45 protein-coding genes, 2 tRNA genes and 1 pseudogene are annotated in these 55,995 nt (G+C 68.5%); 36 read left to right on the top strand and 12 right to left on the bottom strand.

Annotated features, from left to right (window positions below; genetic code table 11):
- From ASF45_RS34680 to ASF45_RS35455, 20 genes and pseudogenes are all read left to right on the top strand, one after another.
- Nucleotides 1-99: pseudogene (locus tag ASF45_RS34680) on the top strand (elongation factor Tu); the annotation flags it as partial.
- 10 nt (nt 100-109) lie between these two features.
- A tRNA-Trp gene (locus ASF45_RS18600) sits at nt 110-185 on the top strand.
- Nucleotides 186-282: 97 nt separating this feature from the next.
- Nucleotides 283-666: a preprotein translocase subunit SecE gene (secE, locus tag ASF45_RS18595; RefSeq protein ID WP_056665927.1), complete on the top strand. Its 384-nt coding sequence runs from the start codon at nt 283-285 to the stop codon at nt 664-666.
- Nucleotides 667-1,254 (top strand): transcription termination/antitermination protein NusG, encoded by a 588-nt coding sequence (gene nusG / locus ASF45_RS18590; protein ID WP_056665924.1) that lies wholly within the window; start codon nt 667-669, stop codon nt 1,252-1,254.
- A gap of 152 nt (nt 1,255-1,406) precedes the next feature.
- Nucleotides 1,407-1,838, top strand: coding sequence for a 50S ribosomal protein L11 (rplK, locus tag ASF45_RS18585; protein WP_056665921.1), 432 nt, complete (start codon nt 1,407-1,409; stop codon nt 1,836-1,838).
- Nucleotides 1,839-2,534 (top strand): 50S ribosomal protein L1, encoded by a 696-nt coding sequence (gene rplA, locus ASF45_RS18580; protein ID WP_056665917.1) that lies wholly within the window; start codon nt 1,839-1,841, stop codon nt 2,532-2,534. It abuts the gene before it with no gap.
- Between the two features lie 132 nt (nt 2,535-2,666).
- Nucleotides 2,667-2,789, top strand: coding sequence for a hypothetical protein (locus ASF45_RS36850; RefSeq protein WP_255357802.1), 123 nt, complete (start codon nt 2,667-2,669; stop codon nt 2,787-2,789).
- Entirely contained in the window at nt 2,770-3,306 is a 537-nt protein-coding gene (rplJ, locus tag ASF45_RS18575) for a 50S ribosomal protein L10 (protein ID WP_056665914.1), read from the top strand. Before ASF45_RS36850 ends, rplJ begins: the two co-directional genes overlap by 20 nt.
- A gap of 43 nt (nt 3,307-3,349) precedes the next feature.
- The gene (gene rplL, locus ASF45_RS18570) at nt 3,350-3,724 is read left to right on the top strand and encodes a 50S ribosomal protein L7/L12 (RefSeq protein ID WP_056665911.1); all 375 of its coding nucleotides are present in this window, start codon (nt 3,350-3,352) and stop codon (nt 3,722-3,724) included.
- 277 nt (nt 3,725-4,001) lie between these two features.
- Nucleotides 4,002-8,114, top strand: a complete 4,113-nt coding sequence (gene rpoB, locus ASF45_RS18565; protein ID WP_056665908.1) for a DNA-directed RNA polymerase subunit beta — start codon at nt 4,002-4,004, stop codon at nt 8,112-8,114.
- A 27-nt stretch (nt 8,115-8,141) separates the two neighbouring features.
- Complete coding sequence (gene rpoC, locus ASF45_RS18560; protein ID WP_056665905.1) at nt 8,142-12,359, top strand: DNA-directed RNA polymerase subunit beta'; 4,218 nt, start codon at nt 8,142-8,144, stop codon at nt 12,357-12,359.
- A gap of 105 nt (nt 12,360-12,464) precedes the next feature.
- Nucleotides 12,465-13,019, top strand: a complete 555-nt coding sequence (locus ASF45_RS18555) for a LemA family protein (protein WP_056665901.1) — start codon at nt 12,465-12,467, stop codon at nt 13,017-13,019.
- A gap of 89 nt (nt 13,020-13,108) precedes the next feature.
- A complete protein-coding gene (locus ASF45_RS18550; protein ID WP_200932177.1) occupies nt 13,109-13,426 on the top strand; it encodes a c-type cytochrome in 318 nt (105 codons plus the stop codon).
- Between the two features lie 13 nt (nt 13,427-13,439).
- Nucleotides 13,440-14,717, top strand: coding sequence for an NAD(P)/FAD-dependent oxidoreductase (locus tag ASF45_RS18545; protein WP_056665895.1), 1,278 nt, complete (start codon nt 13,440-13,442; stop codon nt 14,715-14,717).
- 4 nt (nt 14,718-14,721) lie between these two features.
- The gene (gene rsmB / locus ASF45_RS18540; protein ID WP_056665892.1) at nt 14,722-16,047 is read left to right on the top strand and encodes a 16S rRNA (cytosine(967)-C(5))-methyltransferase RsmB; all 1,326 of its coding nucleotides are present in this window, start codon (nt 14,722-14,724) and stop codon (nt 16,045-16,047) included.
- Nucleotides 15,998-16,630: a DUF4390 domain-containing protein gene (locus ASF45_RS18535; RefSeq protein WP_082551119.1), complete on the top strand. Its 633-nt coding sequence runs from the start codon at nt 15,998-16,000 to the stop codon at nt 16,628-16,630. The genes rsmB and ASF45_RS18535 overlap by 50 nt, the downstream gene beginning before the upstream one ends.
- Complete coding sequence (locus ASF45_RS18530; protein ID WP_082551118.1) at nt 16,576-18,906, top strand: ATP-binding protein; 2,331 nt, start codon at nt 16,576-16,578, stop codon at nt 18,904-18,906. Before ASF45_RS18535 ends, ASF45_RS18530 begins: the two co-directional genes overlap by 55 nt.
- A gap of 43 nt (nt 18,907-18,949) precedes the next feature.
- Entirely contained in the window at nt 18,950-19,654 is a 705-nt protein-coding gene (locus ASF45_RS18525) for a response regulator (protein WP_056665884.1), read from the top strand.
- Nucleotides 19,655-19,674: 20 nt separating this feature from the next.
- Nucleotides 19,675-19,750 (top strand) — tRNA-Phe (locus ASF45_RS18520).
- A gap of 372 nt (nt 19,751-20,122) precedes the next feature.
- The gene (locus tag ASF45_RS35455; protein ID WP_156473086.1) at nt 20,123-20,323 is read left to right on the top strand and encodes a hypothetical protein; all 201 of its coding nucleotides are present in this window, start codon (nt 20,123-20,125) and stop codon (nt 20,321-20,323) included.
- 184 nt (nt 20,324-20,507) lie between these two features.
- Here the strand turns inward: ASF45_RS35455 and ASF45_RS18515 are convergent, their stop codons facing one another.
- The 4 genes from ASF45_RS18515 to ASF45_RS18500 form a co-directional block, all read right to left on the bottom strand.
- On the bottom strand, nt 20,508-21,866 hold the full coding sequence (locus ASF45_RS18515; protein WP_056665881.1) for a hypothetical protein: 1,359 nt from the start codon (nt 21,864-21,866) through the stop codon (nt 20,508-20,510).
- Nucleotides 21,859-22,878 carry a nucleoid-associated protein gene (locus ASF45_RS18510; protein ID WP_056665936.1) on the bottom strand — a complete coding sequence of 340 codons (1,020 nt, stop codon included), beginning with the start codon at nt 22,876-22,878 and terminating at the stop codon, nt 21,859-21,861. The genes ASF45_RS18515 and ASF45_RS18510 overlap by 8 nt, the downstream gene beginning before the upstream one ends.
- A gap of 586 nt (nt 22,879-23,464) precedes the next feature.
- Nucleotides 23,465-27,796 carry a DEAD/DEAH box helicase gene (locus ASF45_RS18505; protein WP_056665878.1) on the bottom strand — a complete coding sequence of 1,444 codons (4,332 nt, stop codon included), beginning with the start codon at nt 27,794-27,796 and terminating at the stop codon, nt 23,465-23,467.
- Between the two features lie 34 nt (nt 27,797-27,830).
- Nucleotides 27,831-28,049 (bottom strand): hypothetical protein, encoded by a 219-nt coding sequence (locus ASF45_RS18500; protein WP_056665875.1) that lies wholly within the window; start codon nt 28,047-28,049, stop codon nt 27,831-27,833.
- Nucleotides 28,050-28,204: 155 nt separating this feature from the next.
- Between ASF45_RS18500 and ASF45_RS18495 the strand changes: the two genes are divergently transcribed.
- Nucleotides 28,205-30,271, top strand: coding sequence for a spermidine synthase (locus tag ASF45_RS18495; protein WP_056665872.1), 2,067 nt, complete (start codon nt 28,205-28,207; stop codon nt 30,269-30,271).
- Between the two features lie 59 nt (nt 30,272-30,330).
- Here ASF45_RS18495 and ASF45_RS18490 read toward each other — a convergent pair whose 3' ends face one another.
- Together ASF45_RS18490 and ASF45_RS18485 are read right to left on the bottom strand one after the other, a co-directional pair.
- Nucleotides 30,331-31,845: a tripartite tricarboxylate transporter permease gene (locus ASF45_RS18490; RefSeq protein ID WP_056665869.1), complete on the bottom strand. Its 1,515-nt coding sequence runs from the start codon at nt 31,843-31,845 to the stop codon at nt 30,331-30,333.
- A gap of 8 nt (nt 31,846-31,853) precedes the next feature.
- Complete coding sequence (locus ASF45_RS18485; protein WP_056665866.1) at nt 31,854-32,342, bottom strand: tripartite tricarboxylate transporter TctB family protein; 489 nt, start codon at nt 32,340-32,342, stop codon at nt 31,854-31,856.
- A gap of 240 nt (nt 32,343-32,582) precedes the next feature.
- Here ASF45_RS18485 and ASF45_RS18480 point away from each other — a divergent pair, with 240 nt between their 5' ends.
- The 3 genes from ASF45_RS18480 to ASF45_RS18470 are packed head-to-tail and all read left to right on the top strand — an operon-like array spanning nt 32,583 to nt 35,338.
- Nucleotides 32,583-32,999 (top strand): MarR family winged helix-turn-helix transcriptional regulator, encoded by a 417-nt coding sequence (locus ASF45_RS18480; RefSeq protein WP_056665863.1) that lies wholly within the window; start codon nt 32,583-32,585, stop codon nt 32,997-32,999.
- A 45-nt stretch (nt 33,000-33,044) separates the two neighbouring features.
- On the top strand, nt 33,045-33,734 hold the full coding sequence (locus tag ASF45_RS18475; protein WP_082551117.1) for a substrate-binding domain-containing protein: 690 nt from the start codon (nt 33,045-33,047) through the stop codon (nt 33,732-33,734).
- Nucleotides 33,731-35,338, top strand: coding sequence for a serine hydrolase (locus ASF45_RS18470; RefSeq protein ID WP_056665860.1), 1,608 nt, complete (start codon nt 33,731-33,733; stop codon nt 35,336-35,338). The genes ASF45_RS18475 and ASF45_RS18470 overlap by 4 nt, the downstream gene beginning before the upstream one ends.
- A 1-nt stretch (nt 35,339) precedes the next feature.
- On the opposite strand, the gene ASF45_RS18465 is transcribed toward ASF45_RS18470, so the two are convergent.
- Together ASF45_RS18465 and ASF45_RS18460 are read right to left on the bottom strand one after the other, a co-directional pair.
- Complete coding sequence (locus tag ASF45_RS18465) at nt 35,340-36,287, bottom strand: tripartite tricarboxylate transporter substrate binding protein (protein ID WP_056665857.1); 948 nt, start codon at nt 36,285-36,287, stop codon at nt 35,340-35,342.
- On the bottom strand, nt 36,284-37,222 hold the full coding sequence (locus tag ASF45_RS18460; protein WP_056665853.1) for a LysR family transcriptional regulator: 939 nt from the start codon (nt 37,220-37,222) through the stop codon (nt 36,284-36,286). Before ASF45_RS18460 ends, ASF45_RS18465 begins: the two co-directional genes overlap by 4 nt.
- 103 nt (nt 37,223-37,325) lie before the next feature.
- Between ASF45_RS18460 and ASF45_RS18455 the strand changes: the two genes are divergently transcribed.
- On the top strand, nt 37,326-38,684 hold the full coding sequence (locus ASF45_RS18455; RefSeq protein ID WP_369802144.1) for a hypothetical protein: 1,359 nt from the start codon (nt 37,326-37,328) through the stop codon (nt 38,682-38,684).
- Nucleotides 38,685-38,709: 25 nt separating this feature from the next.
- On the opposite strand, the gene ASF45_RS18450 is transcribed toward ASF45_RS18455, so the two are convergent.
- On the bottom strand, nt 38,710-39,444 hold the full coding sequence (locus ASF45_RS18450; RefSeq protein WP_056665849.1) for a response regulator: 735 nt from the start codon (nt 39,442-39,444) through the stop codon (nt 38,710-38,712).
- 91 nt (nt 39,445-39,535) lie between these two features.
- On the opposite strand from ASF45_RS18450, the gene ASF45_RS18445 reads away from it, so the two are divergent.
- The 3 genes from ASF45_RS18445 to ASF45_RS18435 are packed head-to-tail and all read left to right on the top strand — an operon-like array spanning nt 39,536 to nt 45,413.
- Complete coding sequence (locus ASF45_RS18445; protein ID WP_162244030.1) at nt 39,536-42,901, top strand: PAS domain S-box protein; 3,366 nt, start codon at nt 39,536-39,538, stop codon at nt 42,899-42,901.
- The gene (locus ASF45_RS18440) at nt 42,898-43,293 is read left to right on the top strand and encodes a response regulator (protein ID WP_056665844.1); all 396 of its coding nucleotides are present in this window, start codon (nt 42,898-42,900) and stop codon (nt 43,291-43,293) included. Before ASF45_RS18445 ends, ASF45_RS18440 begins: the two co-directional genes overlap by 4 nt.
- Nucleotides 43,290-45,413, top strand: coding sequence for a CHASE2 domain-containing protein (locus ASF45_RS18435; protein ID WP_056665841.1), 2,124 nt, complete (start codon nt 43,290-43,292; stop codon nt 45,411-45,413). The genes ASF45_RS18440 and ASF45_RS18435 overlap by 4 nt, the downstream gene beginning before the upstream one ends.
- Here the strand turns inward: ASF45_RS18435 and ASF45_RS18430 are convergent, their stop codons facing one another.
- From ASF45_RS18430 to ASF45_RS18420, 3 genes are read right to left on the bottom strand one after another with little or no spacing between them, the layout of a single operon-like run.
- Nucleotides 45,414-46,007, bottom strand: coding sequence for an OmpA family protein (locus tag ASF45_RS18430; protein WP_200932176.1), 594 nt, complete (start codon nt 46,005-46,007; stop codon nt 45,414-45,416).
- Nucleotides 46,007-46,444, bottom strand: coding sequence for a FecR domain-containing protein (locus ASF45_RS18425; RefSeq protein ID WP_056665835.1), 438 nt, complete (start codon nt 46,442-46,444; stop codon nt 46,007-46,009). The genes ASF45_RS18430 and ASF45_RS18425 overlap by 1 nt, the downstream gene beginning before the upstream one ends.
- A 59-nt stretch (nt 46,445-46,503) precedes the next feature.
- Nucleotides 46,504-47,247, bottom strand: coding sequence for a Crp/Fnr family transcriptional regulator (locus tag ASF45_RS18420; protein WP_056665832.1), 744 nt, complete (start codon nt 47,245-47,247; stop codon nt 46,504-46,506).
- A gap of 101 nt (nt 47,248-47,348) precedes the next feature.
- Here ASF45_RS18420 and ASF45_RS18415 point away from each other — a divergent pair, with 101 nt between their 5' ends.
- From ASF45_RS18415 to ASF45_RS18380, 8 genes are all read left to right on the top strand, one after another.
- Nucleotides 47,349-49,295: a long-chain fatty acid--CoA ligase gene (locus ASF45_RS18415; protein ID WP_056665829.1), complete on the top strand. Its 1,947-nt coding sequence runs from the start codon at nt 47,349-47,351 to the stop codon at nt 49,293-49,295.
- Between the two features lie 14 nt (nt 49,296-49,309).
- Nucleotides 49,310-50,134 carry an ABC transporter ATP-binding protein gene (locus ASF45_RS18410; protein WP_056665825.1) on the top strand — a complete coding sequence of 275 codons (825 nt, stop codon included), beginning with the start codon at nt 49,310-49,312 and terminating at the stop codon, nt 50,132-50,134.
- Between the two features lie 9 nt (nt 50,135-50,143).
- On the top strand, nt 50,144-51,073 hold the full coding sequence (locus ASF45_RS18405; protein WP_056665822.1) for a branched-chain amino acid ABC transporter permease: 930 nt from the start codon (nt 50,144-50,146) through the stop codon (nt 51,071-51,073).
- Nucleotides 51,074-51,076: 3 nt separating this feature from the next.
- Nucleotides 51,077-52,138, top strand: coding sequence for a branched-chain amino acid ABC transporter permease (locus ASF45_RS18400; protein WP_056665819.1), 1,062 nt, complete (start codon nt 51,077-51,079; stop codon nt 52,136-52,138).
- Nucleotides 52,139-52,167: 29 nt separating this feature from the next.
- Nucleotides 52,168-53,475, top strand: coding sequence for an ABC transporter substrate-binding protein (locus ASF45_RS18395; RefSeq protein WP_056665816.1), 1,308 nt, complete (start codon nt 52,168-52,170; stop codon nt 53,473-53,475).
- A gap of 4 nt (nt 53,476-53,479) precedes the next feature.
- Nucleotides 53,480-54,307: an ABC transporter ATP-binding protein gene (locus tag ASF45_RS18390; protein ID WP_056665813.1), complete on the top strand. Its 828-nt coding sequence runs from the start codon at nt 53,480-53,482 to the stop codon at nt 54,305-54,307.
- Between the two features lie 23 nt (nt 54,308-54,330).
- On the top strand, nt 54,331-55,590 hold the full coding sequence (locus tag ASF45_RS18385; protein WP_056665811.1) for a phenylacetate--CoA ligase family protein: 1,260 nt from the start codon (nt 54,331-54,333) through the stop codon (nt 55,588-55,590).
- A gap of 84 nt (nt 55,591-55,674) precedes the next feature.
- Nucleotides 55,675-55,995 (top strand): tripartite tricarboxylate transporter substrate binding protein (locus ASF45_RS18380; RefSeq protein WP_255357801.1); only part of this gene is annotated, 321 nt, incomplete at its 3' end.

Below are 55,995 nucleotides of genomic sequence, written 5' to 3'. Positions count from 1 at the left end.
CTGATCAACCCGATCGCCATGGAAGAAGGCCTGCGCTTCGCCATCCGCGAAGGCGGCAAGACCGTCGGCGCCGGCGTGGTCGCCAAGATCATCGAGTGATGTGATTCGGAGGGGTATAGCTCAATTGGCAGAGCGTCGGTCTCCAAAACCGAAGGTTGTAGGTTCGATTCCTACTGCCCCTGCCACCTGAATCCAGGTGGTTCCCGAAAAAAGCCCGTCACTTGCCTGACGGGCTTTAGCGTCTGAACGGCGCACGTGTTTGATTGCAGCATTAAGGCCGAAATGGCGACTTCGCAAGTTGAAACTGTCAGTACCGGCGCGGACAAGGCCAAGTTGGCCGTGTCTGCGGCGCTCGTCATTGCGGCGCTGGCTGGCTTTTACCTGCTGGGCAAGCAGGGGCAGGTGGCTCAGTGGGGCGCGCTGATCGTCGGCCTGGCCGCAGCGGTGGCGTTGTTCTTCAGCAGTGAGCCCGGTCGCCAGTTGATCGCCTTCGGCCGCGATGCCTGGCGCGAGGTCAAGAAGGTCGTCTGGCCGACGCGCAAGGAATCCATGCAGATGACAGCGTACGTGTTCGCCTTCGTCGTCGTCATGGCCTTGTTCCTGTGGTTCACGGACAAGACCTTGGAATGGGTGCTGTACGACCTCATCTTGGGCTGGAAGCGATAAATGACTGACGCAGTGGAATCTCCCGCGACGGACGCGATGCCGGGCCCGACCAATCCGGATTTCCGGTGGTACATCGTCCATGCCTATTCGGGCATGGAGAAGGCTGTCGAGCGCAACATCACCGAGCGCATCACGCGCGCTGGCATGCAGTCCAAGTTCGGCCGCATCCTGGTGCCAACCGAAGAGGTCGTCGAGGTCAAGAATGGCCAGCGCCGCACGACCGAGCGTCGCCTGTTCCCGGGCTATGTGTTCGTCGAGATGCTGATGGACGACGAGTCCTGGCACCTGGTCAAGCACACCAACAAGGTGACCGGCTTCGTCGGTGGCGCCAAGAACCGTCCGGCCCCGATCTCCGAAGACGAAGTCGTCAAGATCGTCAGCCAGATGCAGGAAGGCGTGGAGAAGCCGCGCCACAAGGTCGAGTTCCTGGTCGGCGAGTACGTGCGCGTCAAGGAAGGCCCCTTCACCGACTTCAACGGTTCGGTCGAGGAAGTCAACTACGACAAGAACAAGGTCCGCGTGTCCGTCACCATCTTCGGCCGCGCCACCCCTGTCGAGCTGGAATTCAGCCAGATCGAGAAAACCTGATCCAGAGCGCCGGGCGTGAGCCCGGCCTCGATGGCACCGCGCTTTTTCGACTCGGCGCGGCCGCTGTGTGTTAGCGAGAGTCTTCACCCCCGGGGAGCCGAGGCGGCCTGCACAGGCGGACCGAAGCGCTGGTACCCGCAAGGAGTTCATTCATGGCGAAGAAAATCGTCGGCTTCATCAAGCTGCAAGTGCCAGCTGGTAAGGCCAACCCGTCCCCCCCGATCGGCCCGGCCCTGGGTCAGCGCGGCCTGAACATCATGGAGTTCTGCAAGGCGTTCAACGCCCAGACCCAAGGCGTCGAGCCGGGCCTGCCGCTGCCCGTGGTGATCACCGCCTTCGCGGACAAGAGCTTCACCTTCATCATCAAGACGCCGCCCGCGACCGTCCTGATCAAGAAGGCCATCAAGCTGGACAAGGGTTCGGCCACGCCGCACACCGTCAAGGTCGGCAAGATCACCCGCGCGCAGCTGGAAGAGATCGCCAAGACCAAGCTGAAGGACATGAACGCCGCGAACGTGGATGCTGCCATCCGCACGCTGGCCGGTTCCGCCCGTTCCATGGGCATCACGGTGGAGGGCGTCTAAATGACCAAGCTGACCAAGAAGCAAAAGTCGCAACAGGGCAAGATCGACAGCACCAAGCTGTACGCCCTGACCGATGCGCTGACCATCGTCAAGGAAGCTGCCACCGCCAAGTTCGATGAATCCATCGACGTGGCCGTGCAGCTGGGCATCGACGCCAAGAAGTCCGACCAGGTCGTGCGTGGCGCCGTCGTGCTGCCCAACGGCACCGGCAAGACCAAGCGCGTCGCCGTGTTCGCCCAGGGCGCCAAGGCCGAAGAAGCCAAGGCCGCCGGCGCCGACATCGTCGGCATGGACGACCTGGCCGCCATGGTCAAGGCTGGCGACATGCCCTTCGACGTGGTCATCGCTGCACCGGACGCCATGCGCGTCGTCGGTACGCTGGGCCAGATCCTGGGCCCGCGCGGCCTGATGCCGAACCCCAAGGTTGGCACCGTGACGCCCGACGTCGCCACGGCCGTGAAGAACGCCAAGGCGGGCCAGGTCCAGTTCCGCGTCGACAAGGCCGGCATCATCCACGGCACCATCGGTCGCCGCTCGTTCGATTCGGACAAGCTGCAAGGCAACCTGGTGGCCCTGATCGATGCACTGACCAAGGCCAAGCCGGCTTCGAGCAAGGGCTTGTACCTGCGCAAGGTGGCGGTCTCGTCGACCATGGGTGTGGGTGTCCGTGTGGACACCCAGTCCATCTCGGCGTAATCGCAAGAAATTTGGGCTGCTCCGCAAGGGGTGGCCCAAGGTGGTGGGCCGGGCGGCTGCAAAGCCGCCCGGGCCATCCAAGACCGTTGGCGTCTCTTCACAGGGACTTAATCGCGCAAGCAACCAACGCAGATGGCGATCCCGCTGCAGATGGATTTTTTCCTGAACAGTTGGTCGCTGCAAGAAGGCGTGTCGGAAGGCTCCGGCCCGAAGACACAAATCAAAGGAGTAGACCTTGAGTCTGAATCGCAGTGAGAAAGAAGCGGTCATCACCGAAGTGACCAGCCTCGCCGCAAATGCTCAGACGCTCGTGATGGCGGAATACCGCGGCATCACGGTCGCCGACATGACCCGCCTGCGCTCCAACGCGCGCAGCGCTGGCGTGAGCCTGTCCGTGTTGAAGAACACGCTGGCCCGCCGCGCTGTCGCTGGCAGCGCATTCGAAGTCGCGTCCGACCAGATGACCGGCCCGCTGATCTATGGCTTCTCTACCGATGCCGTGGCCGCCGCGAAAGTGGTGTCCGAGTTCGCGAAGACCAACGACAAGTTGGTCATCCGCGGCGGTGCATTTGGTGGCAAGGCCCTGGACGTCGACGGCGTCAAGCAACTGGCGAACATCCCTTCGAAGGAAGTCCTGCTGGCCCAGATCTGTGGCCTGCTGATGTCCCCGATCTCGCGCACGGCCGTGGTGCTGGGCGCGCTGGCGGCCAAGAAGGGCGAAGGCGCAGAACCCGCAGCCGAGGCTCCCGCAGCCGAAGCCGCCGCAGCCTGATCGAACGATCGCGCGGCACAACCAACTTATTTAGGAAATCAAAATGGCATTCGATAAAGACGCATTCCTGACCGCCCTCGACAGCATGACGGTCCTCGAACTCAACGACCTGGTCAAGGCCATCGAAGAGAAGTTCGGCGTGAGCGCAGCCGCCATGGCGGCTCCCGCTGCTGGCGGCGGCGCTGCCGCTCCGGCCGCTGAAGAAAAGACCGAATTCAACGTCGTGCTGGTCGAAGCCGGCGCGAACAAGGTCTCCGTCATCAAGGCCGTGCGCGAAATCACGGGCCTGGGCCTGAAGGAAGCCAAGGACCTGGTCGACGGCGCTCCGAAGAACGTCAAGGAAGGCATTGCCAAGGCCGACGCCGACGCAGCCAAGAAGAAGCTGGAAGACGCTGGCGCCAAGGTCGAACTCAAGTAATCACTTGGTTCTCCAAGGCTGGAGTGTCCGATACGGGCCTCCAGCCTTTGGTGCTTGTGGGGTGTTGCAAAACGCCCCGCTGCAAAGGGCAGCCGAAAGCGGTTCAATCCCGTTTTCGAGTGTCTTTTGACTCGACTGCAAAAGACGACTTGGTACGGGCGATGTGCAACGCATCGCCGTCCGCCATAGGTTGGTAGTGGCCAGCCGCCAAGTTCACCGCACAGGAGCATGTGCCGGTGCCTCAGTCGCAGGATTTGTATCCTCGCCCGGAGAATTCATGGCCTATACCTACACCGAACGAAAGCGCATTCGCAAGAACTTTGGCAGCCGCGACAGCGTGTTGGACGTTCCCTACCTGCTGCAGATGCAAAAGGACGCGTACACCGCGTTCCTGCAGGCGGACATTGTCCCCGCGAAACGTGCGACCGAGGGCTTGCAGGCGGCGTTCGAAGCGGCCTTCCCGATCGTCTCGCACAACGGCTACGTCGAGATGAAGTACGTCGAGTACAACCTCGCCAAGCCGGCCTTCGACGTGCGCGAGTGCCAGACCCGCGGCCTGACCTTCGCCTCGGCCGTGCGCGCCAAGGTGCAGTTGATCATCTACGACCGTGAGTCGTCGACGCCCCAGTCCAAGGTGGTCAAGGAAGTCAAGGAGCAGGAGGTCTACATGGGCGAAGTGCCCTTGATGACCGAGAAGGGCTCCTTCATCGTCAATGGCACCGAGCGCGTGATCGTCTCGCAGCTGCACCGTTCGCCGGGCGTGTTCTTCGAGCACGACAAGGGCAAGACGCACAGCTCGGGCAAGCTGCTGTTCTCCGCACGCATCATTCCCTACCGCGGCTCCTGGCTGGACTTCGAGTTCGACCCGAAGGACATCCTGTACTTCCGCGTCGACCGCCGCCGCAAGATGCCGGTCACGATCCTGCTCAAGGCCATCGGCCTGAACCCGGAATCGATCCTGGCGAACTTCTTCGTCAACGACAACTTCCGCCTGATGGACAGCGGCGCGCAGATGGAGTTCGTCGCCGAACGCCTGCGCGGCGAGGTGGCGCGCTTCGACATCACCGACAAGTCCGGCAAGGTCATCGTCGCCAAGGACAAGCGCGTCACGGCGCGCCACACGCGTGATCTGGAGCAGTCCGGCACCACGCACATCAGCGTGCCCGAAGACTTCCTGATCGGCCGCGTGGTCGCGCGCAACATCGTCGACGCCGACACCGGCGAGATCATCGCCAAGGCCAACGACGAGCTGACCGAAGCGCTGCTCAAGAAGCTGCGCCAGTCCGGCGTGCAGGATCTGCCCGCGATCTACACCAACGAACTCGACCAGGGCGCCTACATCAGCCAGACCCTGCGCTCGGACGAAACCGCCGACGAGTTCGCCGCGCGCGTGGCCATCTACCGCATGATGCGCCCCGGCGAGCCGCCGACGGAAGACGCCGTGCAGGCCCTGTTCCAGCGCCTGTTCTACAACCCGGACACGTACGACCTGTCGCGCGTGGGCCGCATGAAGTTCAATGCCAAGGTCGGCCGCGACGAGTCGACCGGCCCCATGGTGCTGACCAACGAGGACATCCTCGCCGTGGTCAAGATCCTGGTGGACCTGCGCAACGGCCGCGGCGAAGTCGACGACATCGACCACCTGGGCAACCGCCGCGTGCGCTGCGTCGGCGAACTGGCCGAAAACCAGTACCGCGCCGGCCTCGCCCGCATCGAGAAGGCGGTCAAGGAACGTCTGGGCCAGGCCGAGCAAGAACCGCTGATGCCGCACGACCTGATCAACTCCAAGCCGATTTCCGCGGCCCTGAAGGAGTTCTTCGGTGCCTCGCAGCTGTCGCAGTTCATGGACCAGACCAACCCGCTGTCCGAGATCACGCACAAGCGCCGCGTCTCGGCTCTGGGCCCGGGCGGTCTGACCCGCGAACGCGCCGGCTTCGAGGTGCGCGACGTGCACGTGACCCATTACGGCCGCGTCTGCCCGATCGAAACGCCGGAAGGCCCGAACATCGGCCTGATCAATTCGCTGGCCCTGTACGCCCGCCTGAACGAGTACGGCTTCATCGAGACGCCGTACCGCCGCGTGGTCGACGCCAAGGTCACCGACCAGATCGACTACCTGTCGGCCATCGAGGAAGGCAAGTACGTCATCGCCCAGGCCAACGCCGAGCTGAACGCCGAAGGCCAGCTGACCGGCGAACTGGTGTCGGCCCGAGAGAAGGGTGAATCCATCCTGGTCAGCGCCGAGCGCATCCAGTACATGGACGTGTCGCCTGCGCAGATCGTCTCCGTGGCGGCCTCGCTGGTGCCGTTCCTCGAGCACGACGATGCGAACCGCGCGCTGATGGGCGCCAACATGCAGCGCCAGGCCGTGCCCGTGCTGCGTCCCGAGAAGCCGTTCGTCGGCACCGGCATCGAGCGCGTCTCCGCGGTCGACTCCGGCACCGTGGTCACGGCACGCCGTGGCGGCATCGTCGACTACGTGGACGCCACCCGCATCGTGGTGCGCGTGAACGACGCCGAAGCCGTCGCCGGCGAAGTCGGCGTGGACATCTACAACCTGATCAAGTACCAGCGTTCCAACCAGAACACCAACATCCACCAGCGTCCCATCGTCAAGCGTGGCGACCTGCTGGCCAAGGGCGACGTGGTGGCCGACGGCGCCTCCACCGACCTGGGTGAACTGGCTCTGGGCCAGAACATGCTGATCGGCTTCATGCCCTGGAACGGCTACAACTTCGAAGACTCGATCCTGATCTCCGAACGCGTGGTGGCCGACGACCGCTACACCTCGATCCACATCGAGGAACTGGTGGTCATGGCCCGCGACACCAAGCTGGGCGCTGAAGAAATCACGCGCGACATCCCGAACCTGGCCGAGCAGCAGCTCAACCGCCTGGACGAGTCCGGCATCATCTACGTCGGTGCCGAAGTCATGCCCGGCGACACGCTGGTCGGCAAGGTCACGCCCAAGGGCGAGACCACGCTGACGCCCGAAGAGAAGCTGCTGCGCGCCATCTTCGGCGAGAAGGCTTCCGACGTGAAGGACACCTCGCTGCGCGTGGACCAGGGCTCGCAAGGCACGGTCATCGACGTGCAGGTGTTCACGCGCGAAGGCATCCAGCGCGACAAGCGCGCCCAGCAGATCATCGACGACGAACTCAAGCGCTTCCGCCTGGACCTGAACGACCAGCTGCGCATCGTCGAGGCCGACGCGTTCGACCGGATCGAGAAGCTCTTGAACGGCCGCGTCGCCAACGGTGGCCCGCAGCGCCTGGCCAAGGGCACCAAGATCGACAAGGCCTACCTGGCCTCGGTCGAGAAGTTCCACTGGTTCGACATCCGCCCGGCGGAAGACGAAGTCGCGAGCCAGCTCGAGTCGATCAAGAACTCGATCGAGCAGCAGCGCCACAGCTTCGACCTGGCCTTCGAAGAAAAGCGCAAGAAGCTCACGCAAGGCGACGAGCTGCCCGCGGGCGTGCTCAAGATGGTCAAGGTCTACCTGGCCGTCAAGCGCCGCCTGCAGCCTGGCGACAAGATGGCCGGCCGCCACGGCAACAAGGGTGTGGTGTCCAAGATCGTTCCGGTCGAAGACATGCCCCACATGGCCGACGGCACGCCGTGCGACATCTGTCTGAACCCGCTGGGCGTGCCCTCGCGCATGAACGTGGGCCAGGTGCTGGAAGTGCACCTGGGCTGGGCCGCCAAGGGCATCGGCCAGCGCATCGGCGACATGCTGCAGCGTGAAGCGCGTGCCAACGAGCTGCGCGGCTACCTGGAGTCGGTCTACAACAGCGCCGGCCGCAAGGAAGACCTGTCCGAGCTGGACGACACCCAGGTGCTGGAGATGGCGCAGAACCTGTCGCAGGGCGTGCCCTTCGCGACGCCGGTGTTCGACGGCGCTGCCGAAGAAGACATCCGCGCCATGCTCAAGCTGGGCTACCCGGACGAAGTCGCCGCGGCCAAGGGCCTGACGGAGACGCGCACGCAGGCCTACCTGTTCGACGGCCGCACCGGCGAGCGCTTCGAGCGCCCGACCACGGTGGGCTACATGCACTTCTTGAAGCTGCACCACTTGGTGGACGACAAGATGCACGCCCGCTCGACCGGCCCGTACTCGCTGGTCACGCAGCAACCGCTGGGCGGCAAGGCCCAGTTCGGCGGCCAGCGCTTCGGGGAAATGGAAGTGTGGGCGCTGGAAGCCTACGGCGCTTCCTACACCCTGCAGGAAATGCTGACCGTGAAGTCCGACGACGTGGTCGGCCGTACCAAGGTGTACGAGTCCATCGTCAAGGGCGAACACGCCATCGAAGCCGGCATGCCGGAATCGTTCAATGTGCTGGTCAAGGAAATCCGTTCCCTGGGCCTGGACATCGAGCTGGAACGCAGCTAATCAGGGCAAGGCAAAGGAAACAACGCTATGAAGTCACTACTCGACCTGTTCAAGCAGTTCACGCCGGATCAGCATTTCGATGCGATCAAGATCGGCATGGCCTCGCCCGAGAAGATCCGTTCCTGGTCCTTCGGTGAGGTGAAGAAGCCCGAGACCATCAACTACCGCACGTTCAAGCCCGAGCGCGACGGCCTGTTCTGCGCCAAGATCTTCGGCCCCATCAAGGACTACGAGTGCCTGTGCGGCAAGTACAAGCGCCTCAAGCACCGCGGTGTGATCTGCGAGAAGTGCGGCGTCGAAGTCACGCAGACCAAGGTGCGCCGCGAGCGCATGGGCCACATCGACCTGGCCGCGCCCTGCGCGCACATCTGGTTCCTGAAGTCGCTGCCCTCGCGGCTGGGCCTGGTGCTGGACATGACGCTGCGCGACATCGAACGCGTGCTGTATTTCGAAGCGTACGTCGTGACCGACCCCGGCATGACCCCGCTGAAGAAGTACGCGATCATGACCGAGGACGACCATGACGCGAAGCGCAAGGAATACGGTGACGAATTCCAGGCCAAGATGGGTGCCGAGGGCATCAAGGACCTGCTCGAGAGCATCGACATCGACGACGCTATCGAGAAGCTGCGCAACGACCTGACCGGCTCGGAAGTCAAGATCAAGAAGAACGCCAAGCGCCTGAAGCTCTTGGAAGCGTTCAAGAAGTCCGGGATCAAGCCCGAGTGGATGGTGCTGGACGTGCTGCCCGTGCTGCCGCCGGACCTGCGTCCGCTGGTGCCGCTGGACGGTGGCCGCTTCGCGACCTCGGACCTGAACGACCTGTACCGCCGGGTCATCAACCGGAACAGCCGTCTGCGCCGTCTGCTGGAGTTGAAGGCTCCGGAAATCATCGCGCGCAACGAGAAGCGCATGCTGCAGGAGGCTGTGGACAGCCTGCTGGACAACGGCCGCCGTGGCAAGGCCATGACGGGCGCGAACAAGCGCGCCCTGAAGTCCCTGGCCGACATGATCAAGGGCAAGAGCGGCCGCTTCCGCCAGAACCTGCTGGGCAAGCGCGTCGACTACTCCGGCCGCTCGGTCATCGTGGTGGGCCCGACGCTCAAGCTGCACCAGTGCGGCCTGCCCAAGCTGATGGCGCTCGAGCTGTTCAAGCCCTTCATCTTCTCGCGCCTGGAAGCCATGGGCATCGCGACCACGATCAAGGCCGCGAAGAAGGAAGTCGAGTCCGGCACGCCGGTGGTCTGGGACATCCTGGAAGAGGTCATCAAGGAGCATCCGGTCATGCTGAACCGTGCTCCGACGCTGCACCGCCTGGGCATCCAGGCTTTCGAGCCGATCCTGATCGAAGGCAAGGCCATCCAGCTGCACCCGCTCGTTTGCGCGGCCTTCAACGCCGACTTCGACGGTGACCAGATGGCCGTGCACGTGCCGCTGTCCGTGGAAGCGCAGATGGAAGCCCGCACGCTGATGCTGGCCTCCAACAACATCCTGTTCCCCGCCTCCGGCGAGCCGTCCATCGTGCCGTCGCAGGACGTGGTGCTGGGGCTGTACTACACGACGCGCGAGCGCATCAACGGCAAGGGCGAGGGCCTGATCTTCGCCGACACCGGTGAAGTGCGCCGTGCCTTCGACGCGGGCGAGCTCGACCTGAACGCCAAGATCAATGTGCGCCTGACCGAGTACACCAAGGACAAGGCCACGGGTGAGTTCGTGCCCTCGACCAGCCTGGTGGAAACCACGGGCGGCCGCGCGCTGCTGTCGGAGATCCTGCCCAAGGGGCTGCCGTTCTCCAACATGAACAAGGCGCTCAAGAAGAAGGAAATCTCCAAGCTGATCAACGTCAGCTTCCGCAAGTGCGGCTTGAAGGAGACCGTGGTCTTCGCCGACAAGCTGCTGCAGTCCGGCTTCCGCCTGGCGACCAAGGCCGGCATCTCCATCTGCATCGACGACATGCTGGTGCCCAAGGAGAAGGCCGGCATCATTGCGCGCGCCCAGAAGGAAGTGAAGGAGATCGAGCAGCAGTACGTCTCCGGTCTGGTGACTGCCGGCGAGCGCTACAACAAGGTGGTGGACATCTGGGGCAAGTCGGGCGACGAAGTGTCCAAGGTGATGATGGCGCAGCTGTCCAAGCAGAAGGTCACCGACCGCCACGGCAAGGAAGTGGACCAGGAGTCCTTCAACTCCATCTACATGATGGCCGACTCGGGCGCCCGCGGTTCCGCCGCGCAGATCCGCCAGGTGGCCGGCATGCGGGGCCTGATGGCCAAGCCGGACGGCTCCATCATCGAGACGCCCATCACGGCGAACTTCCGTGAGGGCCTGAACGTGCTGGAGTACTTCATCTCCACCCACGGTGCCCGCAAGGGTCTGGCCGACACGGCGCTGAAGACGGCGAACTCGGGTTACCTGACGCGCCGCCTGGTCGACGTGACGCAGGATCTGGTCGTGACCGAAGACGACTGCGGCACGCACGACGGCACCGTCATGCGCGCCATCGTCGAGGGCGGTGAAGTCATCGAGTCGCTGCGCGACCGCGTGCTGGGCCGCACCACGGCCGAGGACGTGTTGCACCCCGAAAACCGCTCGGTGCTGCTGGCCGCTGGCGAGATGCTGGAGGAAGACACCATCGACGGGCTGGAAGCGGCCGGCGTCGACGAGGTCAAGGTCCGCACCGCGCTGACCTGCGCCACGCGCTTCGGCATCTGCGCGAAGTGCTATGGCCGCGACCTGGGCCGCGGGGGCCTGATCAACATGGGCGAAGCGGTCGGTGTGATCGCCGCCCAGTCGATCGGCGAACCCGGCACGCAGCTGACCATGCGGACCTTCCACATCGGTGGTGCGGCCTCGCGTGCGGCGATCGCCTCCAGCGTGGAAGCCAAGTCCAGCGGCTCGGTGGGCTTCAACGCCACGATGCGCTACGTGACCAACAGCAAGGGCGAGTTGGTGGTGATCGCGCGTTCGGGCGAGATCATCATCTCCGAGCACGGCCGTGAGCGCGAGCGCCACAAGGTGCCCTACGGTGCGACGCTGGCCGTCAAGGCCGACCAGAGCATCAAGGCCGGTACCGTGCTGGCCAACTGGGACCCGCTGACGCGCCCCATCATCACCGAGTTCGCAGGCCGTTCGAAGTTCGAGAACGTGGAAGAGGGCCTGACGGTCGCTCGCCAGGTCGACGACGTGACGGGCCTGTCCACGCTGGTGGTCATCGACCCCAAGCGCCGCGGCGCGGTGAAGGTCGTGCGTCCGCAGATCAAGCTGGTCGATGCCAATGGCAACGAGGTGAAGATCCCCGGCACCGACCACTCGGTGACGATCGGCTTCCCGATCGGCGCGCTGATCCAGGTGCGTGATGGCGAGGAAGTGGGCCCTGGCGAAGTGCTGGCCCGCATCCCGGTCGAAGGCCAGAAGACGCGCGACATCACCGGCGGTCTGCCGCGGGTGGCCGAGCTGTTCGAAGCCCGCACGCCCAAGGACAAGGGCCTGCTCGCCGAGCAGACCGGTACCGTGTCGTTCGGCAAGGAGACCAAGGGCAAGATCCGCCTGCAGATCACCGATCCGGAAGGCAAGGTCTGGGAAGAGCTCGTGCCCAAGGAAAAGAACATCGTGGTGCACGAAGGCCAGGTGGTCAACAAGGGCGAGTCCATCGTCGACGGTCCGGCCGATCCGCAGGACATCCTGCGCCTGCTGGGCGTCGAGGAACTGGCGCGCTACATCGTCGACGAGGTGCAGGACGTCTACCGCCTGCAGGGCGTGAAGATCAACGACAAGCACATCGAGGTGATCGTGCGCCAGATGCTGCGCCGTGTCGTGGTCGACAACGTCGGCGAGTCCGGCTACATCGCGGGTGAACAGGTCGAGCGTTCCGAGATCCTGAACACCTCCGAGGCACTGCAGCGCGACGGCAAGATCCCGCCGACCTACACCAACGTGCTGCTGGGTATCACCAAGGCCTCGCTGTCGACCGACTCGTTCATCTCCGCGGCGTCCTTCCAGGAAACCACGCGCGTGCTGACCGAAGCGGCCATCATGGGCAAGCGCGACGAGCTGCGTGGCCTGAAGGAAAACGTCATCGTCGGCCGCCTGATCCCCGCAGGTACCGGCATGGCCTACCACCAGGCACGCAAGGCCAAGGACCTGATGGACGACGCCGAGCGCCGCGCCATCGCCGAAGCCGAAGCCGCCGAACTGGCAGGCCAGGAAGCCACGGCCGACACCGCTGGCGACGCTCCGGCCGGCGAGTAAGCCGTACCGCGTTCCGTGCCGGCGTCATGCCGGCCCAACCCCGGGTTGCCTATCATGGCCCCGGGGTTTTTTCATGGGTGACCGATCGATGGAGATGTGGACGTGATGCATGCAAGCTGGAGCACCTGGTTGGCCTGGGGAGGCGGGGCCGCGGTGCTGCTGTTCTGGGGCGTGGGCGCCTACAACCGCCTCGTGCGCCTGCGCACCAAGGTGTGGTCCATCTTCGCCAGCCTGGTGGCGCAGCTGGAGCGCTATGCCGCCTGGATGGCCGAGCATGCGCCCGAGCCGCCGCCAGGCGATGCACCGCCGCGGGCCGGAGATGCGTGGAGCAACCTGCGGGCGGCCAGTGCGCAGTTCTCGGCCTCCCTGGCCGCGGTGCGCGGCAAGCCTTCCGATACGGCCGCCATGGCCGGGCTGGTGGCCGCGCGCGCCGTGCTCGCCATGGCCTGGCAGTACCTGGACGATGAGACGCTGGCACGCGCGCGCAGCGGCCAGCCGGTGGCGGCACTGCGCTCGGACTGGGAGGCCGTGGGCACGCAGGTCCAAGGAGCCGAGCGTGCGTATGCGGCCGCGGTCGAGGTCTACAACCGGGCGGTGCGGCAGTTTCCGGCGCTGTTGCTGGCCTGGTTGTTCGGCTTCAAGCGGGCGCGCACGCTGTAGCTGAGCATATGCAGAGAATGTCTGTCGGGGCTGCATGCCGTCGTGGATACTGGCGCCCCCCAAGACAAGCAACCCGAGGAGAGCTGCCCATGCGATGGAACATGATGCTGGCTGCCGCGGCCAGCCTGGCCGCGACGGCGATGCCAACTGCGGCGCAGGACAGGGACGCGCTGTACATGCGCAGCCTGGCGGCCACCTGCGCCAACTGCCACGGCACCCAGGGCAAGGCGCAGCCAGGCTCCAGCGTGGTGTCCCTGGCCGGCATGCCGGCCGAGCAGCTGATCGCGCAGATGGCCGCGTTCAAGGCCGGCACGCGCAGCGCGACCATCATGCACCAGCTGGCCAAGGGCTACAGCGAGGCGCAGATCGCGCAGATTGCCGCCTACTTCGCGGCCCAGAGCAGATAAGGAGCGCCCCACCATGCAACGCCGTTCCTTCCTGCATTCTTCCGCCGGCCTGGCCATGCTGGGCCTGGCCGGTTGCGCCAGCACGGGCGCCATTCCCTCCAAGGCCAAGGTCGTGGTCATCGGCGGCGGCTACGGTGGCGCCACCGCGGCCAAGTACGTGCGCATGCTGTCGGACTACAAGATCGACGTGGTGCTGATCGAGCCCAACGAGGCCTTCGTCTCCTGTCCGATCTCCAACCTCGTCATCGGCGGCAGCCGCCAGATCGCCGAGGTCACCTCGCCCTACACCGAGCTCACGCGCCGCCATGGCGTGACGCGCGTGCGCGACAGCGCCACCGCCATCGACACCGCGGCGCGCACCGTCAAGCTGGCCGGCGGCGCCACCATCGGCTACGACAAGCTGGTGGTCTCGCCCGGCGTGGAACTGCAGTTCGGCAGCATCGAGGGCCTGCAGGCCGCGCATGCGTCGGGCCAGATTTTGCAGGCCTGGAAGGCCGGCCCGGAGACGGTGGCGTTGCGGCGCCAGCTCGAGGCCATGCCCGACGGCGGCGTCTACGCCATCACCATCCCCGAAGCGCCGTACCGCTGCCCGCCCGGGCCCTACGAGCGTGCCAGCCAGGTGGCCTGGTACTTCAAGAACTTCAAGCCGCGCAGCAAGGTGCTGATCCTGGACGCGAACCCCGATGTCACCTCCAAGGGCCCGCTGTTCAAGAAGGTCTGGGCCGAGCAGTACAAAGGCATCGTCGAGTACCGCGGCCAGCACAAGACCGTGGCGGTCGACGCCAAGGCCGGCCTGGTCAAGTTCGAGGTGCACGACGACGTCAAGGCCCAGGTCATCAACGCGCTGCCGTCCATGCGTGCGGGTGCCATTGCCGTGCAGGCCGGCCTGAACAACATGGCCAACAACCGCTGGTGCGGCGTGAACTACCAGAGCTTCGAATCGACGGCCGCGCGCGACGTGTTCGTCATCGGCGATTCCATCCAGATCGCGCCGGCCATGCCGAAGAGCGGCCACATGGCCAACAGCCACGCCAAGGTGGCAGCCGCGGCCATCGTGGCGCAGCTGGCAGGCTGGGAGCTGAACCCCGCGCCCATGCTCAACAACACCTGCTACAGCTTTGTCGACGACCGAAACGTGGTCCACGTGGCCAGCGTGCACGCCTACGATGCGGCCGAGAAGACCTTCAAGACCGTGGCCGGCTCCGGTGGCGTGAGCACGGGCCCGACCGAACTGGAAGGTGTCTACGCGATGAACTGGGCGCAGAACATCTGGGCGGACACGCTGGGATGAGCGTTTGAACACCACCCAGGCCCCACCGCTGTGGCGGCAATTGCAGGCCACGGCCACAGCGTTGCAGGCCGTGCGCGCCGGCCAGAGCGCGACCACCGCGCTGGCCGCCGTCGCGCCGGCATTCCGGCCGGCGGCCCAGGCCCTGCTGTTCCATGCCTTGCGCCAGCTCGGCCGGGCCGAGGCCCTGCGCAGCCTGCTGGCCAAGCGCCCGCCGGCACCGGCCGTGGATGCGCTGCTGTGCCTGGCACTCGCGCTCGTGTGGGACGAAGCGCAAGCGCCCTATACGCCGTTCACGCTGGTCGACCAGGCCGTGGAGGCGGCCCGCCGTGGTGGCGCGCGCGCGCAGTCCGGCTTCGTGAACGCCTGCTTGCGCCGTTTCCTGCGCGAGCGCGATGCGCTGGTCGCGGCCAGCGCGCGCGATCCGGTCGCGCAATGGAACCACCCGCGCTGGTGGATCGCGCGCATGCAGCGCGACTGGCCGCAGGACTGGCAGGCCGTGCTGCAGGCCTCCGACCATGCCGCGCCGCTCACGCTGCGCGTGAACCGGCGCCGCAGCACCGTGGCTGCCATGCAGGCGCGCCTGCAGGCCGAAGGCATCGCGGCCCAGCCCATCGGCGACGAGGGCCTGCTGCTGCCGCGCCCACGCCCGGTGCCCGAACTGCCCGGCTATGCCGAGGGCGCCTGGTCGGTACAGGATGCCGCGGCCCAGCTGGCTGCGCCGCTGCTGCTGCAGGGGCTGGCACGGCCGGCAGACCGCCCGCTGCGCCTGCTGGACGCCTGCGCCGCGCCGGGCGGCAAGACTGCCCACCTGCTCGAATGCGCCGACGCCGCGCTGACCGCGCTGGACGTGGACCCGGCCCGTTGCGCCCGCATCCACGAGAACCTGGCGCGCCTGGGCCTGGCGGCCGAGGTACGCGCTGCGGACGCGGCCGAAGTCGCCACCTGGTGGGACGGCCGGCCCTTCGACGCCATCTTGCTGGACGCGCCCTGCAGCGCCTCGGGCATCGTGCGGCGCCACCCCGACGTGCGCTGGCTGCGCCGCGAGAGCGACATCGCCCAGCTCGTGGTGCAACAGGACCGGCTGCTGCAGGCGCTGTGGCCGCTGGTGGCACCGGGCGGCCGGCTGCTGTTCGCCACCTGTTCCGTGTTTCCGGCCGAAGGCCGCGAGCGCATCGAAACGTTTCTTGCGCACCACAGTGAGGCGCGATTGCTGCCATCGCCCGGCCATTTAATCCCTTGCAGCGCCGCGGGTGCGCCGGCCGTCCCGGACAATCGTCCGCGTGACAACGACGGTTTTTTTTACAGCTTGCTGGAGAAAGGCCCGCGCTAGCGTCTGGCTGGCGCTGCTGCTGGCCTGCGCCTGGGCGCAGGCCGACCCGCCGACGCCGGGGCCGGCGGCGATCACCCAGCTCATGGTGCAGCGCGTGGACGGTGAGCTGGAGCTCAGCGCCGAGGTGCAGTTCGAGCTCAGTGCCCAGGTCGAGGACGCGCTGCACAAGGGCATCCCCATGTTCTTCGTGGCCGAGGCCGAGATCGTGCGCGAGCGCTGGTACTGGACCGACAAGACCGTGGCCAGCGCCACGCGCCACATGCGCCTGGCCTACCAGCCGCTCACGCGGCGCTGGCGGCTCAACGTCGGCGCACGGCCCATCGAGACCTCCGGCCTGGGCGTGACGCTGGCGCAGACCTTCGATTCGCTGCCCGAGGCGCTGGCCAGCGTGCAACGCTTCGGCCGCTGGCCCATCGCGCGCGCCGCCGACATCCCCAGCGACAGCGCGCACCTGCTGCGCTTTCGCTTCGGGCTGGATGTGTCGCAGCTGCCGCGGCCGTTCCAGATCGGTGCGGTCGGGCAGTCCGAATGGAGCATCGCGGCCAGCGCCAGCGTGAAGCTGCCGGCGGAAGGCAGCAAGTGAGCACCGGCCTGCCGCAGGCCGCCGGCGGCGTGGACCCGCGCCGCGCGCGTGCGATCCGCTGGGCCATGGGCATCGGGGCCGCCGTGATCCTGGGCCTGGGCCTGGTGCTGTTGTTCCTGCTGGCCCAGGCCACCAACAACCGCGAGCTCTACGAGCGCAACTACGCGCGGCTGTTCGTGCTGAACGTGGTGGTCGCCAGCGTGTTGGCCGCCGTGATCCTGTGGGCCATGGTGCGGCTGGCCATCCGCGTGCGGCGCGGGCGCTTCGGCAGCCGGCTGCTGGTCAAGCTGGCGGCGATCTTCGCCCTGGTCGGGCTGGTGCCGGGCCTGGTCATCTATGTCGTGTCCTACCAGTTCGTCTCGCGCTCCATCGAAAGCTGGTTCGACGTCAAGGTCGAGGGCGCGCTCGATGCGGGCGTGAACCTGGGCCGCACCACGCTGGAGGTGTTGGCCAACGACCTGGGCAACAAGACCCGCATCGCCAGCGGCCAACTCGCCGAGGTGCCGGATGCGGCTACCGGGCTGGCACTGGAGCGCATCCGCGACCAACTGGCGGCCAGCGAGGTGGTGCTGTGGAGCGCCACCGGCCAGCTGATCGCCAGCGCCGGCCCGTCCAGCATGCTGCTCACACCCGAGCGTGTCACGGCCCAGCAACTGCGCAATGCGCGCAACCAGCGCGTGGTCGCCATGGTCGAGGGCCTGGACGATCCGGTGCCCGGCGTGGCTGCGCAAGGCCGCGTCAAGGCCCTGGCGCTGGTGCCCAGCGCCAGCGTGGGCCTGCTGGCCGAGCCGCGCTTCCTGCAGGCCAGCCAGCGCCTGCCCCAGGTGTTGGTGGACAACGCGCTGGCCGTGCAGGAGGCCAACCGCGAGTACCAGGAGCGCGCGCTGGCACGCACCGGCCTGCAGCGCATGTACATCGGCACGCTGACGCTGAGCCTGTTCCTCGCAGTGTTCGGTGCCGTGCTGCTCGCTGTGCTGCTGGGCAACCAGCTGGCGCGCCCGTTGCTGCTGCTGGCCCATGGCGTGCGCCAGGTGGCCGCGGGCGACCTCACGCCCAAGGCCGTGCTGCAAAGCCGCGACGAGCTGGCCGGCCTCACGCGCTCGTTCGCCGAGATGACGCAGCAGCTGCTGGACGCGCGCCAGGCCGCCGACCACAGCATGGAGCAGCTCGACCATGCGCGGGCCAACCTGCAGACCATCCTGGACAATCTGACTTCCGGCGTCATCGTGCTCGACGCGCGCGGCCACGTGCTCTCGTCCAACCCCGGCGCCACGCGCATCCTGCGCGCGCCGCTGGCCGCCTTCGAAGGCCAGCCGCTGGCCGCGGTTGGCGGCCTGGACGGGCTGGCGCACAGCGTACAGACCCAGTTCGAGCGACTCGACGAAGGCCGCGAGCACCACAACCTGGACCATTGGCAGCAGTCCTTCGAACTGCATGCCGCGCAGTCGGCGTTCTCGCAGGATGCGGTGGTGCTGCTGGCGCGCGGCGCGCAGCTGCCCGACCAGACGCGGCTGCTGGTGTTCGACGACATCTCCGAGATCGTCTCGGCCCAGCGCGCGCAGGCCTGGGGCGAGGTGGCGCGCCGGCTTGCGCACGAGATCAAGAACCCGCTCACGCCGATCCAGCTGTCGGCCGAGCGGCTGCAGATGAAGCTCGAACCCAAGCTCGAGGGCGAGACCGAACGCGCGCTGCTGGCCAAGTCCGTGCGCACCATCGTCGAACAGGTCGATGCGCTCAAGCGGCTGGTCAACGAGTTCCGCGACTACGCCCGGCTGCCCGCGGCCGACCTCAAGCCGCTGGACCTCAATGCGCTGGTGCACAACGTCATGCAGCTGTACCCGCAGGAAGGCGCGGCGGTGCCGGTGCTGCTGGACCTGGACGCACGCTGCCCCCCCATCCGCGGCGACGCCGAGCAGCTGCGCCAGGTCATCCACAACCTGCTGCAGAACGCGCAGGACGCCACCGAGGCCGGTGGCCGCGCGGCCAGCGCGGAAGACGGCGGGGCCGTGCGCCTGCGCACGCAGTGGCTGGAACAAACGCAGCGCGTGCGCCTGTCGGTGCGCGACCAGGGCACGGGCTTTCCCGAAGCCCTGCTCAAGCGCGCGTTCGAGCCCTATGTGACGACCAAGCCGCGCGGCACCGGACTGGGCCTTGCGGTCGTCAAGAAGATCGCCGACGAACACCATGCGCGCATCGACCTGATGAACCGCGTGGTTGATGGTGCCGTGATCGGCGCGCAAGTGTCGTTATCATTCGCCGTCGATGGCGTGGCCTAGCCGCCCGCTCGACGGCAAACGGCAACTGCGCTTCTTCTGAACAATGGCAAACATACTCGTGGTCGACGACGAACTGGGGATTCGGGATCTGCTCTCCGAAATCCTCAACGACGAAGGCCACAACATCGAGCTGGCCGAGAACGCGGCCCAGGCCCGCGCAGCCCGCGCACGTGCACGTCCTGACCTGGTGCTGCTGGACATCTGGATGCCCGACACCGATGGTGTCTCGCTGCTCAAGGAGTGGTCGAGCGCAGGCACGCTGACGATGCCGGTCATCATGATGAGTGGCCATGCCACCATCGACACGGCGGTCGAGGCGACCAAGATCGGCGCCCACTCCTTCCTCGAAAAGCCGATCACGCTGCAAAAGTTGCTCAAGGCCGTGGAGCAGGCGCTGGCCCGCAATGCGCTGCGCAAGCCGGGCCTGCCGGGTGTGGCCATCCCTGGCGCGGCCGAGGCCAGGGCCGAGCCGGCCGATGCGGTGACCGTGCCCGGGGCGCTGGGCAGTGCTCCCGCGGTGGTGGTGGCCGACAGCGGCCCGCAGGCGCGCCAGACCTTCGATCTCGACAAGCCCCTGCGTGAAGCGCGCGACGGCTTCGAGAAGGCCTACTTCGAATTCCATCTGGCCCAGGAAGGCGGCTCCATGACACGCGTTGCCGAGAAGACCGGCCTGGAGCGCACGCACCTGTACCGCAAACTCAAACAATTGGGCGTCGATCTCTCGCGCGGCAAACGTGCCGCGATTTGATATATACTCATAGGCTCCCCGGCCCGGTAGCTCAGTTGGTAGAGCAGCGGATTGAAAATCCGCGTGTCGTTGGTTCGATTCCGACCCAGGCCACCAGACAGAAAGTCATTGAGCATCAATGACTTAGCAGAAACGGCGGCTACGAAAGTAGTCGCCGTTTTGCGTTGTGGGAACCCGTTTCTGGCGCAAATCTGTCAATGCGACAGACGGCCACTTCGCCTGCTTGCGTTCTGCGTGCATTGCTTGCGCCTGATTGCGGTCTTGGTGCTCGCGCCCATCGGCGCGGTCGAGGCACCTTTGTGTGCCCGATGAGCTGAGGGGCGGCTCGGCTAAACATCATCCTCTTCACGCAACTCCTACGTTCTGGAGTTGTCATGAGGTCATCCTTTTCGTCGCCCGCCAGCCAAGCGCTGAGCCGGCTCGTCTTCGTCTCGCACGCTGCGCACAGCGCCTCCACGGAGGTGTTGCATGGCTAAGAATGCAGCACCCTTCAAACAAGCCGGCGGCTGGGCGATGCGCCGTCGCATCGGCGGCGAAGATTTTTATGTCTCCGAGAAAGCCAGCGCGGCAGCTGCCGAGAAGGAGATGGCAGAAAAGATTGCTGCCAGGGGAGAGTTGGGGGTGCCGTTGGGCATGGGCCGAGCAGGACCACCGTCGCGCAGGCGTTGATGGACTACGGCTTCGAACACCTGCCATTTCTCAAAGGCGCGGAGCAGGAGTCGCGTCGCATCAACGCTTACACGAGGCATCAGAACCCTGAGATGCATCGATATGGCCCTTCACGATTTCGAGCTGGTCATAAAGACTGACGTCGCCATCCTCTGTGTCGGCGTCAAGACCCTTGAAGCTGCGACTAGCGCGCCGACGGTGGCGCTGCCGACGCCGACGCCGACGCCGACGCTGACGCTGACGGCGTCGAAGGCAAATTCCTTCGGTCACTTGCCGCGCTTGCGCTCGGCGCGCTTGCCGCCGCCGTAGCGCCGCTTCCTGCCGCGGAAGCTGCTGGTGCGGGAGATTGCTGTATCACGGACGCATCGCCAACGATGCGTGCCCATGCGTCCGGCGTCAGTTTGAAGTAGGAGATGTGGGCCAGCACCAATCCCGCCACGAGGAAGCCTCCGACGACGAGCAAGATGACCTTTTGCGTGAAGGCTCGCGCTGCAAGAGTGTTGAAGGCATTGCCGACACCACCAGCTACGGCCAAGTACTCTTTTTCCAGCTGCCGTTTCTGTCGTGCAATTTCTGCCTTCAAGACACCCAGTGTGTGAACCTGGTTCCAGATGAGCAGGCCTGTCAGGACCACAAAGACCCAGCATCCCAACAACACCGCTGAGTTCACAAAGAATTCAGTCCCGAAGCCCTTGGCGTCCTTCATCTGCGTCGCCACGATGATGGTCGCCACGGGGATGCCCAACAGCTGGTTTTGGATGTCCGAGAGGACCTTGTGAATCTTGCCCACGTACTCGATACGTGCGGCTTCGACCGTGTCCTTGAGCTTCTCGTATGAGAAGCCTGCGGCGTATATCTTGTACCCCTGCTCGTAGGCTGTCCGAAGTTCGGTCGCATGCCTCAGCAGGTAAGAAAAGCGTGAGGCAGCAGGCTGCGACCGGACGAGGTCAACAATCGCCGTTGCGAGCATCGCCGCGCATTGCTTCTTGTGGGTGTCACTGGGAACCAGCGTCGTGAGCGCGCGCACCTCAGCCACATTCATCTGATTGAGGTCGGCGAGGCTGTAGTTCACCGGCAGGTCAAAGCGGCCGTTGCTGATGAAAACTAGACTTTGCTCGTCCGAGTCCAAAAAGCCCGCGACCTCCTTGAACGCCTGCACCAGCTTGACCACCAGTTGGTACTTCCCAACCTCGGTCTTTTCATCCTGTGCGTCGTCCGATGATTCCTTGGTGTTGAGCACCAGGTACCGCTCCTTCGCACGGATGCGATTGCGCGTTTCCTGAAGCAAGTCGTCCATGGTCGCCGACACAGAAGCCCACCCTGGCTTCGGCATGAACTCCAGCTCGACCGACCTGCCAACGACAGCGGCTGCCAAGTCTCCACGGACGGTCAGGCCGGTGTTGTCAAAGTCGTTGAGGCACAACTCGATAGCGGACCGGTCCTTGTCCTGGGCGACGAAGAACTCGCCACGCATCTCGCCTGGCGCGCGGGGCTTGAAGCCCTTGGCGATGAGGGCGAGGGCAGTCCAGACCAAGTCAGTCATCTGGGTACTCGGCGTCCAGTTCGGCCTTCAGACCTTCAGGCAGATTTCGCAGAAGCAACTCGCCTGTCTTCTTCATGTACCTTGCCTCGTTCTTGACGAGCGCGCGACGGTCAAGGTCAACAGTCCAGTACGCCGTCTTGCCATGGAAGCGAAGAAGGCGTTTGAGGCTACGCGCGTCCGGGACGAATCCATCATTGATTTCGACAGCAGCGTTGGCGAGCGCTTGCTGAAGCTTCTGCGGCTCATCGGGCCAGGCGGCATTGGTCAACGCCTCGAGGTGGACGGCCTCCTTGGCCTTCTTGCGCTCCATACAGTACGAATGCGCACGACGCAGGAAGTCGTCCTCCTGTGCCTGGTCAAGCTTCTCGCTGCGCGCGAAATCTTGCAAAGCCTCAACCAGCCGCTTGGTGTCCTCGGAGTCCTTGGCGACAATTTTGCAGCCGAGGAAGTACATGAAGTAGTCCGCAACGTCGCCACGGGTCTTCAGGAAGCCAAGGTACCGGTGCTCCAGTCCCCCGTCGAGCCACATGTCCAGGTTCACGCGGCCGGCAACACGCACGTTGTCGAGGTCCACGTGGACGGTTTCTTCAATCTCAAGCGTATCTTCCTTGACCGCGCTGCTCGCGACGTTGCTGATGATGGCCACCAGGAACCAATTGCCGCCATTGTCGGATTGGCCGTGAACCATCAAGACGTAGCCCCCTTTGGAGGCCGGCGCCTGGGTCGCCTTGCTGTTCAGAACGGCCATCAGCTTCTTCGTACCCGCGATGAAGGGCGTCTTGCCGTCTTTGAAGATTTCGCTCAAGACCGTGGAGGTCGGGTAGTTCAGCGCATCCTCGTCGAACCGGCCGTAGCTCTTGTTGGTGCGGCTGCCGTAGAGCTCGGTGATTTGGTTCACCAGCTTGACGACGGGAGGCGTCAGCTTCAGCTCGGCGTCGCGTGTCTGCACCGACGATGCACCGAACGGCTCCTTCGTCAGTTTATGAAGAATGGCCGCATGAATTTTGGTCATGTTCTCTCCCTTGCTTTGGTTACAAGTGTCACATGACCCGAGGCTCGGTCCCGTCCCCAACACCGCGCAGCCGGCTGAGACGTTCCCAACGTTGAGGATGTTCCTGGAGAGAAGGCCGAAGGATGTGGCCTGTTGCCTCTCGCCCATCTGCGCGTGCGCTGCTTGGCGCGGCACGATGGTCACAAGCCAGGAGCGCAACCTTAGATGGCCGTACTGCCGCCTTGCTAAACTGGACGTCGTCGCGATGCAGGAGGGGGCCAGTTCTGGCAGTGCTCTGGCAATCGCGGCGGGTTCAAGTGCTAGCGGTTGCGTTTGACTGCGGTTTGATGCGCTGTAAGTGCTTGATTATGTTGATAGTTGCGTGTGGAAGATGTAACGTTGCGCACGCGGATTCCGATTGAAAATCCGCGTGTCGTTGGTTCGATTCCGACCCAGGCCACCAAATAAAACAAGGCGCTGCAATCTTTCAGGTTGCAGCGCCTTTGTCTTTGGTGCTGCGCGCAGGCCTGGCGCAGCACCCTCCAGGCCGTGCGGCTCCATGAGGCCGAGGCTCGGGAGCGCCGATGAAGGTCGTGGATGGGCTGGCTCAGACGGACGCTGACAGGACAGGCTGCGGGCGTGGCGCCGGCAGCTGACCCAGCACGCGCGCGGCCTCGGCCTGCTCGGCCGGCGCGAGTGCCACCAGGGCCTCTATGCGGCCGGCCGTCCAGCTGGCAATCGCCAGGCCGTCGCGGTACAGCACGCGCGCACCGGCCTGGCGCGGCACGCGGCTGCCGGGCAGGATGCTGCCGAGCAGGTTGGCTGGGTCGCTGGCGGCCAGGCAGATCAGCTGCCCGTCATGGGCCTGGCGCCGCGTCTGGCGCAGTGCGGCGATGGCCTCGGGCAGCGCGAACTGCTCGCCGGCCACGCCCGCGATGAAGCGGCCGCCACGCAGCTCGCCACGCGCTTCCAGCCGGCGGTACACGCGCACCAGGTCGCGCCAGCGCGGCAGCCAGGGCGCCTCGCGCTCCAGCAGGTTCCAGCAGACCACGCCGTAACGGCGCAGCAGGGCGTGGGCGACATGCTCCAGCCCCTCGGCCTGGGCGGCAGGCGTGGGTTCGGCCGCGGGGCGCCGCACCAGGGTCCAGCGGCCGGCGTCCTGCACGCCGAACAGCGCCACGCCGCGGCGCCGGCGCGCGCCGGCGTTGCGCTTGGCGGCCGGCAGCATCAGCGCGCGCAGGCCGGCCGTGCTGTCGCAATGCACCTGGCCGTGCGCGACGAGCTCGGCAAGCGCGTCCTCGAGCTCGGCCGGCAGCAGCCGCGCGCCCACCTCGATCTCGTCGAAGAACGAGGCGCCGTGCGCGGCCAGCCAGTCCAGCACGCGGCGCGCGCGGCCGCTGGCCTGGGCCTCGCCGGCCGGCATGGGCGCCAGCTGCGTCCAGGTGCCGGCATGGCGGCGCGGCAGCAGCACGATGGGCGCAGTGCGCAGGGCCACGGCGCCGCCGCCGCGGCCGCCCGGGTCGGCCGGCCGCAGCCGGGCCCACAGGCTGCGGCCCGCGGTCGTGAGTTCGTCCAGCCAGCCGCTGGTGTAATCGGCCAGCCGCGCGGGCAGCAGCTCGGCCTCCCAAACCGCGGCGGGTGCCTCGTAGCCTTCCAGCTGGGCCAGCAGGCCGCCCAGCGCCTCGGGGCCGCGCATGCGGCTGGCCTCGCCCACGTGCTGCCAATCGAACAGGAAGCGCATGAAGTCGCGCGGTTCCACGGGTTCGATCTCGCGCCGCAGCTGATGCAGCGTGTAGCGGTGGATGCGCGCGAGCAGGTGGCGCTCGCACCATTCGGGATCGGGCGCGCCAGGCGTGAAGACGCCCTGCATGGCCGAACCCTCGCGCTGCAGCGCGGCCAGGGCGGCCTGCACGGTGGCGGGTGACAACTGCAGGTCGGCCGCCAGCCGGGCCGGCGTGACCGGGCCCAGGCCGGACAGGCGCATGCGCAGCAGTGCCGTGGCGGCCTCGTCCACGTCGGTGGCCTCGCTGGCCGGCACCAGCGCCAGCGGTGGCATGGCCTGGCCCTTGGGATGCAGCTGCTGCAGCAGTGCCAGCCGCTCGGCCGCGACCCACAGGGCCGCGCCACCGTCCAGCGCGAGCTTGGTGGCGCGGCCGGCGGCCACCAATTGCTGCAGCAGGCCAGGCCAGTGCGCGGCGCCGGCGACTTCGGCGGCCGTCAGCACGCCCAGGCCGCAGAGCGCCTCGTGCAGTTCGTCGGCCGTGCGCGCCTGCGGCCAGGCCTGTTCGCGCACGCTGGCGATGGCGCCGGGATCGAGCTGGCCCAGCGTGTCGCCGCTCCCGGGGTCGGCGTAGCGCCGGTTCTGCACGGCCTGGGTGCGGCGCTCTTCCAGCGGTGCGTCGTCGAGGAAGGCATAGGGCTTGGCGTTCAAGGCCTCGGCCGCCAGCGGCGAGGGGGCGGGCAGGTCGCGCGCGACCACGGCCACGCTGCCATCGAACAAGCCTTGCAGCACGCGCAGCCAGCCCGTGCTGTCCATGGCCTCGTGCAGGCAGTCGCGCAAGGTCTGCGCCACGAGCGGGTGCTCGGGCACCTCGCGCGGGCCCTGCAGGTTCTCGGCGCAGGCCACCTGGTCGGGGAAGACGGCGGCCAGCAGGTCCTCGGACTTCATGCGCTGCAGCTGCGGCGCGACGCGGCGCCCACCCGCGAAGCGCGGCAGCGCCAGCGCCGTGGTGGCGTTCCAGCGCCAGCGCACGCCGAACAGCGGCGCGTCCAGCACGGCCTGCACCAGCACGTCCAGCGCCGTGGCCGGGTGGAGATAGCGCGCCACCTCCTCGAGCGGAAAGCTGTGGCTGGTCGAGAGGGACAGCACGATGGCGTCGTCGGTGGCCGCAGCCTGCAGCTCGAAGTTGAAGCTGCGGCAAAAGCGCTTGCGCAGCGCCAGGCCCCAGGCGCGGTTGAGCCGGCTGCCGAAAGGCGCGTGCAGCACCAGCTGCATGCCGCCGGAGGCGTCGAAGAAGCGCTCCAGCACCACACACTGCTGCGTGGGCAGAGCGCCCAGCACGGCCAGCGCGCGGTCCAGCGGATCGATCAACTGCTGGGCGGCGTCTTCATCCAGCGCGAGCTCCTGTTGCAGCCACTCACGTGCCGCGGCTGGCTCGGGCCGCAGGCGCTGCGCGAGTTCGGCGCGCAAGCGCGAGACGCCCAGCGACAGCGCATCGCTGCGGCCCGGCGCCTCGCCCAGCCAGAACGGGATGTTGGGCGCGGCGCCCTGGGCATCCTCCACGCGCACGCGGCCGGGCTCGATCTTGAGGATGCGGTAGCTCGTGTTGCCGAGCTGGAACACATCGCCGGCGAGGCTCTCGACGGCGAAGTCCTCGTTGACGTTGCCGATGGCCTGGGCCTGCGGTTCCAGCAGCACGGTGTAGTCGCCTGCGTCGGGGATGGTGCCGCCCGAGGTCAGCGCCGTCATGCGCGCGCCTTTGCGCTCGCGCAGCAGCTGGTGCACGGCATCGCGGTGCACGTAGCTGCCGCGCTGGCCCTGGCGCGTGCTCGTGCCCTCGGCCAGCATGCGCACCACGGCGTCGAAGTCGGCACGCGGCAAGCCCGCGTAGGGCCAGGCGCGGCGCACCAGCGCGTAGAGCGCGTCCTCGTGCCACTCCTGGCAAGCGGTCTCGGCCACGATCTGCTGGGCCAGCACGTCCAGCGGCTGCGGCACGATGGACAAGGTGTCGAGCTCGCCGCGGCGCACGCAGTCCAGCAGCGCCGCGCATTCCAGCAGCTCGCCCTGCGACTGCGGGAACAACCGCGCTTTGGGCACGCCGCCCACCGCGTGGCCGGAGCGGCCCGCGCGTTGCAGGAAGGTGGAGATTGCGCGCGGCGAGCCGAGCTGGCAGACCAGGTCGATCTCGCCGATGTCCAGCCCCAGCTCCAGCGAGGCCGTGGCCACCAGCAGCCGGAGTTCGCCGCGCTTCAGGCGCTGCTCGGCGTCCAGCCGCAGTTCGCGCGACAGGCTGCCGTGGTGGGCGGCCACGGCCTCCTTGCCCAGCCGCTCGGCCAGGTGCCGCGTGGCGCGTTCGGCCATGCGCCGCGTGTTGACGAAGACCAGCGTGGTGCGGTGCGCGAGCGCGAGTTCGGCCACGCGGCCGTAGACTTGCTCCCACTGTGCGTTCGACATCACGGCGGCCAGCGGCGTGGGCGGCAGCTCCAGCCCGAGATCGCGGCGCTTGGCGTAGCCGATGTCGACGATGGCGCAATCGGCCCGGCCCTGGGCATCGACGGCCGCGGCGCCGACCAGGAAGCGCGCCACCTCCTCAATGGGCTTCTGCGTGGCGGACAGGCCAATGCGCGTGAGCAGCTGGCCGGTCAGGTGCTGCAGCCGCTCCAGCGACAGCGCCAGGTGGCTGCCGCGCTTGTTGGCGGCCAGGGCGTGGATCTCGTCGACGATGACGGTGCGCACGCCGCCCAGCATGCGACGGCCCGAGGCCGAGCCCAGCAGCACGTAGAGCGATTCGGGTGTCGTGACCAGGATGTGCGGCGGCTGGCGGATGCTCAGCGCGCGTTCGCGCGCCGGCGTGTCGCCCGTGCGCACGGCCACGCGGATGGCCGGCTCGGCCAGGCCACGCGCGGCCAGTTCGGCGCGGATGCCTTCGAGCGGCGCCGTGAGGTTCAGCGCGATGTCATTGGACAGTGCCTTGAGCGGCGAGACGTAGACCACCTGCGTGCCATCTGCCAGCCCCGCTGGCGACAGGCCCTGGCGCACCAGATCGTCCAGCGCCGCGAGAAAGGCCGTCAGCGTCTTGCCCGAGCCCGTAGGCGCGGCCACCAGCGTGTGGCGTCCGGCGCGGATGCTGGGCCAGGCCGCGCGCTGGGCCGGCGTGGCGCGCCGGAACGTCTGGCGGAACCAGGCCGCGACGGCAGGGTGAAAGGCGCGCAGGGACATCGGCTGGCGATTGTGGACCGCGCGCTGCGCGGCGTCAGCCGGCCAGCTGGATCGTCCCTTCGGCCAGGTAGCGTTTGAAGTCGGCGATGGGCATGGCCGTGCTGCTGCGCACCTCGCCGCCCTCGTCCTGCCAGCTCAGGGTGGCGTCCAGGTCGGTGACCGTGACCTCCACCGGCCCCTTGCGGATGGGGATCAGCGGGCCGTCGCCCTCGCGGTACTCCACCTTGCCTGTGATCTGTGCTTGTTGTGCCATGCGCGACTCCTGTGGACACCATGCCCATGTCGCAGCATCGGGCGTCGCACGCCGGCCCGCCAGCGGATGACAGGCGTTCCGGCCGTGGGTGTTCTCCTACGGTGTCGCGGCGGCCGTCTGTGCAGAATGCGCCGACCTCGCAGCCAGGACCCCCGATGCTCATCACTCTCGCCAGCGGCGCCACCATCGTGCTCTCCAGCTTCCTGCTGTTCCTCGTGCAGCCCATCCTGGCCAAGCAGATCCTTCCCTGGTTCGGCGGCAGCTCGGCGGTGTGGACGGTCAGCATGGTGTTCTTCCAGTGCGCGCTGCTGGCCGGCTACGTCTACGCCCACTGGCTGCAGGCGCGGCCGCCGCGCGTGCAGCGCGTGGTGCACCTGGCCCTGCTGTCCGCCGCGCTGCTGACTCTGCCCATCGTGCCCGACGCCGTGTTCAAGCCGGCCGGCGAGGCCGACGCCGCGCGCGGCATCCTGGCGCTGCTGGTGGTCACGGTAGGTCTGCCCTACATGTCGCTGGCCGCCACCTCGCCGCTGCTGCAGCGCTGGCTCAGCCAGACCGTGGCGCCGACGCAGCAGCGCCAGGTCTACCGGTTGTTCGCCTGGTCCAACGCGGGCTCGCTGGCGGCCCTGCTGGCCTATCCCTTCCTGGTGGAACCCTGGTTCGACAGCGGCATCCAGTCGCGAGCCTGGAGCGTGGCCTATGGGGTGTTCGCGCTGGCTTGCGCCGGTGTGGCCTGGCGTGCCACCGGGGCCGGGGCGCCGGCCGCGCCGGACCATGCCATGCCAGCCACCGAGCCCGTGCCCGGCCTGGGCCGGCACGCGGTGTGGACGCTGCTGGCCATGCTGCCCTCGGCCCTGCTGCTCGCGGTGACCACGCACATGACACAGAACGTGGCCTCCATCCCGTTCCTGTGGATCGTGCCGCTGGCGCTGTACCTGCTGTCCTTCATGCTGGTGTTCGAAGGCCGCGGCGGACGCGGCTGGTACCTGGGGCCGGTGGCGCGCCGGCTCTGGCTGCTGCCCACGCTGGCCGTGACCGTGGCCATGGCCTGGGCGCTGTCGGCCAGCAACGGCGTGTTGCACATCCGCATCGCGATCCCGCTGTTCGCCAGCGGGCTGTTCCTGGTCTGCATGGTCTGCCATGGGGAGATGGCAGCGTTGCGGCCGGCGCCGCAGCACCTCACGCGCTTTTACCTGTGCATGGCGCTGGGCGGCGCGATCGGCGGCCTGGGCGTGGGCCTGGCTGCGCCGCGCGTGCTGACGGCCTACTGGGAACTGCCGGGCCTGCTGCTGGCCACCACGCTGGTCGGCCTGCTGGCAGGCTGGCGCGCGGGCCTGGGCCGCTGGTCGTTGCGCGCGCTGCCGCTGGCAGCGGCGCTGGCGGCCGTTGGCGGCGTCAGCTGGTATGGGCTGCAATACGTGCGCGCGCTGCACCAGGGCAGCATCGCCAGCGTGCGCAACACCTACGGCATGCTGCGCGTGACCCAGGCCGGCAGCGGCGAAGAGGAAGTGCGCCGCCTGCTGCACGGCACCATCATGCATGGGGAGCAGTACACGGCCGACGACCGGCGCCGCTGGCCGACCAGCTACTACGGAGAGACCAGCGGCATCGGCCGCCTGCTGGCCACCAAGGGCGAGGCCGGGCCGCTGCGCGTCGGCTCGGTGGGCCTGGGCACCGGCACGCTGCTGAGCTATGCGCGGGCGGGTGACGACTACGTCGTCTACGAACTCGACGCCCAGGTGGTCGAGGCCGCGCGGCGCTGGTTCCGCTACATCGCCGATGCGCCCAGCGCGCCTCAGCTGCGGCTGGGCGATGCACGCCTGTCGATGGAGCGCGAGCTGGCCGAAGGCCAGCCGGGCGGCTACGACGTGATCGCGGTCGATGCGTTCTCCAGCGACTCGATCCCGGTGCATCTGCTCACGCGCGAGGCACTGGGCGTGTACCTGGCGCACCTCAAGCCCGACGGGCTGGTGGCCTTCCACATTTCCAACCGCTACCTGGACCTCTCGCCCGTGGTGGCGCAGCTGGCGCAGGCCCATGGCCTGGTGGCCTGGCAGGTCGACGACAGCCCGGTCGAGGACCACCTGAGCTTCACGAGCTGGGTGCTGGTCGGCCGCAGCATCCCCGACCCCCTGCAGGAGGCCGGCTGGCTGTTGCCGGCCACGCCCGGCGCGCCGCTGTGGACGGACCAGTACAACAACCTGTTCAAGACGCTCAAGTTCTGAACGCAGGAACGGCCCGGCTTCCTGGGCGGAAGCCGGGCCGGCAGGGGCGGGCCAGGCGCTCAGCCCTCTTCGACGAAGGCTTCCTCGCGCTTGCTGCGCACCGCCGGCAGCAGCACGATGGCCAGCAGCAGCACCGCACCGATCAGCAGGGCCGCCGAGATCGGCCGCGTGACGAACACGCCCCAGTCGCCGCGGGAGAGCAGCAGCGCGCGGCGCAGGTTCTCTTCCATCATCGGCCCCAGGATCAGGCCGAGCAGCAGCGGCGCGGGCTCGCACTCGAGCTTGTGGAAGATGTAGCCCAGGATGCCGAACCAGCCCAGCATCCAGACGTCGAAGGTGTTGTTGTTGGTCGAGTACACGCCGATGGCGCAGAACAGCACGATGGCCGGGAACAGCCAGTGGTAGGGCACGGACAGCAGCTTGATCCAGATGCCGATCAGCGGCAGGTTCAGGATGATCAGCATGGCGTTGCCGATCCACATCGAGGCGATCAGGCCCCAGAACAGTTCCGGGTTGCTGGTCATGACCTGCGGGCCCGGCTGGATGTTGTGGATGGTCATCGCGCCCACCATCAGCGCCATCACAGCGTTGCCGGGGATGCCCAGCGTCAACAGCGGGATGAACGAGGTCTGCGCGCCCGCGTTGTTGGCCGATTCGGGCCCGGCGACGCCCCGGATGTTGCCTTCGCCGAACGGCACTTCGCCGGTGCGCAGCTTGAGTTTCTTTTCCAGCGCGTACGAGGCGAATGCCGACAGCAGCGAGCCGCCGCCGGGCAGGATGCCCATGGAGCTGCCCAGCACCGTGCCGCGCAGGATCGCCGGGGTCATGTCCTTGAAGTCCTGCGCCGTCGGCCAGATGCCCTTGAGCTTGGTGGTGAAGACCTCGCGCTCCTCCTCGGGCTTGCCGAGGTTGGCGATGATCTCGCCATAGCCGAACACGCCCATGGCGATGGCGATGAAGCTGATGCCGTCGGTCAGTTCGGGGATGTCGAAGCTGTAACGCGCCACGCCCGAGTTCACGTCGGTGCCGACCAGGCCGAACAGCAGGCCCAGCACGATCATGCTGATGGCCTTGAGCAGCGAGCCCGAGGCCAGCACCACGGCGCCGATCAGCCCCAGCACCATCAGCGAGAAGTACTCGGCCGGGCCGAACTTGAAAGCGATCTCGGTCAGCGGCGGCGCGAACGCGGCCAGCACCAGCGTGGCCACGCTGCCCGCGAAGAACGAGCCCAGGCCGGCCGCCGCGAGCGCCGCGCCGGCCCGGCCCTTCTTGGCCATCTGGTGGCCGTCGATGACGGTCACGACCGAGGACGATTCGCCGGGCAGGTTGACCAAGATGGCCGTGGTGGAGCCCCCGTACTGCGAGCCGTAGTAAATGCCGGCCAACATGATCAGCGCCGCCACGGGGGGCAGCGCGTAGGTGGCGGGCAGCAGCATGGCGATGGTGGCCACCGGGCCGACGCCGGGCAGCACGCCGATCAGCGTGCCCAGCAGGCAGCCGATGAAGGCGTAGAGCAGGTTCTGCAGCGTGAAAGCCGCGCTGAAGCCGAGCGAGAGGTGGTCGAGCAGTTCCATGGTGCTTCTCAGCCCGTGATGAAGGAAGGCCAGACCTGGAACTGCAGGCTCAGCCCCATCACGAAGGTCAGGTAGCTGCCGATGGCCAGGATCACGGCCAGCACGAGCGAGCCGCGGAACACGTAGCGGCTGCCCGCCATGCTGGAGATGATCACCGCCGCGAAAATCGCCGCGATCAGTCCCATGGCCGGGATGCCCAGCGAAGGCACGCCGCCCAGCAGCACGCCAAAGGCCAGGTTGGCCCCGACGATGTAGAGCAGCGGCTTCCAGGCGATGGCGCCGATCCTGCCGCCGTCCGTGCGCTGCGAGCGCAGCGAGCCCAGCAACACGAACGCGCCCATGCCGGCCAGCAGCGCCCCCAGCAGCATCGGGAAGTAGCCCGGGCCCATGCGCGCGGCATTGCCGACGGTGTAGTTGAAGGCGCCCAGCGAGAAGGCGGCGCCGAAGCCCATGAACATCAATCCGGACACGAAGTCCTTGCGACTCTTGATCTGCATGTGTGAGACGGGAGGAATGGGGTGGAGGGACGGGCGCAGCCGGCACTGGCAAGAGGGCTGCGACACCACGGCAGGAACGGACGACCCGTGGGGTCAGGTTCCAGTCAGATACATCATGTTATGAGGTGAAGTTCATCACAACATGAGTAATTTCACGTACATCCGACTCGGGACTTCCACCGATTTCCGTACGACTTGCACTGCTAATATTTCGGGACAAAGAAGAGGACGAGGACCGCCATGGCCGACCGCAAGGGGGCAACCGACAAGCAGCGCTACGAGGCGCTGTCCGACTTTCGCTACCAGCTGCGCCGCTTCCTGCGCTTCAGCGAGGACGCTGCACGCGCCGAGGGCATCACGGCGCTGCAGTACCAACTGCTGCTGCACACCCAGGGCTTTGCCGAGCGCGAGTGGGCCACCATCGGCGAGCTGGCGGACTGCCTGCAGGCCCAGCCGCATGGTGTGGTGGCGCTGGTCACGCGCTGCGAGGAAGCCGGCCTCGTCGAGCGCCATGCGAGCGCCACGGACCGGCGCCAGGTCGAGGTGCATCTGCTGCCGGCCGGCCGGCAGAAACTGGCCCGGCTTGCCGCGCTGCATGCCGAGCAGCTGACCACGCTCAACGAGGCCGTGCGCATCGCGGCGAAGATCCGCGGTTGACGCTCCGATAATCCGCCCCGTCAACACCCTGCAGGAGACGGGCCCATGGCCTCCACGCTCAAGATCATTTCCTCGATGGCCACCAAGCAGGTGCTGGCCGAACTCGTCGCGCTCTACCAGAAAGACCACGCGGTGGACATCGCGCTCGAGTCGGTGGGCGGCGTCGATGCCGCCAAGCGCGTGCAGGCCGGCGAGCCCTTTGACCTCGTGATGCTGGCGCAGGACGCCATCGACAAGCTCATCGCTGGCGGCGCCGTGCACGCCGGCAGCCGCGTGGACATCGTGCGTTCGGGCGTGGCCGTGGCCGTGCGCGCTGGCGCGCCCCGGCCCGACATCGCCAGCGAGGAGGCCTTGAAGGCCGCCGTGCTGGCCGCACCCAGCATCAGCTATTCCACCGGCCCCAGCGGCGTGCAACTGGTCAAGCTGTTCGAGCGCTGGGGCGTTGCCGAGCAGTTGCAAAGCCGCACCGTGCAGGCGCCGCCCGGCGTGCCCGTGGGCTCGCTGGTGGCCAAGGGGGAGGCCGCGCTGGGCTTCCAGCAGTTGGCCGAGCTGATCCACCTGCAAGGCATCGCCCTGCTGGGCCCGCTGCCGCCGGCCGTGCAGATCACCACCGTGTTCTCGGGCGGCATCGCGGCCATGGCGAGCCAGCCGGACGCCGCGCGTGCGCTGCTGGCCTTCTTCGCCGCGCCGGCCGCCACCGAGGCCAAGCAGCGCCAGGGCATGGAGCCGGCTTGAGGCTGCGGGCCTGGTGGCTCGCGCTGTGCACCGGCGCGGTGCTGGCGCAGCCGCTGCCGGAGCTGCCCGACCCGGACCGTCTGGCCGGGCAGCTGCTGGGCGGTGAGCGCGGCGCCGCCGTCGTCGCGGTCGCGCGCGGTGCGCAGGTCCTGCGCGGCAGTGCCAGCCAGCCCGCGCGCGCCATCGACGCCGACCACGCGCTGTTCGAGATCGGCTCGGTCAGCAAGGTGTTCACGGGCCTGCTGCTGGCCCAGGCCGTGGAGCGCGGCGAGCTCTCGCTGGACGACACGCTGGGCCAGCGACTGCCGCGCCAGACGCAGGGCACGCCGGTGGCCGCGCTCACGCTGCGCCAGCTGGTCACGCACAGCGCCTGCCTGCCGCGCACGCTGGCGGCCGACGGCCCCGACGCGGTGGCCGAGATCCGCACGCTGACGCCCACGCAGCTCTGGGATGCACTGCCGCAGCTGGTGCTGGCCGGCCAGCCGCCCTGCGCGCCGCGCTACAGCAACCTGGGCATGGCCTTGCTCGGCAACCTGCTGGCCCTGCACCACGGCCAGCCTTGGGAGACGCTGGTGCGCGAGCGCATCGCCGTGCCCCTGGGCCTGCACGACACCGTGCAGACGCTGGATGCCACGCAGCGCGCGCGCATGCTGCCGGCTTTCGAGGGCGAAGCCGCGGCCCCGCTGTGGGACATGGATGCCTACGCCGGTGCCGGCGCGCTGCGCTCCAGCACGGCCGACCTGTTGCGCTTCGGCCAGGCCTTGCTGGCTGGCCGCGAAGGGCCGCTCGGCCCCGCGGCCGAACGCCTGCTGACGCCGCTGGGCCGCTACGCGGGCGGCGAGATCGGCTACGGCATCCTGATCCTGGGCCCGCCGGAGCGCCGCGTGTACCTGCACGATGGTCTGACCGGCGGTTACCGCACGCTGTGGATGCTGATGCCCGAAGGCCGGCAGGTGCTGGCGGCCAGCGCGAGCAATGCACGCGCGGCCCTGCCCACGCTGCGTGGCCGCGTGCTGGCGGCACTGTTCCCTGTGCCCTCCGAGCCCGTCGCCGTGGCGCCGGCCGAACTGGCGCCCCTGGTCGGCGAATACCGCAGCGGCGACGGCACGCCGTTCCGTGTGCTGTTGCACGAAGGCCAGCTGTATGCGCGGGGAGGCCGGCTGGGCTTCGCGCCGCTGGTGCCCGTTGGGGCGGGCCGCTTCGCGCGGCCCGAGCGCGGCCTGCTGTTCCAGTTCGACACCCAGGCCGAACCGGCACAGCTCAGGGTGCAACAGGGCGGCTCGGAGCAGCGTGCGCTGCGCAGCGCAGGCGCTGTGGGCATGGCCATCCCTGCGCAGTCAGACCTGGCCGATGCCGTGGGTCGCTACCGCCTGGGCAACGGTGCCGAGTTCAGCATCCGCGCCGAGCCCGGCCAGCTGATCGCGCGGCTGGGGCAACAGCCGGCGTTCCCGGTGTTCGCGCGGCCGGGCCAGCGCGACCGCTACTTCTACGAGGTGGTGCCGGCCGAGCTGCAGTTCGTGCGCGACGCCGATGGCCGCATCGACGCGCTGGTGCTGCATCAGAACGGCGAGCACCGCGCCGAGCGCATCGACGCGATCCCCTGACTCAACGCTGCTGCAACAGCTCCCGGTGCACCGCCGCCTCCTGCGCGATGCGCTGCGCGAAGCCACGCGGGCTGTCCAGCAGCGGCAGGTTGTTCACGGCCACGAGCCGCTGCTGCATCGCCGGCTCGGACAGCACGGCGTTGACCTCGGTGTTGATCTGCTCGCGCAGGTCGGTGGGCGTGTCGCCCGGTGCGAACAGGCCAAACAGCGACCACAGGTTGGCGCCGGGGAAGCCGGCCTCGGCCAGGGTCTGCACCGCGGGCAGCACGGGCACGCGCGCCGGGGCGCCGACCGCGAGTGCCTGCAGCCGCCCCTTGCGCACATGGCCCAGCTGCACCGTGCCGACGTTGGTGGAGAGCAGCTCGAACTGACCGCCCAGGGCGTCGCTGATCTGCTGGCTGCCGCCCTTGTAGGGCACATGGGTGATGGCCACGCCGCTGGCGCGGCGCACCTGCTCCATGACCAGGTGGCCGGTGGTGCCCAGGCCCGAACTGGCCCAGCGCAGGCCGCTGGTGCCGGCGCGCGCCAGGGCCTCGGGTAGATCGCGCGCGGCCAGCGCCGGCGTGGCCACCACCAGCACCGGCGTGGACATCACACCGGCCACGGGTGCGATGTCGCGCTGGGCGTCGTAGCGCACCGGGCCCAGCAGCGGCGCCACCGTGAGCGGCGTGATGGCCGAGAAGCACAGCGTGTGGCCATCGGCCGGCGCCCGCGCCAGCGCAGCCATGGCCAGGGCGCCGCCGGCACCGGCGCGGTTCTCCACCACCACCGGCACGCCGATGCGCTGGGCCATGCGCTCGGCCAGCACGCGCGTGATGTCGTCGCTGACGCCGCCGGTCGCGTAGGCCACCAGCAGGCGCAGTGGCCGGCTGGGCCAGGGTGTGCTGGCGAGGGCCGGTGCGCACAGCGCGGCGGCGGTGCCCAGCAGCAGCTTGCGGCGCGCGGTCATGCGGGCGCCCGGTCCAGGCTGCGCTGCGCCTTGCGGCGGTGCGCGGCGGCCAGCCGCTGCACCAGCGCGACGAAGGTGGCCGTGGGCCCGCCGCGGTCGGCCTCGCGCCAGGCCAGGGTCAGGGGTGCGTCGAGCCCGGCCGCGGGTTCCAGCGCGCGGTAGACGACGGCGTGCGCGTGCACGCCGCGCATGGATGCCGGCACCACCGAGATGCCGGCGCCGGCCGCGACCAGGTTCAGGTTGGTCATCATGCGCTCGACCTCGGCGGCGATGCGCACGCGCACGCCCTGCTGCGCGCACAGCGCCAGCAGGTTGGCGTACAGCCCCGGTGCGCCGGGCCGCCGCACCAGCACCAGCGGCTGGTCCTGCAGGTCGTGCAGCGCCGCGCAGGCCGCCGTACGGGCCAGTGCATGGCCGCGCGGCACGGCCAGCACCGCCGGTTCGCTGAGCAGCTGCTGCAGCACCACGCCGGGCGGCGCGGACACCGGCACGCGCAGGAAGCCGCAGTGCAACCGCGCGGCGGCCACGGCCTCGGTGATCTCGGCGGCATTGTTCTCGTGCACGGTCAGCTCGATACCCGGGTAGCGGCTGCGGCAGGCGCGGAGCGTCTCGGGCGTGAAGGCATGGGCGGCGGCCGAACTCGTGAAGCCGACCGACAGCGGGCCATGCCGCCCGTCGCTGAGCGACAGCATGCGCGCGCGCATGGCATCGAAATCGGCCAGCAGGCGGCCGGCCTCGTCCTGCAGGCGCTGGCCGGCATCGGTCAGGCGCACGCCGCGCGGATGGCGCTGGAACAGCGGCATGCCCAGCTCGGTCTCCAGTGCCTTGATCTGCTGGCTCAGCGGAGGCTGCTGCATGCCCAGCTCCTCGGCCGCGCGCGTGATGTGGCCGGCCCGGGCCACGGCCAGGAAGTAGCGGAGCTGGCGCAGATCCATATCTTCATCATATCGACAGGAGACGGATCGGGTCTTTGCCATCTGCGCGGGCGATGCCTAGGATCGCGCCGGCTTGCGACAACACATTGGAGACACCATGGCATTGCCCACTCACGCGTTCCATCCGCTCGTCCGCCTGGGCGTCCTGCTGGCCAGTGGCCTGCTGCTCGGCGCCTGCGGCGGCGACGACGGCCCCGACGAAGCGGCGCCGCAGGCCGCCACCTGCCCGTCGGCCGTGCCGGCCAGCGCGCGCTGCCTGCAGGGCCAGGATTCGGCCGGGGCCCACTACCTGATCGCCATGCCGCAGGACTGGAATGGCCATCTCGTGCTGCACGCGCACGGCGGCCCCAGCCTGGACGCGCCCACCATGGAGCGCGCCACCGAAGACCTCACCCGCTGGGCCATCATGGTCAAGGCCGGCTATGCCTGGGCCGGCTCGACCTTCCGCCAGGGCGGCGTGGAGGTGCGCGCCGCGGCCGAGGACACCGAACGCCTGCGCCGCATCTTCCGCGAGCACGTGGCGCGGCCGCAGCGCACCATCCTGCACGGCCAGTCCTGGGGCGCGGGCGTGGCGGCCAAGGCGGCCGAGATGTTCACGGCCGAGACCGTGGGCAGCCAGCCCTACGACGCCGTGCTGCTGACCAGCGGCGTGCTGGCCGGCGGCACGCGCTCCTACGACTTCCGCACCGACCTGCGCGTGGTCTACCAGTACCTGTGCAACAACCATCCGCGGCCCAGCGAGGCGCAGTACCCGCTCAACATCGGCCTGCCGGCCGGCGTGACGATGACGCAGGCGGACCTCAATGCGCGCACGGCCGAGTGCCTGGGCCTGAACCTGCCAGCCGCGCAGCGCACCCCCGCGCAGCAGGCCAAGGTCGACACCATCTCCCGCGTAGTCCGCATCCCGGCCAGCGCCATCCAGTCGCACCTGAACTGGGGCACCTTCCACTTCCAGGACGTGGTGGCCAAGCGCATGGGCGGCGCCAGCCCCTTCGGCAACACCGGCGCGGTCTACAGTGGTTCGGCCGACGATGCGGCGCTGAACGCCGGCGTGGCGCGCTACCGCGCCGACCCCGCGGCCGTGCAGCGCTTCGCGGCCGACACCGACCCCACCGGTCGCATCCCGGTGCCGGTGATGAGCACCAAGTGGATCAGCGACCCGACCGCCTTCGTCGAACTGGACGCCTACTTCCGCCAGACCATGGAGAACGGCGGCAGCGGCGCGCGCCTGGTACAGACCTTCACGCGCGAGGGCACGCACAGCTACATCAGCGATCCGACGTATCCCGCGCTGCTGGCCGCGCTGCTGCGCTGGGTGGAGCAGGGCGCCAAGCCCACGCCGGCCGAGATCGCGCAGCAATGCCCCGGCTTCGAGGCGCAGTTCGGTGCCGGCTGCACCTTTGTGCCCGACTACATGCCAGCGGCGCTGGACACGCGCGTGGTGCCGCGGGATCGCCCGTAGAGGGCCTCGACGAAAGTGACCCGGGTCACTCTCCGTCGGGCACGTACATGTAGCCCACGCTGCGCACGGTCTTGAGCACGCGGGGCTTGTCCGGGTTGGGCTCGATCTTGCGGCGCAGCCGCATCACGCGCAGGTCGATCGAGCGGTCCAGTGCGTCCCAGCTGCGGTTGTGGCCGTGGCTCATGATCTGGTCGCGGTTCAGCGGCCGGTTCGGATGCCGCGCGAACAGCGCCAGCAGGTCGAACTCGGTGGCCGACAACGGCACTTCGCTGCCGTCGTCGCAGCGCAGCAGCCGGCGCGCATCGAGATCGAGTTCGCACAGGCCGAAGCGCGCGCGCCGCGGGTTGGGGGCCGGTGCTGCCGTGGGGCCGGACGTGAGCCGGCGCAGCAGGTTGCGCAGCCGCGCCAGCAGCTCGCGCGTCTCGAAGGGCTTGGTCACGTAGTCGTCGGCGCCGACCTCCAGGCCCACGATGCGGTCCACCGGATCGGCCGCGCCGGTCAGCATGACCAGGCCCACGCGCGGATGGGTCTCGCGCAGCCAGCGCGCCAGCGACAGGCCGCTCTCGCCCGGCATGTTCACGTCCACCAGCACCAGGTCGGGCACCGCGGCGGCGATCAAGGCGCGGGCCTGGCCCGCGTCGGCGGCCGTGCGCACGTCGAAATTGTTGTGGACGAAGTAGCGCGCGAGCACGTCGCGCAGCGCGGCTTCGTCGTCGACCACCAGCAGCCGCGGCCGGTTGGCGCTGTCCAGCGGCTCCATCTGCGGGTCTCCTTGACGGGGATGGGACGGGGCGGATTGTAGGCTCGGCATGCGCTATGCTGGGCCGCCCCAGAACGGCCCTGTGTCCACCATGCGCGCCGATTCCGCCGCCCCATCCGCCGCCGCCGGCTTCGCCGCGCAGCTCATCGCGCATGCGCGCGATGGCGTGCTCGCCACCGATGTGGCAGGCCGCGTGGTCGAGTGCAATCCCGCCGCCGAACGCCTGCTCGGCTGGCCGCGCAGCGAGGCCCTGGGCCAGCCATTGGCCGCGCTGTTGGTGCCTTTGCATGCCGACGAGCTGCATGCCAGCGGCCTGCAGGCCTACCTGCGCTCGGGCGAAATGCGCGGCCTGGATGGGCTGCTCGAACTCGACGTGCTGCGCCGCGATGGCTGGGCCATCACGCTGGAGCTGTCGGTGTTCTCGCTGCCGGGCGAGGGCGTGGCCGGGCTGTTCCTGCGCGACGTGTCCGAGCGCCAGTCCACCCAACGCGCACTGCGCCAGTCCGAGGCGCGCTACCGCGCGCTGGTGGAACACCTGGGCCAGGGCATGGCCGTGATCCAGCATGGCCGCGTGGCGTTCTGGAACGCGCGTGCGCTGGCCGTCATGCGGCTGCAGGCCACCGATGTGGAGGGGGCCGACTACCTGCAGTGGCTGCACCCGGACGACCGTGGCCTGGCTGCCGTGCGCCAGCAGGCGCGCCAGCGCGGCGACCGGGCCGAGCACCGCTACGAGCTGCGCCGGCTGTTGCCGGATGGCGAGCTGCGCTGGCTGGACGTGCACGCCACCGTCGTGCCGTGGGGCGGCGAGCCCGCCACCATGGTGTTCTTCTCCGACATCACCGAGGCCAAGGCCACGCGCGCTGCGTTGTTGGCCTCGGAGGAGCGCTTTCGCGCCGTGCTCGAGCACCTCAGCGAGGGCATGGTCGTGGTCCAGGACGAGAAGATCGTCTACGCCAACCCGCGTGCCGCACAGATCGTCGACATGCCGCTGGCGCAGATGCAGCAGATCGGCTTTCTCACGCGCGTGCACCCCGAGGACCAGGCCATGGTGCTGGAGCGCCAGCGCCAGCGCCTGGCGGGTGGCAGCCCGCCCGACCATTACGAGCTGCGCTTGCTGCTGCCCGGCGGCGTGGTGCGCTGGATCGCCATCGGCGTGGCCGTCGTGCCCTGGGGCGGCGCGCCCGCGGCGCTGATTTTCTTCACCGACATCACCGAGCACAAGGCCATGACGGAGGAAATCCGTGTGTCCGAGCAGCGCATGCGGGCCGTGGTCGAGCATGCGGGCGAAGGCACGATGGTGGTGATCGAGACCGACAGGCCGGTGTTCGTGAACCTGCGCGCGCTGGAGATCCTGCGCATGACGCGCGCCGAGCTCGATGCGCGCGGCTACCTGCAGCTGCTGCACCCGGACGACCGCGCCATGGTGGTGGACCGGCGTCAGCGCCGACTGGCCGGCGAGCCCGTGGAGAGCCGCTACGAGGTGCGCCTGCTGGACGGCGACGGCGCCCAGCGCTGGATCGAGATGGGCACCACCATCGTGCCCTGGTCGGGCCAGCGCGCCACGCTGACCTTCTTCACCGACATCACCGACCGCAAGATGATGCTGGAGGCGCTGCACCGTTCCGAAGAGCGCTACCGCGCCGTCGTCGAGCATGTGGGCGAGGGCATGGTCGTGGTGCAGGACGAGCGCTTCGTCTTCGTCAACGAGCGTGCGCTGCAGATCGCGCGCCGAACGCGCCGCGAACTGCTGGGCCAGAGCTTCGTCGAGCCCGTGCACCCGCAAGACCGCGCCATGGTCGCCGAACGCCAGCGCCAGCGCGTGGCCGGCGAGCCCGTGCCCGACCGCTACGAACTGCGCCTGCAGCATGCGGACGGCAGCACCACCTGGATCGAGATCGGCGTGACCCAGGTGCCCTGGGAGGGCAAGAGCGCCTCGCTCGGCTTCTTCTCCGACGTGAGTCGGCGCAAGGCGCTGGAGGCGCGGTTGCGCGAGACGCTGGCCGAGCGCGAGACCATCCTGGAGAACTCGCGCGTGGGCATTGCCTTCCTGACGCAGGACCGCCAGCTGCGCTGGGCCAACCGTGCCATGGGCCGCATCTTCCGCACCGACCGCGCGCTGCGCAGCGCGCCGAACTGGGGCGAGGTGGCGTTCGACTCCCTGTTTCCCACGCCCGACGACCATGCCCGCACCAGCGCCGCGATCGACGCGCGCATGGCCGCGCAGCAGCCCTACGAGGCCGAGCTGCAGCTGCGCCGGCGCGACGGCGCGCTGTTCTGGGCCTCCGTCACGGGCACGGCCGTCAGCTCCAGCGATGCCACGCGCGGCACGGTCTGGACCGTGATGGACGTGACCGAGCGCAAGGAGCTCGAGGTGGCGCTGCAGCGCACCCTGTCCGAGCGCGAGGCCATCTTCGCCAGCGTGCTGGTCGGCATCGCTTTCAACGTGAACCGGCACATCCGCTGGGTCAACGACAAGTTCCTGGAGATCATGGGCTACAGCCGCGAGGAGCTGAGCGGCCAGCCCTCGCGCATGCTGTACCCTGACGAGGAGAGCTACCAGCGCGAGGGCGCCTTGACGGCCGAGCACCTGCGCCGCGACGGCCATTACACCAGCGAGCGCCAGATGGTGCGCAAGAACGGCGAGCGCATCTGGGTGCAGCTGGCCGGGCGCTGCGTGTTCGGCAAGAACCCCGAGGCCGGTGCGATCTGGACCTTCCTGGACATCACCGACCGCAAGCGCGCCGAGGACGACATCCGCGCCGCGCTGGTGCGCCAGCAGGAACTCAACGTGCTGCGCTCGCGCTTCGTGGCCATGACCAGCCACGAATTCCGCACGCCGCTGGCCACCATCCTGTCCTCGGCCGAACTCGTCGCGCACTACGGCGAGCGCATGCCGGTGGAGGAGCAGCAGGAGGTGCTGCAGGGCATCGTCTCCGGCGTGCAGCGCATGACCGCCATGCTGGACCGCATGCTGCTGATCGGCCGGGCCGATGCCCAGATGCTGGACTGCCGGCCGCAGCCCCTGGACCTGGCCGCGCTGTGCCGCCACTGCGCCGAGGAGGTGCGCAGCCAGTACCCCGAGCGCGCCGGCGACATCGTCGTTGCCTACTGCAGCGCCCGGCCCGAAGGCCAGTTCGACGAACGCCTGCTGCGCCATGTGCTGGGCAACCTGCTGTCCAACGCCGTCAAGTACTCGCCCCAGGGCGGCCAGGTCTGCCTGCGGGTCAGCGACGACGGCGCGCGCCGCGTGTTCGAGGTCAGTGACCACGGCATCGGCATTCCGCTGGCCGAGCAGGCGCACCTGTTCGAGACCTTCCACCGCGCCAGCAACGTGGGCGCGATCCCGGGCACCGGCCTGGGCCTGGCGATCGCCAAGAAGGCGGTGGAGGCCCATGGCGGCAGCATCGAGGTGCTGAGCGAAGCCGGACGGGGCAGCTGTTTCCGGGTGCTGCTGTGAGTGCGGCGCCAGCGACCGGCGCCAGCATCCTGGTGGCCGAGGACGAGCCGGAGATCCGCGCCAACCTGGAGCGCCTGCTGCGGCTGGAGGGCTACCGCGTCAGCGTGGTGGCGGATGGGCGGGCGGCCCTGGCTGCGCTGCAGGCGCACACACCCGACCTGCTGCTGACCGACGCGATGATGCCCGAGCTCGACGGCGAGACGCTGCTGCGCATGCTGCGCGCCGAGGCCCGCTACAGGGCGCTACCGGTGCTGCTGCTGACCGCGCGCGCGGACACCGAGGACCATGCGCGCGCGCTGCAGGCTGGCGCCAGCGCGGTCGTGACCAAGCCGTTCCAGCGGGCCGTGCTGCTGGACTGCATCCGCGGCCTGTTGGCCGGCGGCAGCGCATGAACCGTCGTTGGCGGATGGCCGGCCAGTTGGCCGTGCTGGGCGCGACGCTGGCCTTGGCCCTGGCCGTGGTGCTGGCCGATCCGGCCTGGCTGCGCGCCATGCGCCATGCGGTGTTCGACCAGTACCAGCGCTGGCAGCCGCGCGTGGCGCAGGACATGGGCGTGCGCATCGTCGACGTGGACGAGGAGAGCCTGGCGCGGCTGGGCCAATGGCCCTGGCCCCGCACGCGCATGGCCGAGCTGGTCGACCGCGCCCGCGCCGGCGGCGCCGCAGTGGTCGGCTTCGACGCCGTGTTCGCAGAGCCCGACCGCAGCGCGCCGCGGGCCCTGCCGCAGCTGGCCGCGCTGCCGGCCGCCGCGCGTGCCGCGGTGCTGGCCCTGCCCGACCCGGATGCCCGCTTCGCCGCCAGCCTGACCGGTGCCCCTGCGGTGCTGGGCTTTTCGTTGCGGCCCGATGGCACCGCGGCCGAACTGCCCGAGCGCGCACGCTACGTGCAGCTGGGCGTGCCGGCGCTGGCCTACGTGCCGCAGGGCGGCAGCGTGGTGGCGCCGCTGCCGCTGCTGGCGCAGGCGGCGACCGGGCTGGGTGCACTGTCCTTCCTGCCCGATGGCGACGGCGTGCTGCGCCGCGTGCCGCTGGTGCTGCGCACGGGCGAGCGGCTGCTGCCCTCGCTGTCGGTGGAGATGCTGCGCGTGGCCCAGGGCCAGCACAACATCCTGCTGCGCGCCGACGGCGGTCCCGCCGGTGGCCTGCGCGAGGTGCGGGTGGGCCGCCATGCGCTGCCGGTCACGGCCGACGGCGAGCTCTGGCTGCACTTCGGCCGTGGCGAACGGGCGCGCCGCATCCCGGCCTGGCAGCTGCTGCAGGGCCAGTTCGATGGGTCGGCGCTGCGAGGCCGCCTGCTGCTGGTGGGCAGCTCGGCCCAGGGCCTGCAGGACCTGCGCTTCACGCCGCTGGCCAGCGTGGTGCCGGGCGTGGAGGTGCATGCGCAGGCGCTGGAGCAGATGCTGTCCGGCACGCTGCTGCAGCGGCCCGCCGAGATGGAGGCCCTGGAGGCGCTGGCGCTGCTGCTGGGCGGCCTGCTGGTCGGCGCGCTGGCGCTGCGGCGCGGGCCGCTGCCGTCGGTGGCGGCGCTGCTCGCGGTGCTGGGCCTGTTCGCGGGCCTGGGCTGGTGGGCCTTCTCGGCCCAGCGCCTGCTGGTCGACCCGCTGACGCCGGCGCTCGGTGTGCTGGCCGCCTTCCTCGTGCCCAGCGTGGTGCGCTACCAGGCCAGCGAGCAGCGCCGGCGCTGGCTGGCGCGTGCCTTCTCGCGCTACGTCTCGCCTAACCTGGTCGCGCATATCGTGCGGCACCCCGAGCAACTGGCGTTGTCGGGAGAGCGGCGCGAATGCAGCTTCATCTTCACCGACCTGGCCGGCTTCACGGGGCTCATGGAGCGCATCGACCCGGCCGACGCCGTGGGCCTGCTCAACGGCTACCTGGACGGCATGATCGCCATCGTGTTCCGCCACCAGGGCACGCTGGACCGCATCATCGGCGATGCGCTGGCCATCATGTTCTCGGCCCCGCTGGACCAGCACGACCACCGCCAGCGCGCCTACGACTGTGCGCTGGAGATGCAGCGCTTCGCCCACGTCTATGCGCAGGGCCGCCCGCTGGGGCACACGCGCATCGGCGTGCACAGCGGTGACGTCATCATCGGCAACTTCGGCGGCCGCACCATGTTCGACTACCGCGCCCTGGGCGATGCGGTGAACACCGCCTCGCGGCTCGAAGGCGCCAACAAGTACCTGGGCACGCGCGTCTGCGTGTCCGAGGCCACGCTTGCGGGCTGCACCGGGGCGCAGGTGCGGCCGGTGGCACGCCTGCTGCCCAAGGGCAAGACCCGGCCGCTGCGCGTGTTCCAGCCGCTGAACGACGGCTTGCCGGGCCCGGTGGACCCGGCGGCCCTGGCGGCCTATCGGCAGGCCTATGCTGCGCTGGAGGATGGGGCGCCCGAGGCGTTGGGGCTGTTCGAGGCGCTGGCCCTGCAGCAGCCGGACGATGCACTCGTGCGCATGCACCTGGAGCGCCTGCGCAGCGGCGGGCGCGGCGACCTCATCGTGCTCGACGGGAAGTGATCAGCGCACTGTGACCTCGACGCGCCGGTTGCGCGGCTCGGCCGCCTCGTCCGGCGTGGGCACCAGCAGGTTGGTCTCGCCGTGCGAGGTGATCTCCACATGCTGGGCCGCGGCGATGGCGTCCTTGAGCAGCTGGCCGACCTGTTCGGCCCGGCGCAGTGCCAGCGCGGCGTTCTGCTCGGCGCTGCCCACGGTGTCGGTGTGGCCGATGATGGACACATCGGCGGTCGGGCGGCTCTTCACGTCGGCCAGGATGTCGGCCAGCAGCGCCTGGGAGGCCGCCGTGATCTGTGCATTGCCCACGTCGAAGTACAGCAAGAACACGCGCGGCGCGCGCGGCTGGGCCGCCATGGCCGCACCGGCGTCGCGCTGCAGCTGCTCGGGGCTCACGCTGAACACCGTGGCCGGACCGTCCAGCGCCACGGCCTGGCGCGGCCCCTTCAGCTCGGCCGCCCCGGTGGGGCTGCTGTAGATCACGCGGCCGGTGCTGCCGTCGGCGTTCTCCAGCAGTGCGACGTAGGCCCGCGGCGGTGCCGGCGGCGTCGCGCAGCCGGCCAGCAGCAGGGCGGCGAGCAGGGCGGAACCGCGCCGCATCATGGCTGCACCACCGCGACGAAGCGCGTGCCGCGCACGCCGATGATGCCGGTCGGTGTCTTGATCCGGACGGCCTCGGGCTTGAGCCTGGCGATGGCGCCCGACACGTACTGCAGGCTGCCGGCGGCGATGCTGCCGCCCAGCTGCAGACTGCCCTCGGCCGGCGCGAACAGGAAGTCTTCCAGCGTGAAGCTGGTCGACGGTCCGAAGGACAGCATGGTGTTGTCCTTGAGCGTGATGCCCAGGCTGCCGTCCGCGCCGGTGCGCACCATGTCGCCGACCGCGAGCGCCATGCCGGCCTGGGCGGGCACGGTCTTGCCGGCCGAGACGATGCTGGCCTGGCCACGCGTGGTCTTCACATAGCCGGCGGCCTGTGCCATCGCGCTGCTGGCGGCCAGCGCCAGCGTGGCACCGAAGAGAAGAAGAAGCTGTTTCATGGGGAGCCTGTGCGACGCGCGGAGTGGTTCGGAGACAACATAACGATACACCTGCGGTTTCAGGTGACAGCGGTGCTGCCCGGCACCTCGGTGCGCAGGCGCTCCAGGTCCAGCACACGCAGGCCGCCATACTCGGTGCGGATCAGCCCGTCCTTCTGCAGCGTGGCCAGGGCCTCGTTCACGCGCTGGCGCGACAGGCCCACGAGGTAGGCCAGCTCCTGCTGGGTGATGCGCAGCACCTGGCCCACGCCCGGGTAGAGCACGGGGTTGAACAGCGCGGCCAGATTGCGCGCCACGCGCACGTCGGGGTCGGCCAGGCGGTCGATCTCGCGCGCGGCGATGAACTGGCCCAGCCGCTCGTTGAGCTGGTTCATGACGAAGCGGTTGAAGCCGATCGAGTGGTCCAGCAGCCAGTGGAAGCTGTCCACCGGGATGCCGGCCACCACGCTGGCGCGCAGCGCCTGCACGTTGTAGCGGTAGGGTTCGCGCTTCAGGGCCGTGCCCTCGCCGAACCAGCCGCCCGAGGGCAGGCCGGCGAAGGTCATGGTCTGGCCGAGCGCGGTCTCCGAGCTCATCTTGAGCAGGCCCTCGATCACGCCGAACCAGTAGGTCACCGGCCGGCCAATGCGGCAGACATGGTCGCCTGGCCGCGCGTTGACGGCCGTGATCTCGGGCAGCACCGCGGCGCGCTCGGGCGGCGTGAGTTCGGCCAGCCAGGGAATGCCATCGAGTTCGCGTACCGTGGGCGGACGGCGGCGCTGGTGCAGCGGCGAGGCTTCGGGTAATTCCGGGGGAGGGGTCACCCTAGGATTGTCGTTGAGCCGACATCATGGCGTCAAAGTCCCGCCTACGATGCGGCCACTTCTGCATGGCTGCGCCTGCCGGAGCCGAACTTAGGAGCGTCATGGACACCACCTTTCCCCAACTGCTGCTCAAGCATGCCGCCGAACGGCCGGGCGCTCCTGCCATGCGTGAGAAGGAATACGGCATCTGGCAGACGCTGACCTGGCGCGAGCTGGCCACCATGGTCGAGCACGCCGCCTGCGGCCTGCAGCTGGCCGGTCTGCAGCGCGGCGAGCACCTGGCCGTGGTGGGCGCCAACCGGCCCCGGTTGTACGCCTGCATGCTGGCCGCGCAGGCGCTGGGCGCGATCCCCGTGCCGCTGTACCAGGACGCCGTCGCTGCCGAATGCGTGTTCCCGTTGTCCAACGCCGAAGTGCGCATGTGCGTGGTGGAAGACCAGGAGCAGGTCGACAAGATGCTGGAGGTGCGCGGCCAGTACCCGGCGCTGGCGCGCATCTGGTACGACGACCCGCGCGGCCTGCGCAACTACAGCGAGAGCGGCCTGGCCGGCCTCACGGAATTGCTGGAACTGGGCCAGGCCCGCGCCGCGCAGGACAGCGGCTTCTTCCAAGCCCGGGTGGCCGAGGGCCGGCCCGACGACGTGGGCGCCATGTTCTTCACCTCGGGCACCACGGGCAACCCCAAGGGCGTGGTCCACACCCACCGCAGCCTGCTCAACCGTGCCAGGGCCGGCGCCGACTTCGACAAACTGACGGCCGACGAGGACGTGCTGGCCTACCTGCCGCCGGCCTGGATCGGCCAGAACATCTTCAGCTATTCGCAGTGGCTGGCCTGCGGCTACACCGTCAACTGCCCCGAGTCGGCGGCCACGGTCAGCATCGACCTCAAGGAAATCGGCCCGACCTACTACTTCGCGCCGCCGCGCGTGTTCGAGGGCCTCCTGACCAGCGTCATGATCCGCATGGAAGACGCCGGCCGCATCAAGCGCACGATGTTCCACCGCTTCATGGACGTGGCGCGCCGCGTCGGCCCGGCGCGTATGGACGGCAAGCCGGTCTCCCTCGCGGACCGCCTGCTCTATGCGCTGGGCAACCTGTGCGTCTACGGTCCGCTGCGCAACACGCTGGGCTTCTCGCGCGTGCGGGTGGCCTACACCGCGGGCGAAGCCATCGGCCCCGACCTGTTCACCTTCTACCGCGCCATCGGCATCAACTTGAAGCAGCTGTACGGCTCGACCGAGACTGCGGTGTTCGTCTGCCTGCAGCCCGACAACGCCGTGCGCGCCGACACCGTGGGCGTGCCGATCGAGGGCGTGGAGATCAAGGTGGCCGACAACGGCGAGATCCTGGTGCGTTCGGCCGGCCTGCTCAAGGGCTACTACAAGAACCAGAAGGCCACCGACGAGGTGCTGACGGCCGACGGCTGGTACCACACCAGCGACGCCGGCTTCCTGGACGCCAGCGGCCAGCTCAAGATCATCGACCGCGTGAAGGACGTGGGCCGCATCGCCGGCGGCGCCAACGACGGCGCCATGTTCGCGCCCAAGTACGTGGAGAACAAGCTCAAGTTCTTCCCCTACATCAAGGAGGCCGTGGCCTATGGCGACGGCCGCGCCAGTGTCGCCGTGATGCTCAACATCGACTTCGAGGCGGTGGGCAACTGGGCCGAGCGGCGCAACCTGCCGTATGCGGGCTACACCGACCTGGCGCAAAAGCCCGAGGTCTACGAACTCATGCGCGAATGTGTGGAGAAGGTCAACGCCGACCTCGCGCAGGACGCCATGCTGGCCGGCAGCCAGGCCAGCCGCTTCCTCGTGCTGCACAAGGAACTCGACGCCGACGACAACGAACTCACGCGCACCAACAAGGTCCGCCGCGGCTTCATCGCCGAGAAGTACGCGGTGCTGGTCGACGCGCTGTACGGCGGCAAGGCCGAGCAGTTCATCGAGACCCAGGTCAAGTTCGAGGACGGCCGCACCGGCAGCGTGAGCGCCACGCTGCGCATGGGCGATGCCAAGACCTTCCCCGCCGTACGCAAGGCCGCATGATGTACGACCCGAATATGACCGACACCCAGCTCCCCCCCTCGTCGCAGGCCCCCGCCACCGGCCGCAAGATCGGCGAGGTGATCCTGGAGGTGCGCAACATCAGCCTGCGCTTCGGCGGCGTGAAGGCGCTGACCGACATCAGCTTCGACGTGCGCGAGCACGAGATCCGCGCCATCATCGGCCCCAACGGTGCCGGCAAGAGCTCCATGCTCAACTGCATCAACGGCGTCTACGCGCCGCAGGAGGGTTCGATCACCTTCCGCGGCAACACCTTCAAGCACATGAACTCGCGCCAGGTGGCCGAGATGGGCGTGGCGCGCACCTTCCAGAACCTGGCCCTGTTCAAGGGCATGAGCGTGCTGGACAACATCATGACCGGCCGCAACCTGCGCATGAAGAGCAACCTCTTCCTGCAGGCGCTGCGCTGGGGTCCGGCCGAGCGCGAGGAGATCGCGCACCGCGAGAAGGTCGAACGCATCATCGACTTCCTGGAGATCCAGCCCTTCCGCAAGACGCCCGTGGGCCGCCTGCCCTACGGCCTGCAAAAGCGCGTGGACCTGGGCCGCGCGCTGGCCATGGAGCCGCAGGTGCTGCTGCTCGACGAGCCCATGGCCGGCATGAACGTGGAGGAGAAGCAGGACATGTGCCGCTTCATCCTCGACGTCAACGACGAGTTCGGCACCACCGTCGTGCTGATCGAGCACGACATGGGCGTGGTCATGGACATCTCGGACCGCGTGGTCGTGCTCGACTACGGCAAGAAGATCGGCGACGGCACGCCGGATGCCGTGCGCGCCAACGAAGACGTGATCCGCGCCTACCTCGGCACCACCCACTGAAAGCGCGTGATGGGATTTTTTCTAGAGACACTGTTTGGCGGCCTCATGGCCGGCATGCTCTACGCGCTGGTCGCGCTGGGCTTCGTGCTGATCTTCAAGGCCTCGGGCGTCTTCAACTTCGCGCAGGGCGCCATGGTGCTGTTCGCGGCGCTGGCCATGGCGCGCTTCTCGGAGTGGTTGCCCAAGTGGCTGGGCTTCGAGAGCCTGCTGCTGGCCAACGTGCTGGCGCTGATCGCGGCCATCGTGCTGATGGCCGTGCTGGCCTGGCTCATCGAACGGCTCGCGCTGCGCCAGCTGGTCGGCCAGGAGCCGATCGCGCTGCTGATGGCCACGCTGGGCATCGCCTACTTCATCGACGGCGCGGGCCAGCTGCTGTTCGGCAGCGCCACCTACAAGATCGACGTGGGCATGCCCAAGGACCCGATGATGGTGCTCGAAGGCACCTTCGACGGCGGCCTGCTCCTGAGCAAGGAAGACCTCTACGCCGCGCTGATCTCAGCCCTGCTGGTCATCGGCCTCACGCTGTTCTTCCAGAAGACGCCGACCGGCCGCGCGCTGCGCGCCGTGGCCGACGACCACCAGGCCGCGCAGTCCATCGGCATCCCGCTGTCGCGCATCTGGGTCATCGTCTGGACCATCGGCGGCATCGTCGCACTGGTGGCCGGGATCATCTGGGGCTCCAAGCTCGGCGTGCAGTTCTCGATCTCGCTGGTCGCGCTGAAGGCGCTGCCGGTGGTGATCCTGGGCGGGCTGACCTCGGTGCCGGGCGCCATCGTCGGTGGCCTCATCATCGGCGCGGGCGAGAAGCTCTCGGAGATCTACATCGGCCCCATGCTGGGCGGTGGCATCGAGAACTGGTTCGCCTACGTACTGGCCCTGGGCTTCCTGCTGGTGCGGCCACAGGGCCTGTTCGGCGACAAAATCATTGATCGGGTCTAAGCAATGCTGTACAGAGAAAACGGCCAGTTCAAGCAGACCTACCGCACGGACCTGCAGATCTTCCCGGTCCTGCAGGACCGCATCGCCATCTACGCGCTGCTGGCAGTCGCCTTCGTCGCCGTGCCCATGCTGGCCAGCGACTACTTCTTCCGTGCCGTGCTGATCCCGTTCCTGATCCTCGCGCTGGCGGCGCTGGGGCTGAACATCCTGGTCGGCTACTGCGGCCAGATCTCGCTGGGCACGGGCGCCTTCATGGCCATCGGCGCCTACGCGGCCTACAACCTGCAGGTGCGCTTCGACCTGCCGCTGCTGCTGTCGCTGATCGGCGGGGGGCTCGCGGCCACGGTGTTCGGCGTGCTGTTCGGCATTCCCAGCCTGCGCATCCGCGGGCTGTACCTGGCGGTGGCGACGCTGGCGGCGCAGTTCTTCACCGACTGGTTCACCAACCGCGTGAAGTGGGTCACCAACGACTCGCCCTCGGGCTCGGTCAGCGTGGGCGCGCTCTCCTTTTTTGGCGTGCCGGTCGAGACGCCGGCGCAGAAGTATTTGCTGTGCCTGGGCATCGTCTGCGTGTTCGCGCTGCTGGCCAAGAACCTCGTGCGCGGCGCCATCGGCCGCCAGTGGATGGCGATCCGCGACATGGACGTGGCGGCCGCCGTGATCGGCATCCGCCCGGTGTACGCCAAGCTGTCGGCCTTCGCGGTCAGCTCCTTCATCGTCGGCGTGGCCGGCGCGCTGTGGGGCTTCGTGCACCTGGGCTCCTGGGAGCCCGCGGCCTTCAGCATCGACCGCTCCTTCCAGCTGCTGTTCATGGTCATCATCGGCGGTCTGGGCTCCATCTCGGGTGCCTTCTTCGGCGCGGCTTTCATGGTGCTGCTGCCGCTGCTGCTGAACTACGTGCCGCACTGGCTGGGCCTGCCGCTGTCCACCGCCACGGCCTCGCACCTGGAGCACATGATCTTCGGCGCGCTGATCGTCTTCTTCCTGATCGTCGAGCCGCACGGCCTGGCGCGCCTGTGGCTCACGGCACGCGAGAAGCTGCGCCTGTGGCCCTTCCCTCACTGATTTCCTCACCCACCCCCAGGAGACATCCCATGAAGCTGAAAACCCTTGCAGCCGTTGCTGCAGCCAGCCTGTCCATGCTGGCCGTGCCCGGTGCCCATGCCCAGGCCGAGCAGTTCGTGCCGCTGCTGGTCTACCGCACGGGCCAGTTCGCGCCGCTGGGCATTCCATGGGCCGATGGCAAGCAGGACTACCTGAAGCTGGTCAACGCACGCGACGGTGGCGTCAACGGCGTCAAGCTCACGTTCGAGGAGTGCGAGACCGCCTACGACGCCGCCAAGGGCGTGGAGTGCTATGAGCGCCTGAAGAACAAGGGCGGCGGTGCCTCCGGCTTCGACACGCAGTCCACCGGCATCACCTTCGCCGTGACCGACAAGGCCTTTGCCGACAAGCGCAGCGTGGTCACCATGGGCTATGGCCTGTCGCAGTCCGTCGACGGCACGGTGTTCGAGTGGAACTTCCCGCTGCTGGGCACCTACTGGACCGCCGCCGACGTCATGGTGCAGGACATTCTCAAGAAGGAGAAGGGCAACCTCAAGGGCAAGAAGATCGCGCTGGTCTACCACGACTCGCCCTATGGCAAGGAGCCGATCCCGCTGCTGCAAAAGCGCGCCGCGAAGGATGGCTTCGAGCTGTCGCTGTTCCCGGTCACGCCGCCCGGCGTCGAGCAGAAATCCGTCTGGCTGCAGATCCGCCAGCAGCGGCCCGACTACGTGCTGCTGTGGTCGGCCGGCGTGATGACGCCCGCCGCCGTGCGCGAAGCGCAGGCCACCGGCTTTGCGCGCGAGAAGATCTACGCCATCTGGTGGGCCGGCTCGGACCACGACGTGAAGGACATCGGTGCCGGCGCCAAGGGCTACAACGCCATCACCATCCACAACAGCGCGGCCAAGGACAAGGTGCACGCCGATTTGAAGACCCACGTCTACGACAAGGGCCAGGGCACGGCAAGCAGCGTGGCCGACGCGAGTTCCATGGCGCACACGCGCGGCATGATGATCTCGATGCTGCAGGTCGAGGCCATCCGCGCCGCGCAGGAGAAGTTCGGCAAGGGCAAGGTCATGACGCCCGAGCAGGTCAAGTGGGGCATGGAGAACCTGGACCTCACGGCCGACAAGCTCAAGGCGCTGGGTTTCGGCGAGATCATGCGGCCGGTCAAGACCTCCTGCACCGACCACATGGGCACCGATTGGGCACGCATCGTGCAGTGGGACGGCGGCAAGTGGAACATCACCTCCGACTGGTACCAGTCCGACAAGAGCCTGATCGACCCGATGGTCAAGGAACTGGCGGCCAAGTACGCGGCCGACAAGAAGATCACCCCCCGTTCCTGCTCGTAAGGCCATGACCGTGCAGCCCTCGGCCGAGCGCCGCGAGTTCCTCGATGTGAATGGCATCGAGGTCATCTACAACCATGTGATCCTGGTGCTCAAGGGCGTCTCGCTGCGCGTGGACGAGGGCAGCATCGTGGCCCTGCTGGGTGCCAATGGCGCCGGCAAGACCACCACGCTGCGGGCGGTCTCCAACCTGCTGCACGCCGAGCGCGGCGCGGTGACCAAGGGCTCGATCGCGCTGCGCGGCGAGCGCATCGAGAACCTGACGCCCGCGCAGTTGGTGGACCGTGGCGTGATCCAGGTCATGGAGGGGCGGCACTGCTTCGCCCACCTGACCATCGAGGACAACCTCATGACCGGCGCCTATACGCGCCGCGACGGCAAGGCCGCGGTCGAGCAGACGCTGGAGAAGGTCTACAACTACTTCCCGCGGCTCAAGACCCGCCGCACCAGCCAGGCGGCCTACACCTCGGGCGGCGAGCAGCAGATGTGCGCGATCGGCCGCGCGCTGATGGCCAACCCGAAGATGGTGCTGCTCGACGAGCCGTCCATGGGCCTGGCGCCGCAGATCGTCGAGGAGGTCTTCGAGATCGTGAAGGACCTCAACGCCAAGGAGCGCGTGACCTTCCTGCTGGCCGAGCAGAACACCAACATGGCACTGCGCTACGCCGACTTCGGCTACATCCTGGAGAGCGGCCGTGTGGTCATGGACGGCGCGGCCAGCGCGCTGCGCGAGAACGAGGACGTCAAGGAGTTCTACCTGGGCACCGGCGGCGAGGGCCGCAAGAGCTTCCGTGACGTCAAGAGCTACAAGCGCCGCAAGCGCTGGCTCGCCTGAACCCATCCGAGATCGACAGCAGCATGCACGCCGCCACCCTCGATGCGCGCGAGACGCGCGACCCCGCCGAGCGCGAAGCCGCGCTGATGGCGGCCCTGCCAGGCCTCGTGGCCCATGCCAAGGCGCACAGCCCGGCCCAGGCCGAGCGGCTGGCGCAGGTGGACCCCGCCGCGGTCAACAGCCGTGCCGCGCTGGCCAGCCTGCCGGTGCTGCGCAAGCACGACCTGCTGGCGCGTCAGCAGGCGGCACGCGCGGCCGGCGGCGACCCCTTCGGTGGCTTCGCGGCCAGTGGCTGGAACGGCCTGCACCTGGCGCGGCGCGCCAAGCGCGTGTTCCAGTCGCCCGGCCCGCTGTACGAGCCGCAGGGCGCGGACGAAGACAGCTGGCGCATGTCGCGCGCCATGTACGCAGCGGGCTTTCGCGAAGGCGAACTCGTGCACAACAGCTTCAGCTACCACCTGACCCCTGCCGGCGCGATGATGGAAGAGGGCGCGCTGGCGCTGGGTTGCACGGTGTTCCCCGGCGGCGTGGGCAACACCGAGATGCAGCTGCAGGCCATGGCCGACCTACGTCCGCACGGTTACTGCGGCACGCCCAGCTTCCTGAAGATCGCGCTGGAGAAGGCCGCGGGCCGGCCGCTGTCGATCTCCAAGGCCCTGGTCAGCGGCGAGGCCTGCCCGCCATCGCTGCGCGATTGGTTCCAGGACCGGGGCATCGCGGCTTACCAGTGCTATGCGACGGCCGACATCGGGCTGGTTGCCTACGAGACGCCGGCGCGCGAAGGCCTGGTGCTGGACGAGCAGGTCATCGTTGAAATCGTTGGCCCCGACGGCATGCCGCTGGCCGAGGGTGAGGTCGGCGAGGTCGTGGTGACGAGCTTCGATGCCGACTACCCGCTGATCCGCTTCGGCACGGGCGACCTGTCGGCCGTGTTGCCGGGCCGCTGCCCCACGGGCCGCACCAACACGCGCATCAGGGGTTGGATGGGGCGGGCCGACCAGACCACCAAGGTGCGCGGCATGTTCGTGCACCCCAGCCAGGTGCAGGAGATCGTGCGCCGTTTTCCCGAATTGGGCCGCGTGCGCCTGGTCGTCAGCGGCGAGATGGCCAGCGACGCGATGGCGCTGCGCGCCGAGTGCGCGGCGCCCAGCGAGGCGTTGCAGGCCCGTGTGGCCGAGACGATCCGCGAGCTGACCAAGCTACGCGGCGACGTGCAGTGGTGTGCCGCCGGCAGTTTGCCGGACGACGGCAAGCTCATCGACGACCAGCGCAGCTACCGTTGACGACACTGGTACTTGTCTGAATTTCCCTACACGATGTGCGGGGCTACCATGCGCGCCGTTGTCACTTAGGTACCAGGAGTCGAGATGAACAAGATGTTGACGGTTGCAGCCCTGTCGCTGGCCGCCGTGGGTGCGCAGGCCCAGGATTTCCCGGGCGGCAAGCCCATCACCATGGTCGTGCCGTTCGCGGCCGGCGGCCCGACCGACCGCGTCGCGCGCGACCTGGCCGAGGCCATGCAGCGCCAGCTCGGCAACAACCCCGTCATCATCGAGAACCTGGGCGGCGCCGGCAGCACCATCGGCACGACCAAGGTGGCGCGCGCCAAGAACGACGGCTACACGCTGCTCGTCACGCACGTGGGCATGGCCACCACGCCCGTGCTGTACCGCAAGCTGTCCTACAAC

Source organism: Pseudorhodoferax sp. Leaf265, from assembly GCF_001422365.1.
Lineage (GTDB): Bacteria > Pseudomonadota > Gammaproteobacteria > Burkholderiales > Burkholderiaceae_C > Pseudorhodoferax.
The sequence above is the reverse complement of the archived record's forward strand: the minus strand, read 5'-3'. Positions and strand labels throughout refer to the sequence as shown.

Excerpts from the sequence above, each read along its gene's own strand:
- ASF45_RS18450 (WP_056665849.1), bottom strand. The coding sequence starts at position 39,444 with ATGGAGCCGCTGGACAGCGCCAACCGGCCGCGGCTGCTGGTGGTCGAC.
- ASF45_RS18510 (WP_056665936.1), bottom strand. The coding sequence starts at position 22,878 with ATGACCAAAATTCATGCGGCCATTCTTCATAAACTGACGAAGGAGCCG.
- ASF45_RS18385 (WP_056665811.1), top strand. The coding sequence starts at position 54,331 with ATGCACGCCGCCACCCTCGATGCGCGCGAGACGCGCGACCCCGCCGAG.
- ASF45_RS18485 (WP_056665866.1), bottom strand. The coding sequence starts at position 32,342 with ATGCAGATCAAGAGTCGCAAGGACTTCGTGTCCGGATTGATGTTCATG.
- ASF45_RS18430 (WP_200932176.1), bottom strand. The coding sequence starts at position 46,007 with ATGCGGCGCGGTTCCGCCCTGCTCGCCGCCCTGCTGCTGGCCGGCTGC.
- ASF45_RS18410 (WP_056665825.1), top strand. The coding sequence starts at position 49,310 with ATGACCGACACCCAGCTCCCCCCCTCGTCGCAGGCCCCCGCCACCGGC.
- ASF45_RS35455 (WP_156473086.1), top strand. The coding sequence starts at position 20,123 with ATGGCTAAGAATGCAGCACCCTTCAAACAAGCCGGCGGCTGGGCGATG.
- ASF45_RS18435 (WP_056665841.1), top strand. The coding sequence starts at position 43,290 with ATGAACCGTCGTTGGCGGATGGCCGGCCAGTTGGCCGTGCTGGGCGCG.
- ASF45_RS18490 (WP_056665869.1), bottom strand. The coding sequence starts at position 31,845 with ATGGAACTGCTCGACCACCTCTCGCTCGGCTTCAGCGCGGCTTTCACG.
- rplL (WP_056665911.1), top strand. The coding sequence starts at position 3,350 with ATGGCATTCGATAAAGACGCATTCCTGACCGCCCTCGACAGCATGACG.
- secE (WP_056665927.1), top strand. The coding sequence starts at position 283 with ATGGCGACTTCGCAAGTTGAAACTGTCAGTACCGGCGCGGACAAGGCC.
- ASF45_RS18395 (WP_056665816.1), top strand. The coding sequence starts at position 52,168 with ATGAAGCTGAAAACCCTTGCAGCCGTTGCTGCAGCCAGCCTGTCCATG.
- ASF45_RS18550 (WP_200932177.1), top strand. The coding sequence starts at position 13,109 with ATGCGATGGAACATGATGCTGGCTGCCGCGGCCAGCCTGGCCGCGACG.
- rplA (WP_056665917.1), top strand. The coding sequence starts at position 1,839 with ATGACCAAGCTGACCAAGAAGCAAAAGTCGCAACAGGGCAAGATCGAC.
- rpoC (WP_056665905.1), top strand. The coding sequence starts at position 8,142 with ATGAAGTCACTACTCGACCTGTTCAAGCAGTTCACGCCGGATCAGCAT.
- ASF45_RS18495 (WP_056665872.1), top strand. The coding sequence starts at position 28,205 with ATGCTCATCACTCTCGCCAGCGGCGCCACCATCGTGCTCTCCAGCTTC.
- ASF45_RS18405 (WP_056665822.1), top strand. The coding sequence starts at position 50,144 with ATGGGATTTTTTCTAGAGACACTGTTTGGCGGCCTCATGGCCGGCATG.
- nusG (WP_056665924.1), top strand. The coding sequence starts at position 667 with ATGACTGACGCAGTGGAATCTCCCGCGACGGACGCGATGCCGGGCCCG.
- ASF45_RS18465 (WP_056665857.1), bottom strand. The coding sequence starts at position 36,287 with ATGACCGCGCGCCGCAAGCTGCTGCTGGGCACCGCCGCCGCGCTGTGC.
- rpoB (WP_056665908.1), top strand. The coding sequence starts at position 4,002 with ATGGCCTATACCTACACCGAACGAAAGCGCATTCGCAAGAACTTTGGC.
- ASF45_RS36850 (WP_255357802.1), top strand. The coding sequence starts at position 2,667 with ATGGCGATCCCGCTGCAGATGGATTTTTTCCTGAACAGTTGGTCGCTG.
- ASF45_RS18425 (WP_056665835.1), bottom strand. The coding sequence starts at position 46,444 with ATGAAACAGCTTCTTCTTCTCTTCGGTGCCACGCTGGCGCTGGCCGCC.
- ASF45_RS18480 (WP_056665863.1), top strand. The coding sequence starts at position 32,583 with ATGGCCGACCGCAAGGGGGCAACCGACAAGCAGCGCTACGAGGCGCTG.
- ASF45_RS18555 (WP_056665901.1), top strand. The coding sequence starts at position 12,465 with ATGCATGCAAGCTGGAGCACCTGGTTGGCCTGGGGAGGCGGGGCCGCG.
- ASF45_RS18475 (WP_082551117.1), top strand. The coding sequence starts at position 33,045 with ATGGCCTCCACGCTCAAGATCATTTCCTCGATGGCCACCAAGCAGGTG.
- ASF45_RS18530 (WP_082551118.1), top strand. The coding sequence starts at position 16,576 with ATGGAGCATCGCGGCCAGCGCCAGCGTGAAGCTGCCGGCGGAAGGCAG.
- ASF45_RS18525 (WP_056665884.1), top strand. The coding sequence starts at position 18,950 with ATGGCAAACATACTCGTGGTCGACGACGAACTGGGGATTCGGGATCTG.
- ASF45_RS18545 (WP_056665895.1), top strand. The coding sequence starts at position 13,440 with ATGCAACGCCGTTCCTTCCTGCATTCTTCCGCCGGCCTGGCCATGCTG.
- ASF45_RS18390 (WP_056665813.1), top strand. The coding sequence starts at position 53,480 with ATGACCGTGCAGCCCTCGGCCGAGCGCCGCGAGTTCCTCGATGTGAAT.
- ASF45_RS18415 (WP_056665829.1), top strand. The coding sequence starts at position 47,349 with ATGGACACCACCTTTCCCCAACTGCTGCTCAAGCATGCCGCCGAACGG.
- ASF45_RS18460 (WP_056665853.1), bottom strand. The coding sequence starts at position 37,222 with ATGGATCTGCGCCAGCTCCGCTACTTCCTGGCCGTGGCCCGGGCCGGC.
- ASF45_RS18500 (WP_056665875.1), bottom strand. The coding sequence starts at position 28,049 with ATGGCACAACAAGCACAGATCACAGGCAAGGTGGAGTACCGCGAGGGC.
- rplK (WP_056665921.1), top strand. The coding sequence starts at position 1,407 with ATGGCGAAGAAAATCGTCGGCTTCATCAAGCTGCAAGTGCCAGCTGGT.
- ASF45_RS18515 (WP_056665881.1), bottom strand. The coding sequence starts at position 21,866 with ATGACTGACTTGGTCTGGACTGCCCTCGCCCTCATCGCCAAGGGCTTC.
- ASF45_RS18445 (WP_162244030.1), top strand. The coding sequence starts at position 39,536 with ATGCGCGCCGATTCCGCCGCCCCATCCGCCGCCGCCGGCTTCGCCGCG.
- ASF45_RS18400 (WP_056665819.1), top strand. The coding sequence starts at position 51,077 with ATGCTGTACAGAGAAAACGGCCAGTTCAAGCAGACCTACCGCACGGAC.
- ASF45_RS18505 (WP_056665878.1), bottom strand. The coding sequence starts at position 27,796 with ATGTCCCTGCGCGCCTTTCACCCTGCCGTCGCGGCCTGGTTCCGCCAG.